This is a genomic window from Clostridium intestinale DSM 6191, assembly GCF_900130055.1.
In the GTDB taxonomy this organism is placed as follows: Bacteria; Bacillota; Clostridia; order Clostridiales; family Clostridiaceae; genus Clostridium_T; species Clostridium_T intestinale.
Window position 1 is genome coordinate 1 of record NZ_FQXU01000003.1, and the last position, 57,671, is coordinate 57,671.

Genomic DNA, 57,671 nt, shown 5'->3' on the forward strand with positions numbered 1-57,671 from the left:
ACATAAGCCTTACTGGATAAATTCCATGATTATCATCAATAAATTTAATTATATCTCTTGGTCCTTTGAGAATATGGCGATAGCTTTTTTGGCTAAAGCCCGCCATTGGTGTAGTATTTCCTTCTCCAATGCAATTCGTTCGTTTTCTTTTTTTAATCTTAGAATTTCATCCTTATCTTCTTTGGATGTTTCGTTATGTTGCTTTGTTACTTTTACTACAGGCTTTGAAGAGATTTTTTGCTTTGGATTAATTTTGTTAACCCAGTTATTAACTGATGTATAAGTTACGCCATATTCTTCACATATTTCTTTAATTGGTTTTCCAGTTTCATAAACTTCAACAATCATTTTTTTAAAATCATCGGTATATCTTTTTGATGTTTCTCTCATGTGAACACACTCCTAACTTAATAATTATAGTTTAATATTTTTAATTATTTTGTGTCCACAATTTTATATTAGCACTAATGACTCTAATGAGGCTTGGGAAGAAGCCTCCACAGTACTATTGTGCTTAACTTTTTAAACATTTTTCTTTTTATTAAACGTAATTTTTAAAAAAAATGACTTTGATGAAGCTGAGGAACGCTTCTACAGTATTAAGGTGTTTAACTTTTTATTAAACATAATTATCTAATCCAAATGAATTTAATGAGGCTTGAGAAGAAGCCTCTACAGTATTAAGGTGCACTTCTATTCGGTGGACGCGGTTTTTAGCGTCAGTCTAATTATACTAAAGGATTTACGTCAAATATGAATTTAATGCAACCGCTCCTATGTCGGGTTGCTACAGCAATAAGGTGTATAAATTTTCCCTATTAAGAAAAAGATAAGAATAATGTAATAAAGTAAAGGAAGTGTTTATGATGGAAAAGGATAAAATCACAGCAATTAAAAGTAGCAGTAGTGGAGAAATAGAGGCTTATGAGCTTTCTAGTGGAAAAATAATAACAAAAGAAGAGGCTGTAGGATTAGCTAGAGACGGAAAGATAGATGGTGTGCAGGTTTTAGAATCCAAAATAGGTGAAGAATATTTAAGAAGCAGACCAGATGATGATGAAAGTAATAATTTAAGTGAACTACCTAAGTTTAAATAGCTTTAAGAAAGTATTGTTTTTTTAACTATATGGAAGAGAAAAGAACTTTTGTACAAAGTGCAAAAGTTCTTTTGTTTGTTTAGCAAGTAGTTTTACGATTAAAGTAAATTAAACAACAATATTTTGGATTTCTAGTTCTCTGTGATATATTTCTTTGAATTTGCATCTTGCTCTTAAAGCATCACGTATCTCAAGCTCTAGAGGTATTGAGGAATAAACACTGATACTTACAATTTCATCAGCAATTTTTACATCTAAGTATTTAACAGCACCCTCAAGACTTCTATCTAAACTCTCAGAAATTCTTAATAATATTCCTATTTTCTCAACGATATCTACATCTAATCTATTTATTATTGAACTATATTGAGCTAAAGGAACTGTATAAGAATTATTTCTATGAAAAGCAGCAGTGCATGCACTAAGTAATAATTCTTTATGAGTTAGCCCATTCATATAGGCATTAAGTATGACATAAAAAGAATGAATATGATGATTATAGTATTTTATACTAATTCCGCTGTCGTGTAGTAGTGAGGCAGTTTTAATTACGTTGTCATACTCATTTCCAAGATGATGTAATGGTCTTAATTGTTCATAAAGAGTTTTTAAGATTGTATAAACATGTTCAGCATGGTCTTTATTAACATTTAAGCTTTCCATTATACCTCGTATTGAATAATCAACTATATCATCTATTGGCCCTAAATTTTTAATTATATAATCAAAAAGTAATCCTTCACGCATTCCTCTGCCACAGATTTTTAATTGAGTAATATCTAAAAAATAAGTAAGAACTTTCATGATTAAAGTAGTTCCAACTATTATATCAACTCTATCTTTAGAAACTCCATCAACTTTAATTCTTTGATTTAAATCTTTACTTTTAAGTAAATTTAAAATTTCACATAAATCTGTATTTGTAAGCTCGTAATTATGGGTTATTAGTAATGGATAGCGCTTTCTAATACGATCAATTTTCCCAACATTTCTAAAGGCTCCACCAACGCCGATTATGTTATCAAAATTACCTTTTTTAAGCCACGGAATAGAGGTTATGCAATCCATGATAGAACTCTTAGCATTTTCAAAATCACTATGTATAATTCGATCTCTTAAATTAAAGCCATAAGATATATTTAAACTACCTATGGGTAAGGTTGTGGATTCTATAATTTGTCCATTTTTTACCCATGCTAGATGTGTACATGTACCACTAATATCTATAAGTAAAGAATTAGTTGTATAAATAGAGTTTTTTACTCCCATGTAATTATAATAAATTTCATCCTTTAATGTAAGGATTTTTACATCAAGATTTAGTTCACTTGAAATCTTTTCTATTATATACTCTCCATTATCTGCATCTCTTAAAGCTTCTGTGGCAACTACAATTATTTTAGTAGCGCCAGATGTAACACATAATGACTTAAAAGCACGCAAAGTATTAATAGTTATATTTACTTTTTCCTCTGTTATAAAATTATTATCTATAAGATCAAGTGCTAACTTAACAGGTTCACTTAATTCGTCTATTACTCTAAAATAACCACTGTCCTCAATTTCTGATAGTATAACCCTAATATAATTTGAGCAAATATCAATTACACCAACACGTTTCATAGTACACCTCTAATTTTAAAATTATTCTAAATTATTATATCAAAATATTTTAATAAATGCATTAAAGTAATAATGTACATTATATTAATATTGACAATCAAAAGCCTTAAAATGTATAATAATTATCGTAACTAAATAAAGAGTACAGTCTATGATAAGAAGAGTAGTTTAATTAAAACCTAAAGCGAGCAGGAGTTTGGTGAGAGCCTGTAGGAGTGAGATTAAATGAAGAGAGCCTTTGAGACATTATTTGAAAGCTTAGGGTAAGTAAAATAAATCGCATTTCAGCGTTAAAGAATTGAGTGGCATTTATGCAACAAGAGTGGTACCGCGGATATTTCGTCTCTTTATTATTAAAGAGGCGTTTTTTATTTTATAAAAATAGAGGAGGAAACTAAATGAATTACAAAAGTCTAATAGCTGAAAGAATTAGTTCATTAATAGATTTAGATAAGGAAGAGATAGAAAAGGCTATCGAAATTCCACCAAGAGGTGAAATGGGAGATTATGCTTTTCCATGTTTTCAGTTAGCAAAGGTTTTAAGAAAAGCACCTAACGCTATAGCTACAGAACTTAAAGAAAAATTCAATAGTGAAGGTTTTGAGAAAGTTGAAAACTTAGGACCATATTTAAACTTCTTTGTAGATAAAGGAATGTTTAATAAAAACACAATAGAAAACATCCTAACATTAGGAGATAATTATGGAGCTTCAGAATTAGGGGAAGGAAAACCTGTATGTGTTGAATTTTCATCACCCAATATAGCAAAACCTTTCCATGTAGGTCACTTATTTACTACAGTTATAGGAAACTCTTTATATAAGATGTTTAATTATCAAGGTTACAAAGCAGTGGGAATAAACCACTTAGGAGACTGGGGAACACAGTTTGGTAAACTTATCTCTGCATATAAAAGATGGATTGATGAGGAAGCTTTAGAAAGGGAACCTATAAATGAACTTTTAAGAATATATGTTAAATTCCATGATGAGGCTGAAAAAGATCCTAGCTTAGATGATGAAGGAAGAATGTGGTTTAAGAAGCTTGAAGATGGTGATAAAGAAGCTACTGAGCTTTGGGAAAGATTCACTAAACTTTCTTTAAAAGAATTTAATAATGTATATGATGAATTAGGAGTTAAATTTGATTCTTTTGCAGGAGAAGGCTTTTATAATGATAAAATGGATGTAGTTATAAAAGAACTTGAGGAGAAAAAATTATTAACTGAAAGTAATGGAGCTAAGGTTGTTATGCTTGAAGATTACAACATGCCTCCATGTATAATATTAAAATCAGATGGAGCTACTATATATGCTACAAGAGATTTAGCAGCTGCTATGTATAGAAAGAAAACTTATGATTTTGATAAAAGTATATATGTAGTTGGTACACCTCAAGCTCTACACTTCAAACAAGTATTTAAGGTGTTAGAACTTGCAGGACATGAATGGGCTAAAGATTGTGTTCACGTAGGGTTTGGATTAGTTAAATTTGCAGATAGAAAGCTTTCTACAAGAAAAGGTGAAGTAGTATTATTAGAAGACCTTTTAAAAGAAGCAAAAGATAGAGCATTAGAAGTAATAAATGAAAAAAATCCAACACTTGAAAATAAAGAAGATGTTGCTAAAAAGATAGGTATAGGGTCAATAGTATTTACTTATCTTAAAAACTCAAGAGAAAAAGATATATTATTTGATTGGAAAGAGATGTTATCTTTTGAAGGAGAAACAGGTCCATATGTTCAATACTCCTATGCAAGAGCTAACAGCATACTAAGAAAAGTTGGAGAAACTAGTGGAGAAGTTAGTTATTCTGGATTAGATTCAAAAGAAGAATTTGAATTAATTAAAACTTTAGAAGCATTTAATAAAAATATATTAAGTGCCCTTGATAAATTAGAACCTTCTATAGTAACAAGATATGTTGTTGATGTTGCAAAAGCTTTTAACAAATTCTATAATGCCCATACTGTAGCAAACCTAGAAGACGAAAAATTAAAAAATGCTAGAATAAATTTAGTAAAAGCTACATGCCAAGTTATTAAAAATGCTTTAAATCTTCTTGGTATTGAAGTAGTAGAAAAGATGTAAAAAATGATAATAAGGGATTCTAAATTACTTTGTGATTTAGATGAAAATATAGTTAGAAATTACACTCTTGATAATTTAGTATTTTTTGATATTGAAGCCACAGGGTTTAATGTAAAAAAAGATTGGGTTTTTGCCCTTTCTTTTTGTACCATTGTTGAAGGTTACTTAGTAGGGAAAACATTTGTTTGCAATAACATTAAAGATGAAAAAGCGTTAATAGAAAAGTTTATAAGTATTATAGAAAATAAAGGGTTATGCAGTTATAACGGAAAGGCCTTTGATGAACCGTTTTTAAGAAAAAGAGCTTTAATATATGGAATAGATTTTCCGAAAAATATATCTCATCGTGATTTATATAGGGAAATAAGACCATATAAAAATGGATTAAATATAGAGTCTTTATCATTAAAGGATATTGAAAAAACATTAAACATAGATAGAAATGAAGAAACTACAGCAGTAGAGTGTATGCACTTATATAAAAGGTATTTAGAAACATCAAATGAAAAGTTTTTGAATAAGATTATAAGGTACAACTTTAATGATGTTAGATCTCTTCCATATATATTCAATTTAATCAACGAAGTTAAATCCAAAAATATAATTAGAGAAGATGTAATAGATGAGATAAAAAGAAAAGAAATATTAAGATTATGTTTAAATAATAATATATTCTTGGAAGAATCTATATGTAGCAATATATCTAAAAAAGCTGGTGGAAGAATACTCTTTAAACTATATAACAAAGATATAAGTAAAAAAGAAATAGAGGATATCATTAATAATAGTTATTGATGATAAAAAAATAAAACTCCTAAAAAAGAGTTTTATTTTTTTATCTTTATTTTATCATCATATTTTGGGCAGTGAGTATCACAATCACTACAATTACATTCACCTTTTGAGGATTTTTTGATATTTCTATAAATTATATATCCAGAAAGAATAACTAGAACAATAGTTATAAGTATTTCTATCATAATAAAAACCACCTTATTAATATTCCACAGCTATAAATAAAATATGAAACTATCCATGCAATAAATAGCTGATTTATCACTGATAATAGAGTGAATTTAGTACCGTACTCCTTTTTTAGTGCACCTATTGTAGAAACACAAGGAACATAAAGTAGTACAAATACCATAAATGATAAAGCAGATAAAAAATTAAAGTAATTAGGTAAAATTAAATCTAGATTACCTCCATATATTATGCCCATTGTTGAAATAACAGTTTCTTTTGCAAGTATACCAGTTAGAAGAGATACGGCAGCTTGCCAGTTTCCAAATCCTAAAGGAGAAAATATAGGTGCAATAAAATTACCTATATAAGCTAGGAAACTTGAATTTATATCTGTTACTAGTCCAGAAAAGTTAAAATTTGATAAAAACCATATGATGACACTCATAGCAAATATAATTGTACCAGCTTTTTTTAAGAATCCTTTTCCTTTATCCCAAGTATGTTTGAATACATTTTTAGGTTCAGGCAATTTATATTCAGGAAGTTCAATTATAAATGGTTCCTCATCTTTTTTGAATATAGAGTTTTTAAAGAATATACCCAATAAAAATGCAACTAATATACCAAGAAAATATAATGATCCTACAACTAAAGCTTCCCTACCTTTAAAAAATATGCTTGCAAATACTAAATATACCGGTAGCCTAGCATTACAACTCATAAAAGGAACTAATAAAGCTGTTAATTTTCTGTCTTTTTCACTTTCTAAAGTTCTAGCAGACATAATAGCTGGAACTGTACATCCAAAGCCGACCATCATAGGAATGAATGCTTTACCTGATAAACCCATCTTTCTCATTAACTTATCCATTATAAAAGCAACTCTTGCCATGTAACCAGAGTCTTCTAATATAGAGATACAGAAAAACAAAGCTAAAATTACAGGTAATAATACAACTATTCCACCTACCCCAGCAATTATTCCATCTATTATAAGACTTCTAAACCAATCTGTTGATGTAGATAGAAGTGTCTCTACAGAGGGAAGTATAAACCCATTAAGTACTTGTTCATCAAGCCAATCTGACAAAGGAATTCCAACCCAAGAAAATGTAAACTTAAATATAAACATCATAATAAGTATAAAAATAGGATAAGCTAAAATAGGATTTAATAATATTTTATCTATAAAATCATTGCTTGAATTTTTTGAAGTTTCACTTTTTATAAATGACTTGTCCACAAGTTTATCCAAAAAAGCATAAGCTTCTTTTTCATTATAAAAGCTAAAAGTTTTTTTGGAATATGATTTAGGAAAATCATGATTTGCAATTAAAGTTTTAATTTCATCTATTCCAATTCCTTTACTAGCACTTAAAGGTATTATTTTTACACCTAACTCTTTTTCTATTAAAGGAATATCAATTTTTATTGATTTTTTTTCAACTATATCCATCATATTTAATAATAGAACTATAGGAATATTAAAAGCTTTAAGCTGAGTAGTCAGGTATAGATTTCTAACTAAATTTGATGCATCAACTATATTTAAAATAACATCAACATGTCCATCTTCTAAGAATTTTTTAGAGACCTTTTCTTCATTTGAAAATGTGTCCATGGCATAAATACCAGGTAGATCAACTATTTTAACATCCTTTAAGTAGCCTTCTTTCTTTTCAACAGTAACACCAGCCCAGTTACCTACATATTGATTGGAACCAGTAAGCTCATTAAAAAGAGTGGTTTTACCTACATTAGGATTTCCTAGCAAAGCAACAGTTGTCATTAAATTCCCTCCTCTTATCTTACAAAAATATTTTTAGCATCTTTTTTTCTAAGGGCAAAATCAGTACCTCTTAAATTCACGATAAGAGGGTCTCCTAAAGGTGCTATGTTTTTTAATGTAATTTTAGTTCCTTCTATACAACCAAGAGCTAAAAGTCTCTTGGTAAGCTTATCATCACAATTAATTTTTGTAATTATACCTGTATCACCAGGTTTTAAATCGCAAATGCACACTATTAACACCTCGCACTGAAAATCAATATCGTGAGTATGATACCACTATAAGTATATATAGTCAAGAAAATAACAAGCTAAAATTGGATTATATAGATTTTTATATTGAAATGATACTTTAAATAGTGATAAAATAAAGATTAAAAAACTAAGGAGGTAGGCTATGAAAAAAATCGCAGCATTTTTTGATATAGATGGTACATTATATAGAGAAGGTTTAATAACAGAAGTATTTAAAAAAATGATAAAATATGAAATAATAGAATCAGAGAGATGGTACAAAGAAGTTAGGCCTAAATTCCTTAGCTGGGATAGAAGAGAAGGAGATTATGACTCTTATCTTCTAAAGATGATAGATATATATATGGAAGCAATAAAAGGTATAAATAGACACAATATTGAATTTATTGCTAAAAGAGTTATTGAGCAAAAAGGAGATAGGGTTTATACTTTTTCTAGAGAGAGAATTAAATGGCATAAGGAACAAGGGCATGTTTTAGTTACCGTATCAGGTTCACCTGTTGAGCTTGTAAGAGAAATGGCAATGAAATATGGTTTTGATGACTTTAAAGGCTCTATATATCTCTTAGATGAAAAGGAAAAATATACAGGTGAAGTAGTTCCTATGTGGGATTCTGTAAGTAAGCAGAAGGCTGTAGATGAAATTGTAGAAAAATATGATATAGATCTTGATCAAAGTTATGCTTATGGAGATACATCAGGTGATTTTACAATGTTTAAGGCAGTTAAACATCCTTATTGCATTAATCCAACTAAAGAGCTATTAGATAAAGTTAGAGAGGAGGATAGCATTAGAGAAAAGATAAAGGTTGTTGTTGAAAGGAAAGACGTTACGTATAATTTAGATATAGACAACATTCAATATGTGTAAAAGAAAGAGTGAGCGCTAGTGATAATAAGGGAAAATACTATTAGGATTGATGAGCCTACTAAAGAAAATATGTTGGAGGCTCAAGACGACTTATCCTTTGAAGATGCTGTGTTTTTTGATTTAGAGCATTATGTTTATAAGAAACCTAAATGTGTTGGCGTATTTGGCGCTTGTTATTTCTCTCCTGTAAATTCAGAAATAAAAGTCACTCAATATATGATTGAAAATAGAGAAGAAGTCAAGGATATTTTAATTCTGGCTAAAAGATACCTAGAGGATATTTGTGAAAATGAAGGCAAGAGCTCTATAGTTACTTTTTCAGGTAATAATGACTTTACAGTAATTAATTACTTATTTAATAAATACAAAGTGGATTTTTCTTTTGATGAACACTTTAAATCTGTTGATCTACAAAAAGAATATGAAAAAGTGAAAAAAGAAAGTATTGGATTAAAAAATTTAGAGAAATTATTCAATATTGAAAGAGAACATGGAGACCTTATCTCTGGAGCAAATCTAGCTAAAACTTTTCACAAAGTCCTAAAGGATAAAGACTACATATTTAGAATGCCTAAGGAAAAGATAGAAAAGATATTAGTTTATAATGAGGCGGATGTAGTTAATCTATTTCATATATATAAAGATTGGAAACAATATATGATAGTAGAAAAAGAAGAAGAGGAAATCGAAGAAGTAGAAGATATAGAAGATGTAGAAGAGATTGAGAAAATAGAGGAAGAATTTCAGGAGGAAATAAAAGAGAGCTGTACAATTTAGTGCAACTCTCTTTTATTATTTACTGTTTTTTTATGTTAGTTCCATCTGAAACAAGAACTATTGTACCATCTAAATCAGTTCTATAATATTTAACCTTACTATCTTCTAAAGCTTTTATAGTTTCTTTATGGGGATGACCATACTTGTTGTTTTTACCACAAGATATAATTGCTATACTTGGATTAACTGCCTTTAGGAAATCCTTAGAAGTAGATGTGGAGCTTCCATGATGACCAACCTTTAGAACATCGGATTCTAAATTGTATCCTTTTTTTAATGTTTCTTTTTCAGACAGTTTTTCTGCATCTCCGGTAAATAACATAGAATTATTACCATAGGTTAATTTAATTATAGGCGAATAGTTATTAGCATCTTCATAGCTATCACTATTTGGTGCAAAAACCTCTAACTGGACATCAGAATCAAAATCTATAGTTGATCCAGCTTTTAAAGGTTTGATTTTTAAGTCTTTATTTTTTAGTTCTCTAATCATGCTTTCAAAAGCTTTAGTTGTAGAGGTAGCTTTTGGAGCATAAAAATTAGTGATTGAATATTTTTTTATAACTTCATCCATATTTCCAATATGGTCTTCATCTGGATGAGTTGCTATTACAGCATCAAATTTTTTTATATTTAATTTTTTTAAGTAATCTAAAAATTTGTCTTCAGCTTTTTGTGTAGATGAGTCAATAAGCATGTTTTTATCTTTATATTGTATAAGTATTGCATCTCCTTGATCTACATCTATAAAATGCACCTTAACCATATTTGATATTTCTGAATCAGATTTATCAATAGAGGCTAAGTCACAAGAAAATAGAAAGGAAGATAGTAGTATTAAAAAAGCCATTAATATATTAATAGATATTTTTTTCATAAGTTACTCCTTTTAATAAATTACTCCCTACAGTGTACCACTTTATGCTAATTAAGAAAAGTTATTAATACTTGAACTTTCTATAAGGGGTAAGTATAATTAAGAAGATGATTTTGAGGTGGTGTTATAAATGAAGTTAATTTTTATGTTAATTTCTTATGGGATTTATATGATTGGCCTAAGAATTAAGGGAAGTATATATAAAATTTTAAAGAAATTTTCAACTAAGGAAAAAGCAGAAGCATATAGAGATAGAGTTGTTTTTAACTGGGCTAATTTTACTATTAAAATAATAGGACTTAAAGTAAATGTAGTTGGAAGAGAAAACATACCTAAGGAAGCCTGCGTTTTTATATCAAACCATCAGAGTATTTTAGATATTCCAGTGCTTTTTTACGGAGCTCATAGAGTTATGGGATTTATAGCTAAAAAGGAACTACTTAAGGTACCTGTAATTGGTTATTGGTTAAAGGTTGCTCATTGTGTACCTATTGATAGGGAAAATGTTAGAGAGGCTATTAAGGTAATACAAATAGGGTCTGAAAACTTATTAAAGGGAGACTCTATGGGAATATTTCCAGAAGGGACTAGAGCAAAAGATGGAATTATGAAACCTTTAAAGAAGGGAAGTTTAAAGCTAGCAACAAAAGCTAAAGCACCTATAGTTCCAGTTACTATAAATGGTACCTATAAAGCTTATGAATTAAACAAAAAAATTCAAAGTGCAGAAGTAACAATTATTTTTGATAAGCCTATATATACGGATAATATAAGTAGGGAAGAAGAAAGAGAGCTGCATACTAAGGTTCAAGATGTTATAATGAAAAATTTAGAGAAATTGCAAAAAGAGTAGATTAGTCTACTCTTTTTTTGTTAGAATTTTGTTACTTGTAAGAAAATTGAAAAAACATTTAACAAAAATTGCAATTTTTGTGTTATAATTTTATGGTAATCCAATATTGAAATAAAAAATGAAATATTTATGTTGAGAATAATTCAGAATGGGGGATTGTTATGCGCAAAGAGTTTTCCTTAAGTAATGACAAAGCAACTATTAATTTCACAGCTAAGTATTGCGACAACTATGAAACTCTTTTAGAAAGTGACGGTTTTAAAAGAGTATTAGAAACATTTTTATTAAAGTCTAAGAAAAAATATTCTCATAGTTACAGGTTTTTAGTAGAAGGTTTAAAATCAGAGGATTTAGACTTTATAAGAATGGAAGTAACTAATATATTTAAAGTTCTAACAGTAATGAGTTTAGAAGAAATAGTAAAGATAAAAGATAACTATAAGGAACTTTTAATAAATAAGGATGAATTTGTTAATTTTATTGAAAACTTATATCTTTTTTGGCGAAGGTTAGAAAGATACACTATAATTTATGCAAATAGAGTTAAAACAGGTTTAGCAGCAGTTAGTTTTACGGAAATTAATTCTCAATTTACAAAATTGATATTGAGACTTTATAGAAAAATAGAAAAAAACATAATTGGATTTAATCCTAATGTATTTAGACAACTAAGTGCAGGTGCTAATGCAAGTTTAATGCTTACTAGCATTAATTGGGACGTGCCAGAAGAGTATAGGGCATTAGAAAAGATACCATTTATAGATACAATCTTATTATCTACACCATTTATAACATATCCCAAAAAGAATACAAGAGATGGTATGTTTAGTGAAGTAAAATACAATCCATTAGAAAATGGAACAATAAATAAAGATCATTGGTTTTGTTATCCTGCTAAAATTGGCGAGTTAATGGCATTTCTATATTTTCATAGAGATTTTATGGAACATGGTATAACTTTATGCAATTTGTTTGAACTAGCAAGAGAAGAAGAGTATAGAGGTAAGAAACCAGACATAATATATGTTTTTGGTGCTAGAGAATCTGGTGAAGAAATTAAAACAGTATTTTATGATGATGAAAAGAATGATATCATGCTTGGATATGTAAGCCATTCAGAAGATATAGACTACTTTGGTTATATGAAAAAGATGAGCCTTACACTTCATAATCTTATAATGATAAAGAGAGGTTTTTTACCTATACATGGAGCTATGGTTAATATAGTATTAAAGAATGGAAAAGAAGCAAACGTTATAATTATGGGGGATTCAGGTGCAGGAAAATCAGAAAGCTTAGAGGCATTTAGAACCTTAAGTGAAGAACATATTTCCGATATGACTATAGTATTTGATGATATGGGGACTATTAAAGAAAAAGATGGCAAGATTTATGGGTATGGAACTGAGATAGGTGCTTTTGTAAGATTAGATGACTTAGATCAGGGGTATGCCTTTAAGGAAATGGATAGAAGTATATTTATGAACCCAGATAAGATTAATGCTAGATTAGTTATGCCTGTAGCCTCTTATAAAGAGATAATGAAGGGCTATAAGGTAGACTTATTTTTGTATGCAAATAACTATGATAATGTAGAAGAGGGTGAAAATTCTATTCAATACTTCAGCTCACCTAAGGAGGCAATAAAGGTATTTAAAGCTGGAGCTAGAATGGCTAAAGGAACTACTACAGAAAAAGGATTAGTAGAATCGTATTTTGCAAATCCATTTGGACCAGCTCAAAAGCAAAAAGAGTGTGATATTTTATTAGATAAATATTTTAATAACTTATATAAAGCAGAAGCTAAGGTTGGGCAAATGAAAACATGTTTAGCAATACAAGGCTTAGAGAAAGAAGGCCCAAGAAAAGCTGCTTTAGAACTGTTTAAAATAATTTCAAATGAGTTAAACACCTCTGAATTATAGAAGATTTTATGGAAATTCTTAATTAAAGTTACTAGAGAGTAAAGCTAAAAGCTATCACGAAATGTGATAGCTTTAATTTTTTAATGAATTTATTTTATTCTTTATTTCAGTTAATATAGAATCGAACTTTTTAGATTTTATATTTGGAAAGGCATTTATTAATCTTCTGTGATTTAGGTTAATATTGTTAAGTGAATTTTCATATTTACTTTTTAGATCCTTAAGATTTTGTTCGATATTTTGAGCCGCATCCATGGCTATTTCTTTAGTTGTACTAAACAAATATTCATATCTATCTTTAATTTCAGCTGATATATTATTTAAACTATTAAATAGGCTATTTAGCCTAATTAAAGATGATAAGGTGAAAAATACATCAGTTAAAAAATATATAAGAATTAAATAGGCTATAGGGGTTAATACAACATCCGGAACTAAGTTAACTAAAGATGCTATTAATGGGTGAATTACTTTTATTATAAATACAACAGCCACTCCCCATAGTAGAGAAAAACTTAAACATATTCTTCCTTTAATATTAAAAGCATTGTCACTATAGTCCCACCATCTTGAATTAAAGAATGTTTCAAGTATAAAGCCTGTAATATATTCTACTAAAGAAACTAAAATAGTTGCAAAAATATATAATAGAATAATGTTATCATTAAAACGCTCTAAAGATATTATAGCTAATACAATTCCTGTACCATATATTGGACAAAAGGGACCATACAAAAACCCTCTATTAACAAAAAATCCTCTAACTTTATATGCATAACATACCTCTGTTAACCAACCTAATAAGGAGTAAATAAAGAAATAAAGAAATAATTCATAGATATTAGTATTAGATATAGCTGATAAGATATAAATCACTCCTTTCGAACATTAACTATAGTATATTATACAATAATTACATAGATATGAACAATTTAAAAGTAAATATATAAATTTCATCAAAATTAATGTTTTTTTAACATAAATAACTCTCTTTCCGAAGAAAGAGAGTTATTTATAAATTAATCGATTGAATTAGTTCTGTCTTTAGCGAAAAATGATATAGCATATAATCCACAAATTCCAACTATAGCATATATCACTCTTGAAACTGCAGACATATTGCCAAATAGTGATGCTACTAGGTCAAAATTGAAGAAACCTATTAGTCCCCAGTTTACAGCACCTATAATAACTAAGATAAGTGCTAGAGTATCTAATGTCTTCATAAATACACACTCCTTTTTAATTATTTACAACTATTATTTTAACCACAAAAAAAATATATATGTATTTATGAAATAAAAATAAGTCACCCATTAGGGTGACTTAAAATTACAATTGAATATTTCTGTCAACTGGTTGAGAAAGTGATATTATAGTATCAGTTCTTTGAATACCAGTTACTGTGTTAATTTTATTCATAAGTAAATCTTGTAGATCTGATATGTTTTTGCAGATTACTTTTGCAAGTATAGAATAATCTCCTGTAGTTAAATGTAGCTCCACAATTTCCTTTATTTTTGATAACTCATCAAAAACATAATTGAAAGATGAAGTTTTATCTACATATATACCAACAAAACAACAAACATCATAGCTTAGTTTAGGTAAATTTAAAACTATTCTTGTTCCTCTGATTATACCTAGGTCTTCCATTTTTTTCATTCTAACGTGAATTGTTCCACCAGAAACATGACAAATTCTTGCTATCTCTAAATAAGGAGTTCTACAATCTTTAATTAATATGTCTAATATTTGTAAGTCTAAATCATCTAAGTTTGATAATTGATTCATAGACATGTTATCACCTCTTAAGTTTGATATTTTACTTTTTAATTTTATCAAATTCTAATTAAAATTTCCACAAAATAATATAAAAATATAAAAAAATTTAAAAAAATTTTATTATATTATTAATTAATTACCTATATTTGAATAAATACTTGTATTAATATAACAATATTAAATACAAGTATTGAAAATGATTTAAATATAAACTAATATAATTATGTAGATAAAATTTTAGGGAGGAGTGAGGAAATGGCTGGCATTTTGATTTTTATACTACAATTTCTAGTATTAGGTGTTGTTATATTTGGAGTATTTACTTTATTAAGAAAATTTGTTTTTAGTAAGGTGAAAATAAATAAGTGGATTCCTTTAGCAATTGCAATTGTATTATTTATAATTCAATTTTTTGTTCAAAGAATAAATGGATACGCTGGATTAGCTTTAACTGTATTTGTATTAATATTCTTTATGTGGTTTTTAGATGTTCATCAAGGAATAGGCCCAAGCGGTAAACCTAAAGGAAAACAAATAGAGATAAGATCTAAGGCAAAACCAAATAGAGCTAAACAATTTTATAAAGATAAAGAAGATAAAAAATAAAAGCTCAATTGAGCTTTTATTTTTTGTCTTCTATAAATATAGGAGAGGTCATAGCTATTTTCCCACCATCTTGATAAATTTTAATTACGTACCATTTTAGTGCCTCATCAAAGGGGATTTTTATTAGGTATTTGACTTTATTCAAATTAATTTTATCAAGGGTTTTTACTACACTTCCACCATTTGAAAGTATTTCAATTTTATTTACGGTATATTTAGTATCATAAGCGTAAATAAAAAATTCTAATTCTTTTATCTTGTCTAGTGATATAATTTCTCCCATAAAGTGGTTATTTATAGAAAAATAAGTTTTTAGAGTTTTAGATTCAGTAGAATAGGTTCGTCTATTTCTAAAGGCATCCATAATTGTTTTTCTACTGAAATCATTACATACAACACATGTAAGGTTTTCTGAGTCACCAAAATTCATTCGATGATTATCTTGACCATTTATAGCACCTAGTCTCCAGCCGTCATCTAAGAGCTTATAATAGTATTTAAAGTGGCGTATATATTTATGAGGAGGAGAGCCATTAGCCACTTCTATAGAGGTAATGAAGTGATTTAATATAGGATGATAGTTTAGTTTGCTTATGGGACTATGAGGATGGTTTATAAATATTAACCCATCAGGTTGATTTAGCATCCATAAAAAAACACTTCGCATGTCATTAATAACTCCTGTAAAATAATTAGATACATTAACAATGTTAAGGTCACCCCAAGGATTACTCCTGCTTTCAAACCCCAATATTGCTAATGGAGACTTATTTTTTTTATTATATTTAGTTAAGGATTCTTTTAAATAGTGCCACTTAGTTTTTTTTGAACCTTCTTTTTTTAGAGGTTCCTTAAGAGAGGAGTTATGGTCTGTTAATATAATAAAGTCTATAGATTTTTTTGCTGCATACTCAAGTGCTTCAAGAGGACTTCCCCTCCCTGTTGAAATTTCAGTATGGCAATGGGGAATACCGTAGTAAAATTTTAATTTAGAATCTATCAAAGCATTAGCGTTATAGCTAAAAATATTTTCTTTACTACCCATTGGAGTCCTTCTTTCAAAAAGTATTTATATATTATATAATAATATGATGGATAGTAATTTTATGCTAAAAGGAGGAAATTATGATTAAAGAGTTTTTAGATAAAAAGCCAATGATTCATGAGGGGACCTTTATTGCTGAGAATTCCACAATAGTAGGAGATGTTGAGATAGGTAAAGACTCTTCTATATGGTTTGGTGCTGTTATAAGAGGAGATGAAAATAGTATAAAAATTGGTGAAGGTAGTAATGTTCAGGATAATTCAATTATTCATGTGGATGAACATAAGGTGACTATAGGTAACTTTGTTACAGTGGGCCATGGAGCTATATTACATGGATGCGATATAGAAGATGAGGTTCTAATTGGAATGGGAGCAACTGTTTTAAGCGGAGCTAAAATTGGTAAAAATACTATTATAGGAGCAGGCGCTTTAGTGAAAGAAAATGCTAACATACCAGAAGGTGTTTTATGTGTTGGTATTCCAGCTAAGGTTGTAAGAATACTAAATCAAGAAGAAAGAAATGGACTTAAAGAGCATAGCATAGAGTACATTAAGCTATCAAAAAAATATAAGTAAATGAACATTTTGGAGGAAAAATGATTAAACTAGGTGAATATAATGAACTTGAAGTTGTTAAAGTAAGAGATTTTGGAGTTTTTGTTACAGATGGTGAACAAGAAATATTAATTCCAAAGGGAAGTTTAACAGGTAGAACACTAGAGGTTGAACAAAAGATAGAAGTTTTTATATATAGAGATTCAGAAGATAGAATAATAGGAACATTAAAAAAGCCTTTAGCTACTGTTTTTAATTTAGCATATCTTAAGGTTGTAGATGAATCTAATATAGGTTCTTTTGCAGATATAGGAATAGGCAAAGATGTGTTAATCCCTTTAAAAGAACAACTATACAAATTAAATGTTAATGATAAATATTTATTATATATGTATATTGATAAAACAGGAAGATTAGCAGCTACTACAGATATAGAAGACTATTTAGATATAGCAGAAGGATATGTGTTAGATCAAGAAGTTAAAGGCATAGTATATGAAATTAATGAAAATGGAACACTTAAGGTTGCAGTTGAAAGCAAATACAAAGGTTTAATTCTTAAAAATGAGTATTATGAGTATATAGCCATAGGTTCAGAAGTAAGTGTTAGGATTAGAAGAATATATGAAGATGGAACTTTAGGACTTACTCCTAGGAAGAGAAAACTAGATGAAAGAGAAGTTCTTACAGAAAAGATATTAAAGTACTTAAATGATAATAATGGATTTATGCCGTTTAATGATAAATCATCTCCTGAGGACATAAGAAGAATATTTAATGCTAGTAAAAATTATTTTAAAATGTCTTTAGGTGGTCTTATGAAGGAAGGCGTAATAGAACAAAAAGAAGATGGTACTTACTTAAAGTAAAATTAAAGCTCAGTTTAACTGAGCTTTTTTGCATTTATAAGATAAAAATACAAATACTAATTGAAGAAGGGAGGCTTTAAAATGAAGAAAAAACATATATCTTTAATTTTCATAATATCATTATTAATATTTTTAACATGTAGATTTTCTTTTATAAATATCAAAGTAAGTGCAACTGAAAAAAAACCAGAAGTACATTTTATAGATGTAGGGCAAAGTGACTGTGCATTAATAAAAAATGGAGATGAGAATTATCTTATAGATAGTGGAGATAAAACTGAAAGTAGTAAGGTGATTAAATATTTAAAAGATCAGGGAATCGAGAAGCTTGATTTTATTATATTAACTCATTACCATGGAGATCATTATGGGGGACTTTATGATATAACTAAAAACATCACAACCGATATTGTATATGTTCCTAAGTTTTACGTAGTTGAAGAGGAGAGAGTTAAGGCAATTAAATCTTTAATAGATACTAATACTTCTTTTGGAATTATAGAAAAAGGATGGACCTATGAAAAAGACAGTTTAAGTTTAAAGGTATTATTACCATCAAAACCTCATAAGTCTTTAGAAAACAATGATTCTTTAGTTATAAGAGGAGATATAAATAAAAACAGTTATTTGTTTATGGCTGATTGTGAGTTTGATGAAGAAAAAGAGTTATTAGACATGAAGGAAATAGAAAATATAGATGTTCTTAAACTTGGGCATCATGGACTTGATACTTCTTCTACAGAAGAGTTTTTAAAGAAGGTGAATCCTAAATATACAGTTATAAATTGTGATGGAAAAGAAAGCCCTGACAAAGCTGTAATCGATAGATTAAAAACCCTAGAAACTAAAATATTAAGAACAGATATAAATGGAAACATAGTATTTACTCAAAAGTAATAGAAAAAATAAGCTGTGCACAATAATTAACAAGATGCACAGCTTATTTTTATCTTTTTCTGAAAAGAATTTTTATTAATTCATTTAATATAAAAGGAATTAAGGATAATAATATAACAAATCCCCAATCTCTCGAAGTTAAGGTAAACACCTTAAATATTTCAGCAATAGGAGGGATAGAGATTATCACTAATTGAAGTAATATACCTAAACATATAGCACCTAAAAGATATTTGTTTGTAAGTGGCCCTATTTCAAATAAAGTCTTTTTAGGATTTCTAACACTTAGAGCATAAAATAATTGTGAAACTGCAAGAACAACAAAGGCCATAGTTTGAGCATGCATTAATGAATCAGGATATAAATATTCTCCAACTCTAAATGCAACAAGAGTAAGTGCACCCATAATTGCACCATTAATAGCTAAAAGAACTCCAAACCTACCTGAAAATAAGCTTTCTTTAGGGTTTCTAGGTGGATCATTCATAACACCTTTATCTCCAGGGTCAACACCTAGAGAAAGGGCAGGAAAACTATCGGTTATAAGATTAACCCATAATATGTGTATAGGCAGAAGTGGTGTATCCCAGTTAAGGAGTATGGCAACAAATAAAGTTACAATTTCACCAAAATTACAACTTAAAAGAAAAATAATAGATTTCCTTATATTGTTATATATATTTCTACCTTCTTCTACAGCTGAAACGATTGTAGTAAAGTTGTCATCAGTTAAAATCATATCTGCAGCTCCCTTAGCTACATCTGTACCTGTTATTCCCATAGCAACACCTATATCAGCTGTTTTTAGTGATGGAGCATCATTAACACCATCACCAGTCATAGAAACTATATTTCCATGAGATTTAAAGGCTTTAACTATCTTAACTTTATGTTCTGGTGAAACTCTTGCAAATACTTTATAATCTTTTATGTTTTCGTTGAAGGTTTCTTCTGTAAATTTATCAATTTCATCCCCTGAAATAGTTTCATCTATATTTTCAGCTATTCCAAGTTCTTTAGCTATTGCAAAGGCTGTGTTTCTATAATCACCTGTAATCATAATAGGAGTGATACCTGCACTTTTACAGAGTTTAATAGAATCTCTAACTTCAAGTCTAGGAGGGTCAATCATTCCCATCATACCAACGTATATAAGATTTGTTTCTAAAGAATCTATAGATACATTAGAAGAATCAATTTCCTTATAAGCACAAGCGAGTACTCTTAAAGCTTCATCTGACATTTCATCTGCTGCCTTTAAAATGGATTTTCTAACTTCATCATTTAAAGCAACTATCTCTTCTCCAAGTAAAGCCTTATTTGATATTTTTAATATGCTATCTATAGCACCCTTGGTAAATACTTTTAAGCCACCTTCATGTTTATTAACGGTTGTCATAAGCTTTCTGTCAGAGTCAAAGGGAATTTCATCAATCCTTTGAAATTGTTCATTTAAGCTTTCTTTAAATAAGTTATATTTAACACCTGCTTCTAATAAAGCTATTTCTGTAGGATCACCTGTTTTAGATTTTTCTGTATATGTAGCATCATTACATAAAACCATTCCGTGGATTAAAAGCTTATTTGAAGGTTTTTCTAATTCTATATTATCAATATTTAATAAAGAGTTATCTGCATAAAACTTAGTTACTGTCATTTTGTTTTGAGTTAAGGTACCAGTTTTATCTGAACATATTATATTTACTGAACCTAGAGTTTCAACAGCAGGTAACTTTCTAATAATAGCATTTTCTTTAATCATTCTTTGTACGCCCATTGCTAATACTATAGCAACAATAGCTGGAAGACCTTCTGGTATAGCGGCAACAGCAAGGCTTATTGCAGTTAAAAACATTTCAAGCATATCTCTGCCTTGGAATAAAGCTATAACAAAAATTAAACCACATATAAAAATTGCAGCAAAACCTAAAGTTTTACCTAAATTGGCAAGTCTTTTTTGAAGAGGTGTAGTGTCTTCTTCAGCTTCATCTATCATTTTAGCAATTTTACCTATTTGAGTGTCCATAGAAGTTCCAACAACAACTCCAATTCCTCTTCCATAGGTTGCAAGAGTGGACATAAAAGCCATATTGTGTTGGTCTCCGATAGTAACATTATCTTTTTCAATAGTTATCATGGCATCTTTATCTGCGGGAACAGATTCTCCAGTAAAAGCAGCTTCGTCAATCTTTAAATTAGCACTTTCAATAAGCCTTAAATCCGCAGGAATGAATCTACCAGCATCTATTACAACTATATCTCCAAGCACCACTTCTTCAGATTGGACTTCTTTTAGTTCACCACCTCTTTTAACAATGGCTTTAGGTGTTGAAAGCTCTTTTAATGCTTCTAAAGCCTTTTCCGCCTTAGACTCTTGAACAACTCCTATAATTGCATTAATAAATATAACTATAAGAATTATAATAGAGTCACTTATTTCCCCAACCATGGCTGAAATTATTGCAGCACCAAACAAAATATATATCATAACATCTGCAAGTTGAGAAATAAAAAGCTGAAGCAAAGTTTTTTTCTTTTTAGTTGATAGCCTGTTTGGTCCATACTCTGATAATCTTTTTTTCGCTTCTTCATCGCTTAAACCAGTGGAAATATTCGAATTTAATTCTTTTAAAACTGTCTCAGAGGTTTTTGAAAACCACATATATAAATTACCACCTTTCTTTAATTTATAAAATAGTATATATTTATAGAATATATATAATAGACTAAAAAAATACGTTGTTATATTGTTGAATATTATGAAAAAAATGCTTTTAGCTATTCTAAATATATATATTTAAATTAATTTAACTTTAGATTATAATTGTTTTAGAGGTGAGTAGTAGGTGGAGATTAAAAGAGTCGGAAAAAATACTAGAATAGATACTGAGAGAAAAATTTCGAGTTCTAGAAAAGATTTTTCTCAAAGCTTTAATCAAGCAAGAGATAGAAGATCAGGTGAAGAACTTAAAAGGATGATAGATGATATCAAAAAAAGAGGAAATAGATTAGTTTTAACAAAGACCTATGCTGACGTAGCTGCTTATAAAAGAATGATTAAAGATTATCTTGAATCTATTTTAAAATACATGTATGACTTAAAAAAAGATGTTAGCTTTTGGCAGACACAATATTTCTTAACGGTAGATACTATAGATGGAAAGCTTGAAGAGTTAACTAATATGCTTTTAAGTGAAGAGAGAGAAAATTTAAATATTGCGTCTACTATAGATGAAATTCAAGGTTTGATAGTAGATATTTATAGATAAAAGAATTTTTATAAATTGAAAGAGACGGCTATACTTATTAGTCCGTCTCTTTATGCTTATATTAATCTTATTAAAACCAACTGTTTGGAGAAGCGTCTGATGGCATTCTCCAATCTCCTCTAGGTGATAATGATATTGTACCAACCTTTGGACCATCAGGAAGTGCACTTCTTTTAAATTGTTGAGAGAAAAATCTCCATAAAAATTTATCTAACCATTTTTTTATTACTTCTTCAGAGTAATCATTTTTAAATGCATTTTTAGCTAAAAACATAATCCTTTCAGGGGAAGAACCATGTCTTATAAAATGATATAAGAAGAAATCATGAAGTTCGTAAGGCCCAACTATATCTTCTGTTTTTTGAGCAATCTCACCATTTTCATCTTTAGGAAGAAGCTCTGGAGAAACTGGAGTATCTAAGATATCAAGTAAGGTCTCATTAACTTCTTTTGATGATTCAAAATCAGCTACATATTTTACTAAATATCTAACCAAGGTTTTTGGTATTGATGTATTAACGGAATACATACTCATGTGGTCTCCATTATAAGTACACCATCCAAGAGCAAGTTCTGAAAGATCTCCAGTTCCAACTAGTATCCCGCCTTCTTTGTTAGCTAAGTCCATTAATATCTGTGTTCTTTCTCTTGCTTGAACATTTTCATAAGTAACATCATGTATGTTTTTATCATGGCCGATATCTTCAAAATGTTTTAGGCAAGCTTCCACAATATTTATTTCTCTTAAATCGCAACCAAGTTCTTTGCACAAAGTTAAGGCATTATTATAAGTTCTATCAGTTGTTCCAAAACCAGGCATAGTAATAGTTAGTATGTTTTTTCTATCTAAACCTAACAAATCAAAGGTTTTTACTATCACAAGTAAGGCTAGAGTGGAGTCTAGTCCTCCAGATATACCTATAACAGCTTTTTTAGACTTTGTATGTTCTAATCTTTTTGCTAAAGCAGAAGATTGAATATTAAATATTTCTCTACAACGAAGTTCTCTTTCTTTCTCTGCAGAAGGAACAAAAGGATGTTTAGATATAAATCTATCGAAGTTTTTTATTGAAGTATCTTTAAAAGAAACAGGTATTAATTTTGGTTCATTAGTTAATATTTTTGATGAATCCCTAAAGCTTATATTTTTACTTCTTTCCGAATTAAGTTTAAATATATCTATAAATCCATATAATACTTCATTTTCTCTTTGGAACCTTTCATTTTCATTTATGGTTCCTCCATTTTCACTAATTAATAAGTGACCGGAGAAGAGTAAATCTGTAGTAGATTCATGAACTCCTGCTGAAGCATAAATATAAGCTCCCATACAGCGAGCACTTTGATTTTCTACAAGTAGTTTTCTATAAGTACTTTTAGATACTAGTTCATTTGAGGCAGAAAGATTACAAATTATATTTGCTCCCATAAGTGAAAGCTGAGAAGATGGAGGTATAGCTACCCACAGGTCTTCACAAATTTCGATTCCAACCTTAAGGTCTTTATAAGCAAATATTAGGTTGGTTCCAAAGGGGATATCTTGTTGGAAAAACAAATCAACCTTTTTATCTAAAAGATTTAATCCTTCAGTAAACCATCTTTTTTCATAAAATTCAGTATAGTTAGGAATAAAGGATTTGGGAACTATGCCCAGTATCTTTCCTTCAAAAATTGCAAAAGCACAGTTATATAGGTTATAATTATATAAAAGAGGTGCTCCTACAATAATCAAGATATCTTTATCTTTAGAATCCGCACATATGGTATGCAGACCTTCATAAGCTTTTTCTATTAATATTTTCTGAGTAAATAAATCTCCACAAGTATAAGCGGTAATAGATAGTTCTGGAAAAACTAATAATTTAGTATTATTTTTATAGGCTTCATTTATTTGAATTATAATATTTTCAACATTATAATTTACGTCAGCTACCCTTAACTTAGGGCAAGCAGCTCCGACTTTTACAAAATCCATAACATCATCTCCAAAAATTATTATTTAAATTTAATATGCTGAAATTCTATCTTTTTATCCAAAGGACAAAGTTCCATTAAATTTATTATATAAATTTATAATAATTAGAAAATATAAGAAAATCAACAAAAAACATAGAAAGACTATGCTAAATTGCTTAATATAGTATAAAAAAACCTATAAAGAGTTTAAAAATAAGTTGTAAATAATCTGTAACTAGTGTATAGTATAGATATAAAGAAAAAAGGAGGTAATTAATTGAATACGGCGATTATAATCATTTGGATCATTATAGCTCTTACATTTCTTTTAGTAGATGTATTTACTTCATCTTTTCTATTTGTTTGGTTTGGAATTGGAGCACTTGTAGCATTGGCTTCATTGATATTAGGAGCACCGCTAGAGCTACAAATAGTAATTTTTCTAATTTCAAGTTTAATAGCTATAGCTATTGGATATCCTTGGGCTAGAAAAAAATTCAAAGTAAATATAAAACAAATAAAAACTAGAGAAGAAGAATTTATTGGAACTATCCATAAATCAGAAAAGGATATTATTGAAAAATCAAGTATAACCCTAGATGGAGTTTTATGGAGAGTTATAAATAGAGGAGAAATAATAAACAAAGGAGATAGTTTTGAAATTATCGAATTAAAAGGAAATCAAATTATCATTGAAAAATTGAAAGGAGAACTTTAAATGGAAGGTTTAATTGGTTTAATTATTGTTATTGTTATTGCTGTAATAGTACTATCAATAATACTTAGTTCTGTAAAGGTAGTAAACACAGGTAATTTATATGTATTAGAGAGGTTTGGACAATTTTATAGAGTTTTAGAGCCAGGTTGGCACTTTACTATACCTTTTGTAGATTTTGTTAGAAGAAAAGTTTCTACAAAACAACAAATTTTAGATATTCAACCTCAAGCAGTTATTACAAAGGATAATGTTAAAATATCTATAGATAACGTTATTTTCTTTAAAGTTTTAAATGCAAAAGATGCGGTTTATAACATAGAAGATTTTAAGTCAGGTATAATTTATTCAACTATAACTAATATGAGAAATATAGTAGGTAACATGTCTTTAGATGAAGTTTTATCAGGAAGAGATATAATTAATCAAGAACTATTAAAAGTTGTTGACGATATAACTGATGCTTACGGAATAAAAATTCTTTCAGTAGAAATTAAAAACATAATTCCTCCAGCAGAAATCCAACAAGCAATGGAAAAGCAAATGAGAGCTGAAAGAGATAAGAGAGCTGTTATACTTGAAGCAGAAGGTGCAAGACAATCAGCAATAGCTAGAGCAGAAGGTGATAAGCAATCTAAGATATTACAAGCTGAAGCTGAAAAAGAAGCTAATATAAGAAGAGCTGAAGGTTTAAAAGAATCACAACTTCTTGAAGCTGAAGGTAAAGCTAAAGCTATCGAAGCTGTTGCAGTAGCTGAAGCTGAAGCTATTAGAAAAATAAATGCATCTATAATAGAATCAGGTACTAATGAAACAGTTATAGCTCTAAAACAAGTTGAGGCATTAAAAGAAATGTCTAAAAACCCAGCAAACAAACTTATACTTCCAAATGAAACACTTTCATCTTTAGGAAGTATAGCTGCAATAGCTGAGATGTTAAAGAATAAAAACTAAAAAATGTGAATATAATAATAATACCTTTTGGAGGCTACGTAGGCCTTTGCCGTCAGATATATCTGGCGGTTTTTTTTATTTACATTTAAATAAGTAATTAGTTAAATAAGCTAAAGATTAAGCCAAACAGGCAAAACAACATGAAAAACACTTTATTATATAAGAGACTAGGTACAAGGGCCCAAGATGAGGCCCAAGATAGGGTGCAAGACTCACTTTGATGTGGTAGATGCTTTTTTCAGCGTCAATCTAATCCTTTTATTGATAGAAGTTAAAAGGAATCTAATGGAGCTGCACTATTGCTCCGTAGAGACTGGTTTTTAGTCTCATTAGAGTCCTTCTGAGAAACTCTCCTACAGGGCAGGAGTGCACTGCTACTCGGTAGACGCTTCTTTCAGCGTCGGTCTAATCCTTTTATTAATAAAGTTAAAAGAGGAATTTAATGAAGCTGAAAAACGTTCCTACAGGGCAGGAGTTAAAAGGAATTTAATGGAGCTTGAGAAGAAGCTCCTACAGGATAGAGGTGCACAAGTTTAGAACATCAGAAATGTAGAAGTTTAGAAGTTTAGAAGTTTAGAAAATCAGAACATCACAAACTCAGAACATCACAAATTTATAAATTTAGAAATTTAGAAATTTAGAAGTTGAGAAAAATATTTAAATGGAAGTAGGAATTTAATAAAATTGAGTAAAAGCGCTTACAATACGAATTATTATAATTAAATATGCGTTTAAAATACGTAATAAGACGAAAGAAAAATGATTTTTGGTATATTTAGTTGACTTTTTTGAAGCTCAATGGTAATCTTAGGTTGAAATAAGGTCTAAGTTAGCAGTACATGTGATATAAATTTTAATCCAATTGTACTTTGATTTTTCAAAGTCTGTTGGATAAATTTCATGCTTCATATTACTGTAAAAATACAATTGGGGGTTTATCATGTCAAAGATAAAAACTATATTTGTGGAAAAAAAATCTGGCTTTGAAGTTGAGGGAAAAGGCTTATATGAAGACTTTACCAGTAATCTATTAATTGAAGGAATAAAATCAGTAAGAGTTATAAACAAATACACAGTTGGTGATTTACAAGAAAAGTTTGAAGAAAAAGCTATAAACTCAATATTTTCCGAACCAATGGTAGATAAAGTTTCTTTAGAGAAAATTAATTTAAAAAGTGATGAATGGGGATTTTGTGTAGAATATCTTCCAGGACAATATGATCAAAGAGCAGCATCTGCTGAAGAGTGTTATGAAATATTAACAGCAGGAGAGAAGATTAAAGTTAAGTCTGCAAAAGTAATTATTATAAAAGGTGAACTATCAGAAGAAGATAAAGAAAAGATAAAATCTTATTATATAAATCCAGTTGATTCAAGAGAAGTTGAAATAAATTCAAGTGAGCTTTTCACAGTAAATTCAATTCCAGAAGATGTTAAAATCCTTGACGGATTTATAGAATTAACTAAAGAAGGAATTGAAGCATTTCATAAAGAACTTTCCCTAGCTATGACTCTAGAGGATCTTTTACTCATCCAAGAGTATTTTAAAGAAGAAAACAGAAATCCATATATTACAGAAATAAAGGTTATAGATACCTACTGGTCTGATCACTGTAGACATACTACATTTTTGACCACAATTAACAATATAGAAATTGAAGAAGGAACCTATAATAAAGCTTTAATAAATAGTTTTGAGGAATATAGAAAATCAAGAGAATATGTTTATGGAGATTCAGAAAGAGATATATGTTTAATGGACATAGCTGTTCTAGCAACTAAGGAGCTTAGAAAAAAAGGTTTATTGAAGGATTTGGATGAATCAGAAGAAATAAATGCTTGCTCAATTAAAGCTAAGGTTGAAACAGACAAGGGTATTTTTGATTATTTAATAATGTTTAAAAATGAAACACATAACCACCCAACGGAGATAGAACCATTTGGTGGTGCAGCTACATGCCTTGGTGGTGCTATAAGAGATCCACTTTCAGGCAGAAGTTACGTTTATCAAGCTATGAGAGTAACTGGATCTGGTGATCCTACAGAAAATATTAAAGATACGTTAAAAGGAAAACTTCCTCAAAGAACTATAACTTTAGGGGCAGCTCATGGATACAGTTCTTATGGTAACCAAATAGGTTTAGCTACAGGTCAAGTAGCTGAAATATACCATAACAACTATAAGGCTAAGAGAATGGAAATTGGTGCAGTTATAGCAGCTACTCCTTTTGAAAATGTTAGAAGAGAAAGACCAAATCCAGGGGATATAGTAATACTATTAGGTGGAAGAACTGGAAGAGATGGAATAGGTGGAGCTACAGGCTCTTCTAAAGAACATACTGAAGAATCTATTGAAGTATGTGGTGCAGAGGTTCAAAAAGGTAATGCACCAACAGAAAGAAAACTTCAAAGACTATTTAGAAAAAAAGAGGTTGCAAACCTAATTAAAAGATGTAACGACTTTGGAGCTGGTGGGGTTGCAGTTGCGATAGGAGAGTTAAGTGAAGGTTTAGATATAAATTTAGATAGAGTTCCTAAAAAGTATGACGGGTTAGATGGAACAGAACTTGCAATATCAGAATCGCAAGAAAGAATGGCAGTAGTTGTTGAAAAAGAGGATGCTGAAACTTTTATAAGGTATGCAGAGGAAGAAAACATAGAAGCAACAATAGTTGCAGAGGTTACAGATAAAAAAAGAGTAAGAATGTTCTGGAGAGAGAACTTAATAGTAGATTTAAAAAGAGAATTTTTAGATACTAATGGGGCTAAAGCTTATACTGATGTTAAGGTAAATCTTCCAGAGGAGAAGGCTTCTGTATTTAATAAAGAGGTTAAAGGAAGTAAGAGAGAAAACTTCCTGAAGGTTTTGGAGAGCTTGAATGTGGCTTCTCAAAAAGGATTGGTTGATAGATTTGATTCTACAATAGGAGCTAACACAGTTTTAATGCCTTTTGGTGGGGAAAGTCAATTAACTCCAGCAGAAGGAATGGCAGCTAAGGTTCCTACAGAGGATGGAACTTCTAAGGATGCTACACTTATGACTTTTGGATTTAATCCAGAGATTGGGGTATGGAGTCCATATCATATGGGATTTTATTCAGTAATAGAGTCGCTTACTAAGATGGTTTCTATGGGAGGAGATTATAAGAAAGCTTATTTAACCTTCCAAGAGTATTTTGAAAGACTAGGAACTAAAAAGGAAAGATGGGGCAAACCTTTTGGAGCTTTACTTGGAGCATTTAAGGTACAAAAAGAATTAGGGCTAGCTGCTATTGGGGGGAAAGATTCAATGTCAGGAAGTTTTGGAGATTTAGATGTACCTCCAACCTTAGTATCTTTTGCAGTAGCTTTAGAAAAAGCAGACAATATAATATCACCAGAATTTAAAAATATAAATTCTAAATTGGTTTTAGTTAAAACCACAAGAGATGATGAAGAGATGTTAAATCTTGAAGAGTTTAAAGCTAATATGGATAAAGTAGTTGAATTAATTAAAGCTAAAAAAGTTGTATCTTCCTTTAGCATTAAGTTTGGTGGCGTTTCAGAAGCTTTAGTAAAAATGGCTTTAGGAAATGGAATAGGGGCTAAGGTTTGTAATCTTTCAGATGAAGAGTTATTTAATATAAGTCCAGCAAGCCTATTACTTGAAGTTAAGGAAGGTGTAAACATAGAGGAAAGCTTTAAAGGAACTAACTTTAAGGTAATTGGGGAAACAATAGAAGAAAGAGTTATAGATGTAGATGGAGAAAAACTTCCTTTAAATGAACTAGTTAAGGTATGGAAAGATAAATTTGAAGGAGTATTTAAAAGTGAAACTTCTAAAGTTAATGAGGAAGTAAAAGCTGTTCCTTCTATAATTAAAGAGATAAAAACTCCAGTTATAAAAATAGCTAAACCAAAAGTAGTTATACCTGTATTCCCAGGAAATAACTGTGAAGATGATTGTGAAAGAGCCTTTAATAAAGCTGGTGGAGAATCAAAACAAGTTTTATTTAGAAATTTAAATAAGGATATGCTTATTGATTCTATAAATACTTTAGAGAAAGAAATAAGAAATTCTCAAATCATCATGATACCTGGTGGATTTTCAGCAGCTGATGAACCAGATGGTTCAGGTAAATTTATAGCTACAGTATTTAGAAATGAAAGAATTAAAGATGCTGTTATGGATCTTTTAAATAATAGAGATGGATTGATTTTAGGAATATGCAATGGCTTCCAAGCTCTAGTTAAGTTAGGTTTACTTCCATATGGAGAAATAAGGGATATGCAAGATTATATGCCTACATTAACTTATAACAATATAGGAAGACATATGAATTCATTAGTAAAAACTAAAATTACTTCTAAAATATCACCATGGTTCTCAGAGGTAAACTTAGGAGATATTCATACAGTTCCAATATCTCATGGGGAAGGAAGATTTGTAGCGTCAGAAGAAGTTTTAGAAGAATTAATTAAAAATGGGCAAATAGCTACTCAATATGTTGATAATGAAGGAAATGTATCTCTTAATATGCCATTCAATCCTAACGGAGCGGTAGTTGGAATAGAGGGAATAACCTCACCAAACGGAAGGATATTAGGTAAAATGGCTCATTCAGAAAGAATCGGAGAAAATTTATATAAAAATGTAGCCGGAAACTTTGATCAAAAAATATTTGAAGGTGGAGTAAATTACTTTAAATAGTAGTGGAGGAGTAGAATTATAATGGAAAAATTAGAAATGATGTATGAAGGAAAAGCAAAACAGATATTTTCTACAGAAAAAGAAGATGAAATCATAGTTTATTATAAGGATGATGCCACAGCTTTTAATGGGGAGAAAAAAGGAAGTATAGAAGATAAGGGTGCTTTAAATAATGAAATAACTTCATTGCTATTTGAGGTATTAAATGAAAAGGGAATTGAAACACATTTTATAAAAAAACTTAGCGAAAGAGAACAGCTTTGCAAAAAAGTTGAAATAGTACCTCTTGAAGTAATAGTTAGAAATGTAGCGGCTGGAAGTATGGCTAAAAGATTAGGACTTGAAGAAGGAACTGAACTTAAAACCACAGTATTTGAAATCTGCTATAAGGATGATTCATTAGGAGATCCTCTTATAAATGATTATCACGCTGTAGCAATAGGGGCTGCTAGTTTTGAGGAATTAGATACAATATATGAAATTACAGATAAGATTAATGAAGTTTTAAAAGAAGTTTTCCTAAACCTTAATATAAAGCTTATAGACTTTAAGTTAGAGTTTGGAAGATATAAGGGAGAAATAATCTTAGCAGATGAAATATCTCCAGATACTTGTAGGTTCTGGGATGCAACTACTAATGAAAAACTTGATAAAGATAGATTCAGAAGAGATCTTGGAAATGTTAAAGACGCCTATATAGAAATTCTAAACAGAATTAAAAATATTAAGTAAGAGAGAGGTTTAGTTATGCTAATTGATCCAAATGTTGACAAGTTCAAAGAAGAATGTGGTGTTTTTGGTGTTTACACAAATGGGGGAGTGGATGTAGCTAGACTTACTTATTATGGTCTATATGCTCTTCAACACAGAGGACAAGAAAGTGCTGGAATTGCGGTATCAAATGGAGAAGAGATTAAGCTTCATAAAGAGTTAGGATTATTAACAGAAGCTTTTACTGAAGAGGATATAAATAAATTAAAAGGTGATATTGCTATAGGTCATGTAAGATATTCAACTACAGGATCAACTAAGGTTGAGAATGCTCAGCCTTTACTTTCTAGTTATAAACTAGGTTCAATTGCTGTAGCCCATAATGGAAATCTTGTTAATGTAGATATGCTTAGAGGACTTCTTGAAGATGTAGGATATGTATTTCATACAACTATAGATACAGAGGTAGTAATAAGTCTTATAGCTAGAGGTGTAAATAAGGGAATAGAGGCAGCTGTTTATGATGCTATTGGAGCTATAAAAGGATCTTTTGCTATGGTTATTGAAACAAAGGATAAACTTATAGGTGTAAGAGATCCATATGGAATAAGACCTTTATGTTTAGGAAAAATAGATGAAGGTTATGTATTAACATCAGAAAGTTGTGCCTTTGATACTATAGGTGCTGAATTTATAAGAGATATTGAGCCAGGTGAAATTGTAATAATAGATGAAAATGGGGTAAAGAGCATTAGTTATTCTGAAAAAACAGGAGGACATACATGTGCTTTTGAATACATTTATTTTGCAAGACCGGATTCAGTTATTGATGGGATAAACGTTCATCAATCAAGGGTTAGGGCTGGTGAACAATTGTTTAGAGAATCTCCAATAGATGCAGATGTAGTTATAGGAGTACCTGACTCTGGAATACCAGCAGCTGTTGGATATTCAAAAGCATCTGGAATACCTTTTGACATGGGTTTTGTTAAAAATAGATATGTAGGAAGAACTTTTATAACACCAAGTCAAGAACTTAGAGAAAGAGCAGTTTCTGTTAAACTTAATCCTCTTAAGTGCAATGTTGAAGGAAAAAGAGTTGTGCTTATAGATGATTCCATAGTTAGAGGAACTACTTCAAGACATTTAATAGAATCATTAAGAAAAGCTGGGGCAACAGAAGTTCATTTTAGAGTGGCTTCGCCAGTTGTACAATTTCCATGCTATTTTGGAATAGATATTTCCTATAGAAAAGAGCTTATTGGGGCAAATAAGACGACAGAAGAAATATGTGATTTTATAGGCTGTGACTCGTTAGCATATTTAAGCCTTGATGGACTTAAAGAATCTTTAGGCAATAACAGTATTAATGGATTTTGTTTAGGGTGTTTAAATGGTAAGTACCCAGTGAGTACACCGATTGAAATAGATAAAAATTATTTGGAAAGGTAGGATCAGCATGCTAACTTATAAGGATTCAGGAGTAAATATAGAAGAAGGTTACAAAAGTGTGGATTTAATAAAAAAATACGCACAGCAGACATTATCTAGTTATGTTTTAAATGGACTTGGAAGTTTTGCAGGAATGGTTGAACTTCCAGAAGGTTATAAAAAACCAGTATTAGTTTCAGGAACAGATGGAGTGGGAACTAAGCTTGAGCTAGCATTTAAAAGCAAAAAGTATGACACTGTTGGGATAGACTGCGTTGCTATGTGCGTAAATGATATTCTTTGCCATGGCGCAAAACCCTTATTTTTCTTGGATTATATAGCTTGTGGAAAATTAGATGCAAATGTAGCTAGTGAAATAGTAAAAGGGGTTTGTGATGGATGCCTTGAGTCTGATGCTTCTCTTATTGGAGGAGAAACAGCAGAAATGCCAGGCTTCTATAAAGAAGGAGAATACGATATAGCAGGTTTTGCTGTTGGAATAGTTGATAAGGACAAAATAATAAATGGAAGTAATATAAATGAAGGAGATGTTCTTATAGGGTTAGCATCTTCTGGAGTTCATTCAAATGGATTTTCGTTAGTTAGAAAACTTTTCCCAGATATTTTTGAAAAATATAAGGGAGAAGAGATATGGAAAACACTTTTAACTCCTACAAAAATATATGTAAAACCTATATTGAGTTTATTAGATAAATATGAGATCAAAGGAATGGCTCACATAACTGGTGGAGGATTTATAGAAAATGTTCCAAGAATGTTTACTAAAGAAAATCAAACAGCAGTTATAAAAAAGGATTCATATCCACTACCAGATATTTTTAACTTGTTAATAGAAAAGGGCGCACAAAAAGATAACATGTACAACACTTTCAACATGGGGATAGGCTTTATGCTTTGTGTAAATAGAGAAGATGCTAATAAGGTTATTGAGGAATTAAATGCTTTAGGAGAAAAGGCATATGAGATAGGATATGTTAAAGCAGGAGGTGAAGGAGTTTGCTTAGAATAGCAGTTTTAGTTTCAGGAGGGGGAAGCAATCTCCAAGCTATTATTGATGGGGTTAAAGATGGTAGCCTAGATTGTGAAATTAAATATGTTATTGCAGACTCTGAGAAGGCTTACGGCTTAGAAAGAGCTAGGGTTAATGGAATAGAGGCAATAAGCTTTGATAGAAAAGAATATAAAAGGGAAATTTCAAATAAGATTTTAGAACTTATAAAAAATAAAGTGGATTTAATTGTTCTTGCGGGATACCTTTCTATATTAGATGGAGAGATATTAAAGGAATTTAGAAATAGGATAATAAATATTCATCCTTCTCTTATTCCTTCCTTTTGTGGCGGAGGGATGTATGGAATAAAAGTTCATGAAGCTGCTATAAAAAAAGGGGTTAAATATTCAGGGTGTACAGTGCATTTCGTAAATGAAGAGGTAGATGGGGGCGAAATACTTCTTCAAAAGGTTGTGCCAGTGCTTCAGGAGGATACTCCAAAGGAGCTTCAAGAGAGAATATTAATAGAAGAGCATAAAATTTTACCAGAAGCTATAAAACTTATCTCAGAAGGAAAAGTAAAAATAGAAAATGGCAGATGCTATTTAGTATAAGGAGGATAACAATGATTAAAAGAGCATTAATTAGTGTTTTTAATAAAGATGGTATTTTAGATTTCTCAAAATTTTTAGAAGCTAAAGATGTAGAAATTATTTCAACTGGAGGTACTTATAAATATTTAAAAGAAAATGGGGTTAAGGTAGTTGAAATAAATGAAGTAACTGATTTTCCAGAGATGTTAGACGGAAGAGTAAAAACTCTTCATCCTAAGATTCATGGAGGAATACTTGCAATAAGAGATAATGAAGAACATATGAAAACCATAGCTGAACATGATATTAATACTATAGATATGGTTGTTGTTAACCTATATCCTTTTTTTGAAAAGGTAAAAGAAGATTTAGAATTTGATGAAAAAGTTGAGTTTATTGATATTGGTGGTCCTACAATGCTTAGAGCAGCAGCTAAGAACTTTAAGGATGTTACTGTTATAAGTGATGTAAAAGATTATGAAAAAGTAAAAGAAGAGCTTGAAACTTCTAAGGAAGTGTCTTTAAAAACTAAGAAGCTTTTAGCTGGTAAGGTATTTAATTTAATGAGTGCTTATGATGGAGCTATAGCTAACTTTTTATTAGATGAAGAATACCCAGAGTATCTTTCAGTATCTTATAAAAAGCTTCAGGATTTAAGATATGGAGAAAATCCACATCAAAGCGCAGCTTATTATGGCTCGACTATGGTAGATGGAGCCATGAATGGTTTTGAGATCTTAAATGGTAAAGAATTATCTTACAATAATATAAAGGATTTAGATATAGCTTGGAAGGTTACCTCAGAGTTTGAAGAAACTACTTGCTGTGCACTTAAGCATAACACTCCTTGTGGAGTTGCTATAGGTGAAAATTCTTATGATGCATATATTAAGGCTTATGAATGTGATCCAACTTCAATTTTTGGTGGAATAGTGGCTTTAAATAAGAAGGTGGATAAAAAAACAGCTGAAGAGATGGTGAAGATATTCCTTGAAATAGTTGCAGCACCAGACTTTGATGAGGATGCTTTAGAGGTTTTAAGAACTAAAAAGAATCTTAGAGTAATTAAAATGAATAAGACTCCTAAGGATAAAAAGTTTATGGTAACAGTTGATGGAGGAATCTTAGTTCAAGAAGAGGACCAAAAATTAATCGATGAAATAAAGGTAGTTACTGAAAAACAACCATCTAAAGAGGAGTTAGAACAATTGATATTTGGTATGAAGGTTGTTAAATACGTTAAATCAAATGCAATTGTTGTAATAAATAACTATAAAGCAACAGGAATAGGTGGAGGACAAGTAAATAGGATTTGGCCTACTATTGATGCGTTAAAAAGAGGAGCTGGTGCAACAATATTAGCTTCAGATGCCTTCTTCCCATTTAGTGATATAGTTGAGGAAGCTTCAAAAAATGGTATTAAAGCGATAATTCAACCAGGTGGATCTATGAGAGATAAGGATTCTATAGACAAATGTAATGAGCTTGGCATAAGCATGGTGTTTACTGGAATAAGACATTTCAAACATTAATTTTTGGAGGGGCTTTATGAAATTATTATTAATAGGTGCAGGTGGAAGAGAACATGCAATAGCTTGGAAACTTGCTAAAAATGAAAAGGTAGAGAAGATATATGTAGCTCCAGGCAATGGTGGAACTGCTTTAGAAAATAAATGTGAAAACATAAATATTACAGATCTAGATGAACTAGTTAGTTTTGCTAAAGAGAACGACATATATTTAACAGTAGTTGGACCAGAGGAACCACTTATAAATGGAATAGTAGATAAATTTAAAAAGGCTTCTCTTAAAATATTTGGACCAGAACAAAAAGCTGCTATGCTTGAAGGCAGCAAAAGCTTCTCTAAGGAGTTTATGCAGAAATATGGGGTTAAAACAGCAGGTTATAAAGAGTTTTATGATCATCTAAAAGCTTTAGAGTATTTAAACCAATCAGAATATCCTTTAGTAGTAAAAGCTGATGGACTTGCAGCAGGTAAAGGGGTAAGTATATGCTTTACTAAAAAAGAAGCTGAGGATGCTATATATAGCTTTATGGTTGATGATATATTTAATGGGGCAGGCAAAAAAATAATAATTGAGGATTTTCTTGAGGGGATAGAAGCTTCAATTATATCTATAGTAGATGGAAATACCATAGTTCCGTTTATATCAGCAAAGGACCATAAGCAGATTTTTGACGGCGGAAAAGGACCTAACACTGGTGGTATGGGAGTTATTGCTCCAAATCCATTTGTAACTGAGGAAGTGTTAAAGGATTTTAATGATAATATTTTAATACCAACTTTAACTGGAATCAAAGAAGAGAGATTTGATTATAGAGGAATAATCTTTTTTGGAATAATGATAACTAAAAAGGGTGTGGAACTTCTAGAATACAATGTAAGAATGGGAGACCCTGAAACTCAAAGTCTTTTATCATTAATGGAAAGTGATTTATTAGAGCTTATAGAAGCATCCTTAGAGGATAGATTAGAAAGCTTTCCTATAGAGTGGATTAATGGAACCTGTGTAAATGTGGTTTTAGCTTCAAAAGGTTATCCAGGAGACTATGAAAAAGGAAAAATTATAACTATAAATGAAGAAGTGAAAAACAATGTATTTGTAGCTGGTGGAAAAATTCAGGATGGAAGTTTAGTTACATCCGGAGGAAGAGTTTTATCAGTAGTAGGAATAGCAGAAACACCAGAACTTGCAAAAAAAGAAACTTATAATAAAATTCAATCAGTTAAATTTGAGGGAATGTATTATAGAAATGATATTGGGGAAATATAGACATACATTTTAAGTTAAAAAAGTGTTGCGTAATAATTTACACAGCACTTTTTTGTTTTGTAAAAGGATTAAAATAGGTGACAAAAAAGCGTGTTAGTAAATTAATAAAAATATTAGAGATTTGTTGACAATGTATACAATTAACTAGAAAATTATAAGAGTTATTTTATTAAATCCTTAAAAACTTTCACATATTTTGGTGCTTTAATTCATTGACTTCACCATATGATAATAGTATAAAGAATATGAGAGTACTATTCAAAAGGAGATGGGATTATGATTAAAGTAAAAGAATTTATAAAAAAGATTGTAAAGAAATTTAATTTTACTCATCAGGAATTAATGCCAAGAGATTTGAGAGATGTAATAAGAGATAGAAGATTTTAATATAGAACTAATAGTAGTTATTATTCTTGAGCCCTTAGGGGCTCATTTTTTTATAATGAAGATTAAATAATAAAAGTTAACAAATTTTCAATACTTGGTAAATTATTATCTTTTCAGTTGACAAAGTATTTTAACTATAGTATATTTTGATTATCAAAATAAATGCTTTGATTGTCAAAGTATACATGGGGAATAAATAAGAAGACTTTCTTAATTAACAAAGGAGAGGGGTTAATGGATTATAAAGAGCGTGTGATAAACGAGCTTTTAGTACATATATTTAATGACATACTACTAATTGAACAGAAAACTTTAAGAACAGGTCCTTTAAATGATCTGTCAGTAACAGAAATACATACTATAGAAGCTATTGGAATGTATAAACCTAGAAACATGTCAGAGGTAGCTGGAGATTTGAAAATAACTTTAGGTACACTTACTACAGCTATAAATAAGTTAATAAAAAAAGGGTATGTAGATAGACAGAGAATTGAAGAGGATAGAAGAGTAGTTCAAGTTCAATTAACTAAAAAAGGAAAGCTTGCCTATAGGCTTCATGAAAAGTTTCATAGCGATATGATTAAAGATGTGGTTAAGGGTTTAGACCCAGCACATGAGGAAATTCTAATAGAATCTCTTAATCAACTAGCTACCTTTTTTAAGGAGAAAAATAATTTTTAATAAAAGGAGATCTTTATGTTATACAGTAAGATGCTTTCGATAGGGGGATATGCACCCTCTAATGTAGTTATAAATGAAGATTTAAGCAAGATAATGGATACATCAGATGAATGGATAATCAGTAGAACTGGAATTAAAGAAAGAAGGATTTCCGAAACAGAAGATTGTTCTGACTTAGCTTATAATGCAGCTAACATAGCACTAGAAAAGTCTGGTGTTAAAGCAGAGGATTTAGACTTAATAATAGTAGCAACAGTATCGCCTGATGCATTTTGTCCATCCGTAGCTTGTTTAGTTCAAGATAAACTTAAAGCTGTAAATGCAACTGCTTTTGATTTAAATGCTGCTTGTTCAGGATTTGTATATGGATTAATAACAGCAGATGCTTTAATAAAAACAGGTAATTATAAAAAAGCCTTAGTAATAGGATCAGAGGTCCTATCAAAGCTTGTTGATTGGGAAGATAGAACCACAGCAGTATTATTTGGAGATGGAGCTGGTGCTGCAATACTTTCTGCATCAGAAGAACAAGGCTTAGTTTCAGGAGTTACAAGTTCTAAAGGAGATAAGTGGATGCACTTAACTGCTGGAGCATTAGATGTAGCTTCACCATTTTCAAAGATTGAAGAAAAAAAGAAAAAGACTTTATCAATGAATGGAAGAGAAGTATTCAAATTTGCAACAGGAGTTATGGTTGAAAACATCAATAATGTTCTTGAAAAATCAGGATTAACTTTAAATGATATTGATCACATAGTTCCACACCAAGCAAATGTTAGAATAATAGATTTTGTAGCTAAAAAATTAGAGCTTCCTTTAGAAAAGTTCTATATTAACTTAGATAGGTATGGAAATACCTCATCAGCCTCTATACCATTAGCTTTAAATGAAATGGATAGCAAGGGATTACTTAAAAAAGGTCAAAAGATTATTTTAGTAGGTTTCGGCGCTGGCTTAACCTCTGGTGCCTTAATTATAAATTGGTAAAATACACTTAAATTTTAGGAGGATATTAAAATGGTATTTGAAAAAATAAAAACTATAATAGCTGAACAATTAGGAATCGAAGAAGAGAAGGTTACAATGGAAACAACTTTCGAAGATTTAGGAGCAGATTCATTAGATTTATTCCAAGTAATCATAGAATTAGAAGAAGAGTTTGGAATTCAATTAGAAAATGCTGAAAACATAAAAAGCGTAAGTGACGCAGTACAATATGTTAATGAGAAAATAGCATAAGAACAATTACCCTTAAAGTCAGATAGTTAATATCTGACTTATTCAATAGGAGGATAAGAATGAACAAAATAGCTTTTTTATTTGTAGGTCAAGGAGCACAATATTCAGGAATGGGAAAAGACATCGCTGAAAAATATCCTGTTTCTATGGAGGTTTTTGATAAAGCAAATGAACTTTTAGGTTTTGATATCAAGGAACTTTGTTTTAGTGGAAGTAAAGAAGAATTAAATAAAACAGAAAATACTCAACCTGCAATATTAACTACTACTTTAGCAACTTTAAAAGCACTTCAAGAAGAAGGTATAAAAGCAGAAGGTGCTGCAGGTTTAAGTTTAGGAGAATACTCTGCTTTAGTTTATAGTGGAAGTTTAAAATTAGAAGATGCTATACCACTTGTAAAAAAAAGAGGAAGATTTATGCAAGATGAAGTTCCTATAGGTATAGGTGGAATGTTAGCTGTACTAAACTTAAAAGAAGAAGTAATAAATGAAGTAATAGATAAAGTTAAACATAACGGAATTATAGAAGTAGCTAATTATAACTGTCCAGGACAGATAGTTTTATCTGGTGAAAAGAAGCCAATAGATGAAGCTGTAAATATTATTAAAGAACTTGGTGGAAGAGCTATGCCACTACCAGTATCTGCACCTTTTCACAGCTCAATGCTAAAGGGAGCTGGAGATAAATTATATGAAGAATTAAAAAATATAGAGGTTAATGAAACTAAGGTAAAAACCTATAAGAATTTGACAGCAACACCTTATGAACAAGGTGAAAATATAAATGAAGTTTTAAGAAAACAGTTGATGAGTTCAGTTAGATGGGAAGAAACCATGAAGAATATGATAGCTGATGGTTTTAATATATTTATTGAGATTGGACCTGGTAAGACTCTAAGTTCATTCTTAAGAAAAATAGATAGAAATGTTAAAACATTTAATGTTGAAAATTTAGAGAGTCTTCAAAAAACTATTACAGGATTAAAGGAGATTTAATATATGTTAAAGGGTAAAACTATAATAGTAACTGGAGCTAATAGGGGAATAGGGAAAGCTATAGCTTTAAAACTAGGTAAAATAGGTGCTAATGTCATTGTTAACTATAGAAGTAATGAAAAAGAAGCTTCTGAAGTAGTAGCTGAGATAAAAGAATTAGGTGGAGAAGCATCTATGGTTAAAGCTGATGTATCTAAATATGAGGATGCTGAAAACCTAATAAGCGAAGCTAAAAACATATATGGCAGCATATATGGGGTAGTTAATAATGCAGGAATAACAAAGGATACTCTAATACTTAGAATGAAAGAAGAAGACTTTGATGCAGTTATAAACACTAACTTAAAGGGAACATTTAACTGCTGTAAAGCTGCAACACCACATCTAATAAAAGCAAGACAAGGAAGAATAGTTAATATTTCCTCTGTAATAGGATTAATAGGAAATGTAGGACAAATAAATTATGCAGCATCTAAAGCGGGAATATTAGGAGTGACTAAATCTTTAGCTAGAGAAATAGGGGCTAGAGGAATAACCGTAAATGCTATAGCTCCTGGATTTATCGAAAGTGATATGACAGAAGTTTTAGCAGATAAATATAAAGAAGACATTCTTAAAAATATTCCACTAAAAAAACTAGGAAAAGCAGAAGATGTAGCTAATGCAGTAGCATTTTTAATGTCAGAAGAAAGTCAATATATAACTGGCCAGGTTCTAAATGTTGATGGCGGAATGGTAATGTAAGGAGAGAAAATGATGGAAAATAGAGTAGTTATAACGGGAATGGGAGCTGTGACTCCTATAGGCAATAATGTAAATGACTTTTGGAATAACTGTAAAAATGGTGTTAATGGGGTAGATTTTATAAAAGCTTTTGACACTACTGAATTTGAAGTTAAAATTGCTGCTGAAGTTAAAGACTTTACAACTGATGGAGTAATAGATAAAAAAGAAGCAAGAAGAATGGATAGATTTTCTCAATTTGCATTAGTAGCTTCAGATGAAGCTATAAAAGATGCTGATTTAGATTTAGAAAAAGTTGATAGAGATAGACTTGGAGTTATTATAGGTTCTGGTATAGGTGGATATAATACTATGGAGACAGAATTCTTTAAGCTTTTTGAAAAAGGACCTAAAAGAGTTTCTCCACTATATATTCCTATGGCAATTAGCAATATTGCAGCTGGAAATGTGGCTATAAAATATGGAGCTCAAGGTATATGTACATCTGTTGTAACTGCTTGTGCTTCAGGAACTAATTCTATAGGTGAAGCTTATAGAAACATTAAACATGGATATAGTGATATAATAATAGCAGGTGGAACAGAAGCCCCTATTACAAAATCAGGAGTATCTGGTTTTACAAATATGAAGGCATTAAATAGCTTAAATGATGTTAATAGAGCATCAATTCCATTTGACAAAGATAGAAGCGGTTTTGTTATAGGAGAAGGCGCTGGTATACTTATAATTGAAAGCCTTGAACATGCACAAAAAAGAGGAGCTAAAATCTATGGTGAAATAGTAGGTTATGGTTCTAACTGTGATGCATACCATATTACATCTCCAGCACCAAATGGTGAAGGTGCAAAGAAGGCTATGAAGTTAGCTATAGATGAAGCTGGAATAAAACCAGAAGATATAGGGTATATAAATGCTCATGGAACTTCAACACCTTATAATGATAAGTTTGAAACATTAGCTATTAAGAATCTTTTTGGAGAGAAGGCGTATGATGTAGCTGTTTCTTCTACTAAATCTATGACAGGACATCTTTTAGGAGCTGCAGGAGCAGTAGAAGCTATTGTATGTTTAAAGACTATGGAAGAAGGATTTATACCTCCAACTATAGGTTATAAAGAAAAAGATGAAGAATGTGATTTAGATTATGTACCTAACGTAGGGAAAGAAAAAAATGTTGAATACACATTATCTAATTCTCTAGGATTTGGTGGGCATAATGCTACTTTAGTTATTAAAAAGTGGAGTTAGGAGTTTTTTAATATGAATATAGAAGAAGTAAAAGAACTTATTAAGATGATAGATGAATCAGATTTAGCTTTGTTTGAGTTAAAGCAAGGAGATTTTTCATTAAAGATGGATAAATCTCAAACTAGAAGCTCAGAAGTAAACGAACTTGTTAATAAAGAACCAGCTTCGCAAAAAGAAAGTGTTGTAAATAATACAATAAGTGTTCAAGAAGCAAAGGTTGAAATTAAAGAAGAAATAAAAGATGAAAACTTGTTTATAGTTAAGTCTCCTATAGTAGGAACTTTCTATGGTTCTTCATCTCCAGATAAAGATCCTTACGTTCATGAAGGTAAGAAAGTAAAACAAGGTGATGTTTTATGTATTATAGAAGCTATGAAGCTTATGAATGAAATCGAAAGTGAAATAAATGGAGAAATAGTTGAAGTAATGGTTGAAAGCGAAAGCATGGTAGAGTATGGTCAGCCATTATTTAAGATAAGGAGAGCATAAGATGTTAGATGTTAATGAAATAAGAAAGATCATTCCTCATAGATATCCATTTTTACTTTTAGATAGAGTAGAAGAAGTAAATCCAGGAGTTTATGCAAAAGGATTTAAGAACTTAACTATAAATGAAGAGTTTTTTCAAGGACATTTTCCTGATATGCCAGTTATGCCTGGAGTATTAATAGTAGAGGCTTTAGCTCAATTAGGAGCGGTTTCTATTTTAAGTAAAGAAGAATTTAAAGGTAAAACTGCTTTTCTTGCTGGAATAGATAAAGCAAGATTTAAGAAAAAAGTTCTTCCAGGAGATAGACTTGATCTTGAGATAGAAATAATAAAGGTTAAAGGACCTATAGGAATAGGTAAAGGAACTGCAAGAGTTGATGGGCAAATAGCTTGCCAAGGAGAAATTCTATTTGCAATAGGATAGGTGATTATATGTTTAAGAAGATATTAATAGCTAACAGAGGAGAAATAGCAGTCAGAGTAATTAGAGCTTGTAGAGAACTTGGAATAAAAACAGTAGCAGTATACTCTGAGGCTGATAGAGAAGCTCTTCACACTCAATTAGCTGATGAAGCTGTATGTATAGGTAAAGGCCCTGCTAAAGGTAGTTATTTAAATATACAGAATATATTAAGTGCATGTGTACTTACTGGTGCAGAAGCTATACATCCAGGCTTTGGATTTTTATCAGAAAATTCTAAGTTCGCTAAGATGTGCAGTGAATGTAATATCAAGTTTATAGGACCTGACTATGAGTCAATTGATCTTATGGGGAATAAGGCTAAGGCAAGAGAAACCATGAGAGAGGCAGGAGTACCTATAGCTCCAGGATATGAAGGGATTATAGAAAGTGAAGAACAAGCTTTAGAGATAGCTAGAGAAATAGGATTCCCTGTTATGATTAAAGCAGCTGCTGGTGGCGGAGGAAAAGGAATTAGAATAGCTTTTAATAATGATGAATTTTTAAAGGGATATTCTACTGCAAAGGCTGAAGCCATGAATTGTTTTGGAGATGATACTCTATATATAGAAAAATTTATTCAAGAACCTAAACATATAGAGTTTCAAATATTAGCAGATGAACATGGAAATATAATTCATTTAGGTGAAAGAGACTGCTCAATTCAAAGAAAAAATCAAAAAGTTATTGAAGAGGCACCATCATTAATCTTAGATGAAGCTTTGAGAAAAGAAATGGGTGACATTGCTATAAAAGCAGCGGAAGCTGTTAATTATAAAAATGCTGGAACTATAGAATTTTTAGTAGATAAAAATAGAAATTATTATTTCATGGAAATGAATACTAGAATTCAAGTAGAACATCCTATTACTGAAATGGTAACGGGAATAGATATAGTAAAAGAGCAGATAAAAATTGCTGCTGGAATACCTTTAGAAATAACTCAAGAGGATGTAACTATAAGTGGGCATGCTATAGAATGCAGAATAAATGCAGAAGATCCTAGATTTGGATTTAGACCTTGTCCAGGAAAAATAGAAGAGGTTATTGTTCCAGGCGGTTTTGGAGTTAGAATAGATTCAGCTATATATCAAGGATATACAATTCCTCATATCTATGATTCAATGATAGGAAAGCTTATAGTTCACGGTAGAAATAGAGAAGAAGCTATAATGAAGATGAAAAGAGCTTTAGGTGAATTCGCTATAGGTGGAGTTACTACGAATATAGATTTTCAATTCGATATATTAGAACATGAAGACTTTGTAAGAGGAGATTTTAATACTTCATTCTTAAAAGATAAGTTGGTGATTGAATGACACTAAGAGATTTATTAAAAAAGAGAACTTATATAACTTTATCTGCTGAAGCAATAAAAGGAGATAAAATAGAAGAAAACCATGAAAAGCCAATAATACCTGATGGAATGTGGCGTAAATGTAACGAATGTGGAGAGATTCTTTATAAGGAAGATGTAGAAAATAATCTTTGGGTTTGTACCAAGTGTAATTATCATTTTAGAATAAATGCAAGAACTAGATTAAATCTAATTGTAGATGAAGATAGTTTTAAAGAGAATTTAATAGATATTAGAAGTGTTGATCCACTAAAGTTTAAAGGATATAAAGAAAAGTTATCAAAGTCTGAAAGTGATACAGGAGAAGCTGATGCTGTAATAACTGGAGTGGGTAAAATTAATGGTATAGAATCAGCTATAGCAGTTATGAACTCTGCTTTCATGATGGGAAGTATGGGAACTGTTGTAGGTGAAAAAATAACAAGACTAATTGAAGAAGCTACAGATAAAAAACTTCCATTAATAATATTTACAACTTCTGGTGGAGCTAGAATGCAAGAAGGAATATTTTCTTTAATGCAGATGGCAAAAATCAGTGGAGCTATAAATCTTTACAACAAGACTGGATTACCTTATATAACTGTACTTACTGATCCAACAACAGGAGGGGTTACGGCTTCTTTTGCAATGGAAGGTGATATAATTTTAAGTGAGCCAGGAGCTCTTATAGGTTTTGCAGGTAGAAGAGTAATAGAAGGAACTATAAATCAAAAACTTCCTGATAATTTTCAAAAAGCTGAATTTCTATTAGAAAAAGGCTTTATAGACAATATAGTTAATAGAAAGAGTATGAAGGATACTATTTATAAATTATTAATTCTTCATGGGGTGAATAATAATGAATAGAGAATCTATCAAGAAATTTTCCGCATGGGAAAAAGTAAGTATTTCTAGAAAACAAGATAGACCAAATGCTTTATTTTATATAAATCATATATGTGAAGATTTTTTTGAACTTCATGGTGATAGAGCCTTTGGAGATGATAAGTCTGTAGTTGGTGGTATAGCTAAAATAGAGGGTATACCAGTAACTATTATTGGCATAGTTAAGGGAAATAATGCAAAAGAAAACATTGAAAGAAACTTTGGTATGCCAAATCCAGAAGGCTATAGAAAGTCTTTAAGGCTTATGAAGCAAGCAGAGAAGTTTAATAGGCCCATTATATGTCTAGTTGATACTCCAGGGGCTTATCCAGGTATGGGAGCTGAGGAGAGAGGACAAGGGCATGCTATAGCTCAAAATTTAAAAGAGATGTTCTCATTAACTGTTCCTATAATATCAATATTTATAGGAGAAGGTGGAAGTGGTGGAGCTTTAGCTTTGGGTATTGGTGATAGTATTTTGATGTTAGAGCATGCTATATATTCTATACTTACACCAGAAGGCTTTGCATCTATATTATGGAAAGATCCTTCAAGAGCTAAAGAGGCTGCAGAAGTAATGGGAATAACTGCACAAGATTTATTAAGAAACGGAATAATAGATAAAGTTATAAGAGAACCTTTAGGTGGAGCTCATCTAAATCCAGATAAAATAGCTTGGAGAATAAAAAAGAGGATTTTATCTGAATTGACTGAACTTATGGCTTTAGATAAAGAAGAGCTTTTAATTAGAAGATATAAAAAGTTTAGAGATATGGGTAACTTTTATTAATATATAAAAATAGAACTGGATTAGTTTCCAGTTCTATTTTTTCTTAATAAAAGGAATTCCACCTGATATAATAAAGTAATATAGAGCTATAGGAATAAATAAAATCACAGTTGTGGTATAGTTTATGTATCCTAAGTCATTGGCTCCAAATAATAAAATAATTAAGATAAGCGGAATAAGAGTAAGTTTTATGAAGTTACTTTTATTCTTTTTATGTTTATAAACACCATATAAGTCGAAAAGTATAAGTGCTACAAGTATAATATATACCATTTGTATACCTCACTAAATAAAATTTCTTTTAGAGTATATCATAAAAATAAACACAATAAAAGCCATGGATTTAATGACCATGGCTTCATATTATGCAAGATTATTACTTTCGTTATCAAAGTTTAAATTAACATTTTTAGCTAATACTTTAACTAAAGCATATGATATAGTTCCATCAACTAAGTGATGGATTACAGTTCCTATTCCAACAACAATTAAAGCATTTGTGAAGCTAAATCCAAAAGGAATAACTATTAGAGCTTCTAGTAGTGCGTGAATTGGAGCAGTTATTAATATTACATATTTAAATGGAACTTTCTTTTTAACTAAATAGCCACCTACTCCACCTACAACAGTATGCATTGCAGCTCTTGCGGCTATTACAGGACTCGCTGTTATTGAAAAACCTACAGCTGACCCAATACCTACAGCAACAGCAACTCCTGGACTAATTAGCATAGCTATAAATAATGGAACATGGGAAGCTATAGTAGCTGAAAATGGTGGAATTAAGACTCTTAAAAATCCAAAATAAAGCGGAATAATAATTGATATAGCTGTTAAAAGTGCGGCATAAATCATTTTAGTAACATTTCTTTGCATCATATAATCCTCCTAAACTTCTGTATATACACCAGTATATAGTGGTAATTAGGATTTGTAAATAGAATTGTAGATTTTTAGACATAGATTATGATAAAATATAAAGTAAATATATAGAAAAATATAGAACAGTTGGTATTGAATTAGGAGGGAATTATGTTAGAAGTTAATAATATAACAAAAAGTTATGGGAAATTTAAAGCAGTAAAAGATATAAGCTTTAAGGTAGAACAAGGAGAAATAGCAGTTTTAGTAGGACCTAATGGTGCAGGAAAGTCAACCATAATAAAATCCATAGCGGGACTACTAAAATATGAAGGAGAAATAAAGATAGGTGGAAAACACAATAAGAGTATTGAAGGGAAAAGGTTATTTAACTATGTTCCTGAAATGCCAGCCATGTATCCATTACTTACAGTAGATGAACATATTCACTTTATAGCAAAAGCCTATGGACTTAACGATTATAAAGAAAAAGCAGAAGAGCTTTTAAAGACCTTTGATATGGTTGATAAAAGAACTAAACTAGGACAAGAATTATCAAAAGGTATGCAGCAAAAGGTAAGTATCATGTGCGGCCTTATAACTAATCCTAAATTAATCCTTTTTGATGAACCTATGATAGGATTAGATCCTAAAGCAATTAAGGAACTTAAGAACTATTTTGCAAAACTAAAGGAATCAGGAGCAGCAATCATAATAAGTACCCATCTTTTAGATAGTGTGCAAGATCTATGGGATAGAATACTTATAATGAAAGAAGGGGAAATTATTTTATCAAAAACAAAGGGAGAATTTAATGAATCTGGAGATAACTTAGAAGAAATATTCTTTGAATTTACGGAGGAAAATTAGATGGGAGCATTATTTTATCTAATAAGAAGAAGTATAATAAACTTCATAAAAAACTTAAAAAAACAACCGTCTAAATTAATCCCCTTTGTATTTATAATAGGAATGGTAGTTTTTATGCTTGCAACAATGTCAAAGGATAAAAATATCTTTGACAAAAATATTCCGCCACAATATATAACTTCATTTTTTACTTTAGGCATATTATTTTTCTTTTTTTCTTCATTAATAATGTCTATAGGAAAAAGAAGCACCCAATTTTTTATGAGTGATGTAAATATGGCTTTTACATCTCCAATAAAACCACAAAATCTATTGATATATGAATTTATTAAAAGTATTTCCTCAGCTGGAGTATTTTTATTAGTTTTTCTATATCAAATACCAAATTTAAAGATTAATTTAGGATTAAGCAATATGGGCATAGTTCTAATAATATTAATACTTGGTTTGTTTTTTGTTACCCTATCAATAATATCAATATTTATATATAGCCTATGTTCTACAAAACCATACCTTAATAAAATATTTAATATAGTATTTAAAGGGGCAGCTGCTTTAACTTTATTATTTCCAGCATTAAAGTTATTTCAAAATAAGGATGATTTGTTTAACACATTTGTTAATATGTTTTCAAGCAAAAACATTGACTACATCCCTTTAATAGGTTGGTACAAAGCAATGTTTAATAAAGCAATAACAAATGTTGATGGAATATTTTTTGTATATGCACTTTTAAACATACTTGTTATAGGGATACTTGCAGTAATTCTTTATAATATGAACCTTGATTATTATGAGGATGTAATTCAAGGAGCAGAACTTAAGGAAGATGTTTTAAAACTAAAAACTAAACAGATTAATCCTAAAGAATTCAATTTAAATAATAGAAAAATGAAGACAAGAAAAATTACATTTAACTATAATGCTAATTATGGAAAAACATTATTTTATAGACACATTCTAGAATATAGAAAAACAGGATTTGGTATATTAAATTTATATACCTTATTAATGGTTTCAGCAGCAGTTATATACGGTAAGTTTGTACCTATAAATGATATATTACCTCTACTTTATGGATATATATATATTTCAGGGCTAGCTTCCTTTGGAAACAAGATACATCAAGAAATGGCAAAACCATATATATTCCTTATACCAGACTCACAAGAAAGTAAGATTTTCTGGGGAACCTTATCATCAGCTTTGAAATTCTTAGTAGATGGAAGTTTAAGTTTTTTAGTGGCAGGAATATTAACTAAATCAAATCCACTTACTATAGTTTTGGCTATAATAGTTTATGTTTCCTTTGGATTTGTCTTTATATATGGAGGAGTACTAAATTACAGATTGTTTGGAAGAATAGCATCTAATGCTTTAAAAGGATTTTTGATGTTTATAAGTATATTTATTTACGTTCTTCCAGGGATTATAGCTTCTATTATAATATCAGTGAAGTTAGAGTTTTTAGGCCAATATGCGATATATTTTTCCTTTATAATATGGAACATGTTAGTTTCTCTAGTTATTATGCAATTTGCAAAAGGTGTATTAAATCATTGTGAGCTTGATTAGAAGGTGAGTTTTTACTCATCTTCTTTTTTGCTATTATGTAGGGTATAATAATGATATTAAAAAAGAAAAGAGGATATATAATATGGATAGTGTTCAGGTGGCAAAAATAGCAACAAGGATGGCTATTTCTTCAAGAGAAGAGGAACATAAATTAAGAGATGAATTTGGGGCATTGGGAGCAAATACTGCAGCTGTAGATATAGGTGGAAATATAAATAATTCTATACAAAAGATTTTAGAAAGAACCTTGGTTGCATCCAAAAGATGTGGTCTTATACGTGAAGAGCACATTCACGAAGGAGCTGTTATTGGAGCTTGCAGAGATGCAATTATGCAAGTTGCAAATAGAGCAAGTGGTCAAAATGTTGGGGGAAAAATAGGTATAGCAGTTTCGGGGGAACATTTAAGCGTTTGCATATTTTTAAGCATTGGATTACTTCACTTAAATGAGATAGTCATTGGGATTGGGCATAGAGCTATAACAAAATAAATATTTACTTTTTAATATTATTATGATATTATTAAAAATAATATTTTATCAATAAATGAGTGAATTAATTAAGTTGTTAGTAGTAAATGTAGGATATTATTGATAAATATTAGAAATAAATTAATAATTTTTTATAATTTAAGAAGGAGATGGCAGTATGGTAGGGAAGAAGAAAGTTGCCTTGATTTTATGCGCATTAGTTGCAGTAAGTTCTTTTGTAGCTTGCGCTAAAAAAGAAGGGGACAAGAAAAAAATTGGTATTTCACAAATAGTTGAGCATCCAGCATTGGATTCTGCAAGAAAAGGATTCATTGATGGACTTAAAGAAAAAGGATTTGAGGAAGGCAAAAATCTAGAAATTGATTATCAAAATGCCCAAGGAGACATTGCAACAACTCAAACAATAGCTCAAGGATTTGTTAGTAATAAAAAAGATTTAGTATTAGCTATTGCAACACCTAGTGCTCAATCAGCTTATAATGCTACAAAGGATATTCCAATAGTATTTACAGCAGTTACAGATCCAGTAGTTGCAGGAATAGTTAAGGATGTAAAGAGTACAGGAACTAACGTTACAGGAACTTCTGATAATGTTTCAATAGCAGATCAATTAAAGGTTTTACAAAAAGTATTACCTAATGCAAAAACTATCGGAGTAATATATACAACTTCTGAAGCTAACTCTGGAGTGCAAGTTAAAGCACTTAAAGAAGAAGCTGCAAAATTAGGATTACAAGTTAAAGAAGCTGGTGCAGCAACTAGCAATGATATAGATCAAAGTTTAAACTCAATATTAGGTTCAATAGACGTATTATACACTCCTACAGATAACAATGTAGCAGCAGCTTATGATTTAGTAGGTAAAAGAGCATTAGAAAAAAATGTACCTATATTTGGAGCAGAATCTGCTATAGTAGCAAAAGGTGGATTAATAACAGCAGGTATTGACTACTATAAATTAGGAAAAGAAGCTGGATATCAAGCAGCTGAAATCTTAAACGGTAAAAAACCATCAGAAATACCAGTAGGATTCCAAACAGATTTACAAACTACTATAAACACTGATGTTGCTAAAAAACTTGGAATAACTATACCAGCTGATATAGAAAAGAGTGCTGAAAAAGTTACAGGAGGGGTTAATTAATGTCTTTAGTGTTAAATGTTTTAGAGCAAGGCTTGCTATTTGCCTTAGTATCTATTGGCGTATATATAACCTATAAGATATTAGATTTCCCAGATCTTTCAGTAGATGGAACATTCCCATTAGGTGCTGCAGTATGTGCAGCCCTTTTAGCTAATGGGGTGAATCCTATCTTATCTGTATTTGTATCTTTGGCAGCAGGGGCAGTAGCAGGATGTATAACAGGATTATTACACGTAAAATTAAAAATAGACAGTTTAATGTCAGGAATATTAGTTATGATTGGCTTATATTCCATAAACCTAAGAATTATGGGTAAATCCAACTCTCCACTATTTAACTTTGGAAACATATTTAAGTCTTTTGAATTAAATGTTGGAGAATTAAGGCTTTCACCAATAATAATTATTTTAGCCTTTGTAATAGTTGCTAAAATAATTATGGACTTATTCTTAAAAACAAAAAGAGGATTTTTATTAATTGCAACAGGAGATAATGAACAAGTAGTTACCTCACTTGGAATAAATAAAGATAATGTTAAAATAATGGCTCTTATGATATCTAATGGATTAGTTGCATTAGCAGGTGGATTAACAGCTCAATATCAAGGTTTCGCAGACGTTGGTATGGGAACAGGTGTTGTAGTTATGGGGCTTGCATCAGTAATTATAGGGGTTTCAGTATTCCAAAAGATGAGTTTTGTAAAAGCTACAAGTTTAGCTATATTTGGTGCAATAATATATAAAGCCGTAGTTGCAATAGCGCTTCAGCTTGGCTTATCACCTAATGATTTAAAACTTATAACTGCTGTAATAGTTATTATTGCTTTAGCTGCAAATAATAAAGGCGGTATATTTAAGAGAAAAAAAGTTATGAAGGGTGGTGTTTTAGCTAATGCTGAAAGTAAAGGGACTGTGTAAGGTTTTTAATGAAAATACTGTAAATGAGCATAGAGTATTTGATGAATTTGAAATAGAAGTAAAAACTGGAGACTTTGTATCAATAATAGGTTCTAATGGAGCAGGAAAAAGTACTTTATTAAATCTAGTAGGTGGAAGTCTTTCTGGAGATTATGGTTCGATATTTATAGATGATACAGAAATGATAGATATGCCTGAATATAAAAGATCAAAAATCATTGGAAGAGTATATCAAAGTCCTTCAATGGGTGTATCACCTAACATGACTATATTAGAAAACTTATCTCTAGCAGATAATAAAGGGAAAAAGTTTGGATTAACATTTGCAGTTGATAAAAGCAGAATAGATCATTATAAAGAATTACTTAAAAAAGTTAACTTAGGACTTGAAGATAAACTTTACACAAAAGTAGGGTTATTATCAGGTGGTCAAAGACAGGCTTTAACCTTAATGATGTCAGTTATGTCTAATCCAAAACTGTTATTATTAGATGAACATACAGCTGCATTAGACCCTAAAACATCAGAAAAAATAATGGAGATAACCAGAGAGATTGTTAAAGAAAGAAAAATTACAACACTTATGGTTACTCACAACTTAAACCATGCAATCACATCTGGAAACAGACTTATAATGATGCATGAAGGAAAAATCGTAATTGATGTTAGCGGAGAAGAAAAAGCTTCACTAGATACAGATAAACTTATCAATTTATTTGAAAAAGTGCATATTAAAGATGGATTAAGTGATAGAACATTGTTCAGTTAATCATCTTAGTAAACAACCCCCAAAAGCATTATGCTTTTGGGGGTTAAACTTTTGGATAAATAAGGTATAATAAATTTAATGGAGTTTAAGGTATAGTTCCTCAATATAATAACTGATTATGAAAGGTGTCTTATATGTTAAATACAGATAGATGTGTGATGAATAAGATAAGTAAAAATGATTATGAGGATATAAAGAAGTTGTATTTTGACGAAAGGGTGAGAGAGTTTCTTGGTGGGGTTGTAACGGAAGAAAGGTATAACAACATTTTTGAAGAGATGTTAAATGATAATGAAGAGTCAATTTATCTAACAGTTAGAGACAATACTACAGATGAACTAGTTGGATTAGTTTCACTTGATAAACATCATGATGGAGTAAGTACGGAAATTTCCTATCAGTTTGTGAGTGGATTATGGGGACAAGGATATGGAAATGAAGTTATTAGAAAACTTATGGATTATGCCTTTAAAGAATTAAACTTAAATAAATTAGTTGCTGAAACTCAAACTGCAAATAAAGCTTCATGTAGATTATTAACAAAGCTTGGCATGAGTATAGAAGAATCAATTTATAGATTTGGTGCTGAGCAATATATATTTAGGATTTTAAGAGACGAGTATTATAAAAATAACTAGGAAGAAGTGGTGAATAATATGTATGTTCAAAAGTGTGAAAATTGTTCTAATCAATTTACTAAAAAAACAATTCGAAAATCAATTATGTCTTGGATTGGTTACGAACCTATTGTGTGTGAAAAATGTAAAAGTATCCACTATGTTTATTTTAGAACAAGGATATTACTAAGTATTTTTATTGTTGTACCTGTATTACCTCCAATTATCTTTTCTCCGTATAGTTCATTTCCTGTCCTTATATTAGTCTATGTATTGTGGTATTCCTTATTAATATTTAGCATACCATTTTTTGCTAGATACAGAATTGAAGAAAAAAATAAATAATAGAGCATATCCAATTTGCTAGAAGTGAATATAAAGAAAGGAACTAATATGATAAAATTAGAAACAGAGAGATTGATTATAAGGGATCATGTAGAAGAGGATATACATTCATTACATAAACTTATTTCGGATGAGAAGGTTATGTATTATTTACCTGAAATCAAAACAAACAGTTTGGATGAATCAATGGAAAATCTTTATGAAGCAATAAAGGAAAGTAAGCTTGAAAACAGAACAAAATATTACTTCGGGATTGTATTAAAAGATAGTAATGAATATGTAGGGGAAATAGGGTATACAGTTTTAATTGATTCTCCAGAGGGAAAAGTTGTGAATTTAGGATACTTCATATTGCAAAATTATTGGGGAAAAGGTTTTACATCTGAGGCAACAAAAGAAGTTATTAATTATGCCTTTAAGCAAGGTGATGTTATTAAGGTTGAGACTGGATGTATTAAAGACAATGCTGGTTCAGAAAAAGTTATGAAAAGTATAGGCATGATTAAAGAAGGTGAATTTAAGAAACATGTTTTATTAAATTCAAGACTTTATGATAGAGTAGAGTATGGATTATTAAAGGAAGAGTGGCTTTAGAAATTTAAGTATAGAGGTGATAATTTATGATAAGAATTGAATTAATAGAAGAAGAGGATTTTAATAAAGTTATTGAATGGAATTTAGATAAAACATCAGATTTTTTATTGCAATGGGCAGGAGAATCTTACAAGTATCCATTAACTCTTGAGCAAATTAAAGAGCATTATTATAATAATATTAAAAATAATGTTCATGATATGTACAAGATTATATGGAATGACAATAATGAAATTATAGGTACTGTTGAACTTGCTGAAAGAGATAAAGAAAATAAGATGGGAAGAGTATCTAGATTTTTAATAGGTGATGAAAGATATAGAGGAAATGGTTTAGGAACTGAGGTTTTGAAAAAAATTACCCAAATAGGGTTTGAAAAGTTTAGCTTCGATAAAATTACTTTAGGTGTGTTTGAACATAATATAGGAGCTATTAAGTGTTATGAAAAAGCGGGATTTAAAAAACAAAAATTTATAGAGAAAGCTAAAAAAGGCTCAGATGGATATTGGAATTTATTTGAGATGGAGATTTTAAGATAGAGAAATGAGGAAATGTAATGTATAAACCTTTAGCGGATAAGGTCAGACCTAGAAATATAGATGAAGTGTTTGGACAGAAGCATATTTTAGGTGAAGGTAAGATTTTAAATAGAATAATTAAAAGTAACAGGATTTCTAATATGATATTTTACGGACCTCCTGGTATTGGGAAAACTACGGTAGCCAATATTATTGCAGAAACTTCGAATAGGAGATTTTATAAGTTAAATGCAACTAATGCTTCTTTAAAAGATATTCAGCAGATCGTAAGTGAACTTGATACCTTTATGGGGAGTAATGGAGTTGTTTTATATTTAGATGAGATTCAGAACTTTAATAAAAAACAACAGCAGTCTTTATTAGAGTTTATAGAAGATGGAAGAATTACCTTAATAGCGTCTACTACAGAAAATCCCTTCCATTATATTTTTAAGGCGATTTTAAGTAGAAGTACTATTTTTGAATTTAAGCCATTAGAGAAAAATGATGTTATAGATGCTTTAAGAAGAGCAAGGGATTTGGCACAGGAGGATTATAGAGGAGTAGATATAGAAGTTACTTTAGAGGGTTATGAATTTTTTGCCGATTCTGCTAATGGAGATGTGAGAAAAGCTATTAATGGTTTAGAAGTAGCACTTTATTCAACTAATCCAAATAGTGAAGGAAAAATAATAATTGATAAAGAAGTTGCAGCGGACTCGGTGCAAAAAAAGATACTTAACTATGACATTAGTGGAGATGCTCATTATGATATTTTAAGTGCTTTTCAAAAATCAATAAGAGGAAGTGACCCAAATGCAGCTATTCATTATCTAGCTAGGTTAGTTAAGGCAGGAGACTTAGTATCTATATGTAGAAGATTAATGGTCATTTCTGCTGAGGATATAGGCCTTGCATATCCTCAAGGAGTATCTATAGTTAAAGCTTGCGTTGATAGTGCTAATATGTTAGGCTTTCCAGAAGCAAGAATACCTTTAGCTCATGCTACGATTTTATTAGCAACAGCACCTAAATCAAACTCAGCTATTTTAGCTATTGATAAGGCTATGAGTGATTTAGATACTATGGATATAGATGATATCCCCCTTCATCTAAAAGATGCTCATTATGCTGGTGCACAAACTTTAGGCAGAGGGATAGAATACAAATATCCACATAATTATGAAAATCATTATATAGAGCAGCAGTATTTGCCTGATAATATTAAAGATAGAGTTTATTATGAAGAGCAAAATAATAAATATGAAGAAAGTATAAAGAAGTATTGGAAGGTAATAAAAGTTAAAAAATAATAGTTATTGTTTGCAGCATAATAACTTGATATAATTGAGTTAAAATCAATTAAGGAGATGTTTATTTTGAAGTCTAGACTTAAAAGTATTACGATTATAAGAAGTTTTATAGTACTATCTCTAGTTGCGGTATTAGTTACAGTAGGGGTTGGAATATTTGGATACATAGGAGTTAAAAAGGTAAATAACAATATTGATATGATGTATACCGAAAGAGTAGAACCTTTAGGCCTTAGTGCTGGAATAAGAGGCGAGTTTGCAAACATAAGAATAGAAACTCATAAAACTATAATAAAATATGATAAAAAATATATTGAAACTATAAATAAACATTATGACAAAATTAATGATTATTTAAAAGAGTATTCAGCTTTAAATCTTGATGAAAATGAGAAAAGGGAATTAGATGTATTTAATAAAAATTACGATTCGTACAAAAATACATGGACAGTAATTGAAGGAGATTTATCTAAAGGAAAACCCATGTCAGAATATGACTACAGTAAGCTTTCGGAATATGCAACTAATGGAGAAACAGCTTTATTTAACTTAAAGACATATGATATTGAAGAAGCTGCAAAGCTTAATGAGGAAAGTCAGGATATTTATGCAAAGACAGCTAAAAACTTGAATTTGATTATATCTTTAGCTGTAGTAGGATTTTTGCTTATTTCAGCTACTATTATAACAGTTATTAGAAAAGCATCTAAAACTATGACAGGTAAAATTGAACAGCTTGCAACAGGCGATTTTACAGTAGACTTTAGCACAGACAGTGAAAATGAATTTGGGGTTATGAGTAATACCTTGCATAAAACTGTAGGGGATATATCTGAAACCATAAAACTTATTAAAAATAACTCAGAAGAGATAAGCAGAAAATCAGAAAATTTAGCAGCTACAGCAGAAGAAATGTCTGCTTCCTCAACTAACGTAAACTTTTCAATTCAAGAAGTAGCTAAGGGAACAACTGGACAAAGTGAGGAGATTATGAATATCAATGGTATATTATCAGACTTCTCAAATGATCTTGATGAAATAGTTTCGGCTATAAGAGTTATAGAAACTAACTCAAAAACTAGCGAGACTTTAGTGAATAACAGCGAACAATATGTACAAGCGCTTATGAAGTCTATTGATGAAGTATCTACAAAATTTAAGGATGTAGTAAGTAAAATCAATAATTTAAGTAGTAATGTAGACAAGATAAGTGAAATAACAAACTTAATCAATAGTGTAGCAGAACAAACTAACCTTTTAGCTCTTAATGCATCCATAGAAGCTGCTAGAGCTGGAGAACATGGTAGAGGATTTGCTGTTGTAGCAGAAGAAATAAGAAAACTTGCTGAACAAAGTAAAACCTCATCAGAAAATATCTATACCCTAATAAGAGACA

57 protein-coding genes, 1 pseudogene and 1 other annotated feature (1 of these 59 running past the window's edge) are annotated in these 57,671 nt (G+C 30.2%); of the genes and pseudogenes, 44 read left to right on the forward strand and 14 right to left on the reverse strand.

The genetic code is table 11. The features are described from left to right. Positions 1–390: pseudogene (locus BUA92_RS00015) on the reverse strand (transposase); the annotation flags it as partial. Between the two features lie 476 nt (positions 391–866). Here BUA92_RS00015 and BUA92_RS00020 point away from each other — a divergent pair. Further along, on the forward strand, positions 867–1,097 hold the full coding sequence (locus tag BUA92_RS00020; protein WP_073015623.1) for a DUF3892 domain-containing protein: 231 nt from the start codon (positions 867–869) through the stop codon (positions 1,095–1,097). 108 nt (positions 1,098–1,205) lie between these two features. On the opposite strand, the gene BUA92_RS00025 is transcribed toward BUA92_RS00020, so the two are convergent. Beyond that, positions 1,206–2,720, reverse strand: coding sequence for a Ppx/GppA phosphatase family protein (locus tag BUA92_RS00025; RefSeq protein WP_073015626.1), 1,515 nt, complete (start codon positions 2,718–2,720; stop codon positions 1,206–1,208). A gap of 142 nt (positions 2,721–2,862) precedes the next feature. Further along, positions 2,863–3,070: a binding site (T-box leader), on the forward strand. Positions 3,071–3,118: 48 nt separating this feature from the next. Here BUA92_RS00025 and argS point away from each other — a divergent pair. Both argS and BUA92_RS00035 read left to right on the forward strand, forming a co-directional pair. Beyond that, positions 3,119–4,810 carry an arginine--tRNA ligase gene (gene argS / locus BUA92_RS00030; RefSeq protein WP_073015628.1) on the forward strand — a complete coding sequence of 564 codons (1,692 nt, stop codon included), beginning with the start codon at positions 3,119–3,121 and terminating at the stop codon, positions 4,808–4,810. 3 nt (positions 4,811–4,813) lie between these two features. Continuing rightward, positions 4,814–5,605, forward strand: a complete 792-nt coding sequence (locus tag BUA92_RS00035; protein WP_073015630.1) for a ribonuclease H-like domain-containing protein — start codon at positions 4,814–4,816, stop codon at positions 5,603–5,605. A gap of 32 nt (positions 5,606–5,637) precedes the next feature. Here the strand turns inward: BUA92_RS00035 and BUA92_RS00040 are convergent, their stop codons facing one another. Genes BUA92_RS00040 through BUA92_RS00050 form a run of 3 tightly spaced genes read right to left on the reverse strand, consistent with a single transcriptional unit; the run spans position 5,638 to position 7,798 of the window. Continuing rightward, positions 5,638–5,790 carry a FeoB-associated Cys-rich membrane protein gene (locus BUA92_RS00040; RefSeq protein WP_238904267.1) on the reverse strand — a complete coding sequence of 51 codons (153 nt, stop codon included), beginning with the start codon at positions 5,788–5,790 and terminating at the stop codon, positions 5,638–5,640. Beyond that, positions 5,787–7,565, reverse strand: coding sequence for a ferrous iron transport protein B (gene feoB / locus BUA92_RS00045; RefSeq protein ID WP_073015632.1), 1,779 nt, complete (start codon positions 7,563–7,565; stop codon positions 5,787–5,789). The genes BUA92_RS00040 and feoB overlap by 4 nt, the downstream gene beginning before the upstream one ends. A gap of 14 nt (positions 7,566–7,579) precedes the next feature. After that, positions 7,580–7,798: a FeoA family protein gene (locus BUA92_RS00050; protein WP_073015634.1), complete on the reverse strand. Its 219-nt coding sequence runs from the start codon at positions 7,796–7,798 to the stop codon at positions 7,580–7,582. 163 nt (positions 7,799–7,961) lie between these two features. Here BUA92_RS00050 and BUA92_RS00055 point away from each other — a divergent pair, with 163 nt between their 5' ends. Together BUA92_RS00055 and BUA92_RS00060 are read left to right on the forward strand one after the other, a co-directional pair. Next, positions 7,962–8,690: an HAD-IB family hydrolase gene (locus BUA92_RS00055; RefSeq protein ID WP_073015636.1), complete on the forward strand. Its 729-nt coding sequence runs from the start codon at positions 7,962–7,964 to the stop codon at positions 8,688–8,690. 18 nt (positions 8,691–8,708) lie between these two features. Beyond that, positions 8,709–9,467 carry a ribonuclease H-like domain-containing protein gene (locus BUA92_RS00060; protein WP_073015638.1) on the forward strand — a complete coding sequence of 253 codons (759 nt, stop codon included), beginning with the start codon at positions 8,709–8,711 and terminating at the stop codon, positions 9,465–9,467. 19 nt (positions 9,468–9,486) lie between these two features. Here the strand turns inward: BUA92_RS00060 and BUA92_RS00065 are convergent, their stop codons facing one another. Further along, positions 9,487–10,344: a ComEC/Rec2 family competence protein gene (locus tag BUA92_RS00065; RefSeq protein ID WP_073015641.1), complete on the reverse strand. Its 858-nt coding sequence runs from the start codon at positions 10,342–10,344 to the stop codon at positions 9,487–9,489. Positions 10,345–10,474: 130 nt separating this feature from the next. Between BUA92_RS00065 and BUA92_RS00070 the strand changes: the two genes are divergently transcribed. Further along, positions 10,475–11,197: a lysophospholipid acyltransferase family protein gene (locus tag BUA92_RS00070; protein WP_073015643.1), complete on the forward strand. Its 723-nt coding sequence runs from the start codon at positions 10,475–10,477 to the stop codon at positions 11,195–11,197. 161 nt (positions 11,198–11,358) lie between these two features. Further along, the gene (locus BUA92_RS00075) at positions 11,359–13,122 is read left to right on the forward strand and encodes a phosphoenolpyruvate carboxykinase (ATP) (protein ID WP_073015645.1); all 1,764 of its coding nucleotides are present in this window, start codon (positions 11,359–11,361) and stop codon (positions 13,120–13,122) included. A 72-nt stretch (positions 13,123–13,194) separates the two neighbouring features. Here the strand turns inward: BUA92_RS00075 and BUA92_RS00080 are convergent, their stop codons facing one another. The 3 genes from BUA92_RS00080 to BUA92_RS00090 form a co-directional block, all read right to left on the reverse strand. Continuing rightward, positions 13,195–13,998, reverse strand: coding sequence for a putative ABC transporter permease (locus tag BUA92_RS00080; protein WP_242950026.1), 804 nt, complete (start codon positions 13,996–13,998; stop codon positions 13,195–13,197). Positions 13,999–14,141: 143 nt separating this feature from the next. After that, entirely contained in the window at positions 14,142–14,348 is a 207-nt protein-coding gene (locus tag BUA92_RS00085; protein WP_021802340.1) for a DUF378 domain-containing protein, read from the reverse strand. 106 nt (positions 14,349–14,454) lie between these two features. Beyond that, on the reverse strand, positions 14,455–14,916 hold the full coding sequence (locus tag BUA92_RS00090; protein ID WP_139259285.1) for an Lrp/AsnC ligand binding domain-containing protein: 462 nt from the start codon (positions 14,914–14,916) through the stop codon (positions 14,455–14,457). Positions 14,917–15,162: 246 nt separating this feature from the next. On the opposite strand from BUA92_RS00090, the gene BUA92_RS00095 reads away from it, so the two are divergent. Continuing rightward, on the forward strand, positions 15,163–15,513 hold the full coding sequence (locus BUA92_RS00095) for a hypothetical protein (protein WP_073015647.1): 351 nt from the start codon (positions 15,163–15,165) through the stop codon (positions 15,511–15,513). Positions 15,514–15,529: 16 nt separating this feature from the next. On the opposite strand, the gene BUA92_RS00100 is transcribed toward BUA92_RS00095, so the two are convergent. Beyond that, a complete protein-coding gene (locus BUA92_RS00100) occupies positions 15,530–16,558 on the reverse strand; it encodes a CehA/McbA family metallohydrolase (RefSeq protein WP_073015650.1) in 1,029 nt (342 codons plus the stop codon). An 80-nt stretch (positions 16,559–16,638) separates the two neighbouring features. On the opposite strand from BUA92_RS00100, the gene BUA92_RS00105 reads away from it, so the two are divergent. From BUA92_RS00105 to BUA92_RS00115, 3 genes are all read left to right on the forward strand, one after another. Beyond that, positions 16,639–17,136: a gamma carbonic anhydrase family protein gene (locus tag BUA92_RS00105; RefSeq protein ID WP_021802336.1), complete on the forward strand. Its 498-nt coding sequence runs from the start codon at positions 16,639–16,641 to the stop codon at positions 17,134–17,136. Between the two features lie 20 nt (positions 17,137–17,156). After that, positions 17,157–17,984 (forward strand): CvfB family protein, encoded by an 828-nt coding sequence (locus tag BUA92_RS00110; RefSeq protein ID WP_073015652.1) that lies wholly within the window; start codon positions 17,157–17,159, stop codon positions 17,982–17,984. Between the two features lie 81 nt (positions 17,985–18,065). Continuing rightward, positions 18,066–18,881 (forward strand): ComEC/Rec2 family competence protein, encoded by an 816-nt coding sequence (locus BUA92_RS00115; protein ID WP_073015654.1) that lies wholly within the window; start codon positions 18,066–18,068, stop codon positions 18,879–18,881. 49 nt (positions 18,882–18,930) lie between these two features. Here the strand turns inward: BUA92_RS00115 and BUA92_RS00120 are convergent, their stop codons facing one another. Then, the gene (locus BUA92_RS00120; protein WP_073015656.1) at positions 18,931–21,543 is read right to left on the reverse strand and encodes a cation-translocating P-type ATPase; all 2,613 of its coding nucleotides are present in this window, start codon (positions 21,541–21,543) and stop codon (positions 18,931–18,933) included. 184 nt (positions 21,544–21,727) lie between these two features. On the opposite strand from BUA92_RS00120, the gene BUA92_RS00125 reads away from it, so the two are divergent. Continuing rightward, positions 21,728–22,150: a YaaR family protein gene (locus BUA92_RS00125; protein ID WP_021802332.1), complete on the forward strand. Its 423-nt coding sequence runs from the start codon at positions 21,728–21,730 to the stop codon at positions 22,148–22,150. Between the two features lie 70 nt (positions 22,151–22,220). On the opposite strand, the gene BUA92_RS00130 is transcribed toward BUA92_RS00125, so the two are convergent. Beyond that, positions 22,221–24,125 carry an NAD(+) synthase gene (locus BUA92_RS00130; protein WP_073015658.1) on the reverse strand — a complete coding sequence of 635 codons (1,905 nt, stop codon included), beginning with the start codon at positions 24,123–24,125 and terminating at the stop codon, positions 22,221–22,223. 258 nt (positions 24,126–24,383) lie between these two features. On the opposite strand from BUA92_RS00130, the gene BUA92_RS00135 reads away from it, so the two are divergent. The 20 genes from BUA92_RS00135 to BUA92_RS00230 all read left to right on the forward strand — a co-directional run bounded on the left by BUA92_RS00135 (position 24,384) and on the right by BUA92_RS00230 (position 46,262). Then, positions 24,384–24,824, forward strand: a complete 441-nt coding sequence (locus tag BUA92_RS00135; RefSeq protein ID WP_083553347.1) for an NfeD family protein — start codon at positions 24,384–24,386, stop codon at positions 24,822–24,824. Beyond that, the gene (locus BUA92_RS00140) at positions 24,825–25,775 is read left to right on the forward strand and encodes an SPFH domain-containing protein (RefSeq protein ID WP_073015660.1); all 951 of its coding nucleotides are present in this window, start codon (positions 24,825–24,827) and stop codon (positions 25,773–25,775) included. Positions 25,776–26,715: 940 nt separating this feature from the next. Continuing rightward, complete coding sequence (locus BUA92_RS00145) at positions 26,716–30,465, forward strand: phosphoribosylformylglycinamidine synthase (protein ID WP_073015662.1); 3,750 nt, start codon at positions 26,716–26,718, stop codon at positions 30,463–30,465. Positions 30,466–30,486: 21 nt separating this feature from the next. Further along, entirely contained in the window at positions 30,487–31,197 is a 711-nt protein-coding gene (gene purC, locus BUA92_RS00150) for a phosphoribosylaminoimidazolesuccinocarboxamide synthase (protein ID WP_021802327.1), read from the forward strand. 15 nt (positions 31,198–31,212) lie between these two features. Continuing rightward, complete coding sequence (purF, locus tag BUA92_RS00155) at positions 31,213–32,628, forward strand: amidophosphoribosyltransferase (RefSeq protein WP_073015664.1); 1,416 nt, start codon at positions 31,213–31,215, stop codon at positions 32,626–32,628. A gap of 7 nt (positions 32,629–32,635) precedes the next feature. Next, positions 32,636–33,637, forward strand: coding sequence for a phosphoribosylformylglycinamidine cyclo-ligase (gene purM, locus BUA92_RS00160; RefSeq protein ID WP_073015666.1), 1,002 nt, complete (start codon positions 32,636–32,638; stop codon positions 33,635–33,637). Continuing rightward, positions 33,625–34,233: a phosphoribosylglycinamide formyltransferase gene (purN, locus tag BUA92_RS00165; protein WP_073015668.1), complete on the forward strand. Its 609-nt coding sequence runs from the start codon at positions 33,625–33,627 to the stop codon at positions 34,231–34,233. The genes purM and purN overlap by 13 nt, the downstream gene beginning before the upstream one ends. A gap of 11 nt (positions 34,234–34,244) precedes the next feature. After that, entirely contained in the window at positions 34,245–35,744 is a 1,500-nt protein-coding gene (purH, locus tag BUA92_RS00170) for a bifunctional phosphoribosylaminoimidazolecarboxamide formyltransferase/IMP cyclohydrolase (RefSeq protein ID WP_073015670.1), read from the forward strand. A 16-nt stretch (positions 35,745–35,760) separates the two neighbouring features. Continuing rightward, positions 35,761–37,008, forward strand: a complete 1,248-nt coding sequence (gene purD, locus BUA92_RS00175) for a phosphoribosylamine--glycine ligase (protein WP_073015672.1) — start codon at positions 35,761–35,763, stop codon at positions 37,006–37,008. A gap of 621 nt (positions 37,009–37,629) precedes the next feature. Next, complete coding sequence (locus tag BUA92_RS00180; protein WP_073015674.1) at positions 37,630–38,076, forward strand: MarR family winged helix-turn-helix transcriptional regulator; 447 nt, start codon at positions 37,630–37,632, stop codon at positions 38,074–38,076. A gap of 15 nt (positions 38,077–38,091) precedes the next feature. After that, on the forward strand, positions 38,092–39,063 hold the full coding sequence (locus BUA92_RS00185; RefSeq protein WP_073015676.1) for a beta-ketoacyl-ACP synthase III: 972 nt from the start codon (positions 38,092–38,094) through the stop codon (positions 39,061–39,063). Positions 39,064–39,093: 30 nt separating this feature from the next. Beyond that, positions 39,094–39,315, forward strand: a complete 222-nt coding sequence (gene acpP / locus BUA92_RS00190; RefSeq protein WP_021802318.1) for an acyl carrier protein — start codon at positions 39,094–39,096, stop codon at positions 39,313–39,315. A 59-nt stretch (positions 39,316–39,374) separates the two neighbouring features. Further along, entirely contained in the window at positions 39,375–40,310 is a 936-nt protein-coding gene (gene fabD, locus BUA92_RS00195; protein WP_073015678.1) for an ACP S-malonyltransferase, read from the forward strand. 3 nt (positions 40,311–40,313) lie between these two features. Further along, on the forward strand, positions 40,314–41,054 hold the full coding sequence (fabG, locus tag BUA92_RS00200) for a 3-oxoacyl-[acyl-carrier-protein] reductase (RefSeq protein ID WP_073015680.1): 741 nt from the start codon (positions 40,314–40,316) through the stop codon (positions 41,052–41,054). A gap of 12 nt (positions 41,055–41,066) precedes the next feature. Further along, positions 41,067–42,302 carry a beta-ketoacyl-ACP synthase II gene (gene fabF / locus BUA92_RS00205; protein WP_073015682.1) on the forward strand — a complete coding sequence of 412 codons (1,236 nt, stop codon included), beginning with the start codon at positions 41,067–41,069 and terminating at the stop codon, positions 42,300–42,302. 12 nt (positions 42,303–42,314) lie between these two features. Beyond that, complete coding sequence (gene accB, locus BUA92_RS00210; RefSeq protein WP_073015684.1) at positions 42,315–42,791, forward strand: acetyl-CoA carboxylase biotin carboxyl carrier protein; 477 nt, start codon at positions 42,315–42,317, stop codon at positions 42,789–42,791. Position 42,792: 1 nt separating this feature from the next. After that, the gene (fabZ, locus tag BUA92_RS00215; protein ID WP_073015686.1) at positions 42,793–43,215 is read left to right on the forward strand and encodes a 3-hydroxyacyl-ACP dehydratase FabZ; all 423 of its coding nucleotides are present in this window, start codon (positions 42,793–42,795) and stop codon (positions 43,213–43,215) included. 8 nt (positions 43,216–43,223) lie between these two features. Then, entirely contained in the window at positions 43,224–44,570 is a 1,347-nt protein-coding gene (locus tag BUA92_RS00220) for an acetyl-CoA carboxylase biotin carboxylase subunit (protein WP_073015688.1), read from the forward strand. Then, entirely contained in the window at positions 44,567–45,454 is an 888-nt protein-coding gene (gene accD, locus BUA92_RS00225; protein ID WP_073015690.1) for an acetyl-CoA carboxylase, carboxyltransferase subunit beta, read from the forward strand. The genes BUA92_RS00220 and accD overlap by 4 nt, the downstream gene beginning before the upstream one ends. Beyond that, a complete protein-coding gene (locus BUA92_RS00230; protein ID WP_073015692.1) occupies positions 45,447–46,262 on the forward strand; it encodes an acetyl-CoA carboxylase carboxyltransferase subunit alpha in 816 nt (271 codons plus the stop codon). The genes accD and BUA92_RS00230 overlap by 8 nt, the downstream gene beginning before the upstream one ends. Before the next feature lie 33 nt (positions 46,263–46,295). Here the strand turns inward: BUA92_RS00230 and BUA92_RS00235 are convergent, their stop codons facing one another. Next, positions 46,296–46,535: a hypothetical protein gene (locus BUA92_RS00235; protein ID WP_073015695.1), complete on the reverse strand. Its 240-nt coding sequence runs from the start codon at positions 46,533–46,535 to the stop codon at positions 46,296–46,298. Positions 46,536–46,625: 90 nt separating this feature from the next. Beyond that, positions 46,626–47,138, reverse strand: a complete 513-nt coding sequence (locus BUA92_RS00240) for an ECF transporter S component (RefSeq protein WP_073015697.1) — start codon at positions 47,136–47,138, stop codon at positions 46,626–46,628. 156 nt (positions 47,139–47,294) lie between these two features. Here BUA92_RS00240 and BUA92_RS00245 point away from each other — a divergent pair, with 156 nt between their 5' ends. The 12 genes from BUA92_RS00245 to BUA92_RS00300 form a co-directional block, all read left to right on the forward strand. Continuing rightward, positions 47,295–47,993 (forward strand): ABC transporter ATP-binding protein, encoded by a 699-nt coding sequence (locus BUA92_RS00245; RefSeq protein ID WP_073015699.1) that lies wholly within the window; start codon positions 47,295–47,297, stop codon positions 47,991–47,993. After that, positions 47,994–49,568 carry a putative ABC exporter domain-containing protein gene (locus tag BUA92_RS00250; RefSeq protein ID WP_073015701.1) on the forward strand — a complete coding sequence of 525 codons (1,575 nt, stop codon included), beginning with the start codon at positions 47,994–47,996 and terminating at the stop codon, positions 49,566–49,568. An 82-nt stretch (positions 49,569–49,650) separates the two neighbouring features. Continuing rightward, on the forward strand, positions 49,651–50,058 hold the full coding sequence (locus BUA92_RS00255) for a HutP family protein (RefSeq protein WP_073015703.1): 408 nt from the start codon (positions 49,651–49,653) through the stop codon (positions 50,056–50,058). 157 nt (positions 50,059–50,215) lie between these two features. Then, positions 50,216–51,202, forward strand: coding sequence for an ABC transporter substrate-binding protein (locus BUA92_RS00260; protein ID WP_073015705.1), 987 nt, complete (start codon positions 50,216–50,218; stop codon positions 51,200–51,202). Further along, complete coding sequence (locus BUA92_RS00265; RefSeq protein WP_073015708.1) at positions 51,202–52,119, forward strand: ABC transporter permease; 918 nt, start codon at positions 51,202–51,204, stop codon at positions 52,117–52,119. Before BUA92_RS00260 ends, BUA92_RS00265 begins: the two co-directional genes overlap by 1 nt. Beyond that, the gene (locus BUA92_RS00270; protein WP_073015710.1) at positions 52,094–52,888 is read left to right on the forward strand and encodes an ABC transporter ATP-binding protein; all 795 of its coding nucleotides are present in this window, start codon (positions 52,094–52,096) and stop codon (positions 52,886–52,888) included. Before BUA92_RS00265 ends, BUA92_RS00270 begins: the two co-directional genes overlap by 26 nt. 134 nt (positions 52,889–53,022) lie before the next feature. Next, positions 53,023–53,526 carry a GNAT family N-acetyltransferase gene (locus tag BUA92_RS00275; RefSeq protein WP_073015713.1) on the forward strand — a complete coding sequence of 168 codons (504 nt, stop codon included), beginning with the start codon at positions 53,023–53,025 and terminating at the stop codon, positions 53,524–53,526. A gap of 18 nt (positions 53,527–53,544) precedes the next feature. Further along, positions 53,545–53,850 (forward strand): TIGR04104 family putative zinc finger protein, encoded by a 306-nt coding sequence (locus tag BUA92_RS23850; protein ID WP_073015715.1) that lies wholly within the window; start codon positions 53,545–53,547, stop codon positions 53,848–53,850. Positions 53,851–53,898: 48 nt separating this feature from the next. Continuing rightward, positions 53,899–54,444, forward strand: coding sequence for a GNAT family N-acetyltransferase (locus BUA92_RS00285; RefSeq protein WP_073016793.1), 546 nt, complete (start codon positions 53,899–53,901; stop codon positions 54,442–54,444). A gap of 26 nt (positions 54,445–54,470) precedes the next feature. Then, entirely contained in the window at positions 54,471–54,983 is a 513-nt protein-coding gene (locus BUA92_RS00290; protein ID WP_073015717.1) for a GNAT family N-acetyltransferase, read from the forward strand. 17 nt (positions 54,984–55,000) lie between these two features. Next, positions 55,001–56,275: a replication-associated recombination protein A gene (locus BUA92_RS00295; RefSeq protein WP_073015719.1), complete on the forward strand. Its 1,275-nt coding sequence runs from the start codon at positions 55,001–55,003 to the stop codon at positions 56,273–56,275. Positions 56,276–56,341: 66 nt separating this feature from the next. Continuing rightward, positions 56,342–57,671: the 5' portion of a methyl-accepting chemotaxis protein gene (locus tag BUA92_RS00300; RefSeq protein ID WP_073015721.1), read on the forward strand. It continues 368 nt past the right edge of the window; the window shows 1,330 of its 1,698 coding nt (coding positions 1–1,330); it begins with the start codon at positions 56,342–56,344; its stop codon lies beyond the right edge, outside the window.

Bases quoted from the DNA above. Each gene is read 5' to 3' on its own strand.
- BUA92_RS00020 (WP_073015623.1), top strand. From the start codon at position 867: ATGGAAAAGGATAAAATCACAGCAATTAAAAGTAGCAGTAGTGGAGAA.
- BUA92_RS00025 (WP_073015626.1), bottom strand. From the start codon at position 2,720: ATGAAACGTGTTGGTGTAATTGATATTTGCTCAAATTATATTAGGGTT.
- argS (WP_073015628.1), top strand. From the start codon at position 3,119: ATGAATTACAAAAGTCTAATAGCTGAAAGAATTAGTTCATTAATAGAT.
- BUA92_RS00035 (WP_073015630.1), top strand. From the start codon at position 4,814: ATGATAATAAGGGATTCTAAATTACTTTGTGATTTAGATGAAAATATA.
- BUA92_RS00040 (WP_238904267.1), bottom strand. From the start codon at position 5,790: ATGATAGAAATACTTATAACTATTGTTCTAGTTATTCTTTCTGGATAT.
- feoB (WP_073015632.1), bottom strand. From the start codon at position 7,565: ATGACAACTGTTGCTTTGCTAGGAAATCCTAATGTAGGTAAAACCACT.
- BUA92_RS00055 (WP_073015636.1), top strand. From the start codon at position 7,962: ATGAAAAAAATCGCAGCATTTTTTGATATAGATGGTACATTATATAGA.
- BUA92_RS00065 (WP_073015641.1), bottom strand. From the start codon at position 10,344: ATGAAAAAAATATCTATTAATATATTAATGGCTTTTTTAATACTACTA.
- BUA92_RS00070 (WP_073015643.1), top strand. From the start codon at position 10,475: ATGAAGTTAATTTTTATGTTAATTTCTTATGGGATTTATATGATTGGC.
- BUA92_RS00075 (WP_073015645.1), top strand. From the start codon at position 11,359: ATGCGCAAAGAGTTTTCCTTAAGTAATGACAAAGCAACTATTAATTTC.
- BUA92_RS00085 (WP_021802340.1), bottom strand. From the start codon at position 14,348: ATGAAGACATTAGATACTCTAGCACTTATCTTAGTTATTATAGGTGCT.
- BUA92_RS00090 (WP_139259285.1), bottom strand. From the start codon at position 14,916: ATGAATCAATTATCAAACTTAGATGATTTAGACTTACAAATATTAGAC.
- BUA92_RS00095 (WP_073015647.1), top strand. From the start codon at position 15,163: ATGGCTGGCATTTTGATTTTTATACTACAATTTCTAGTATTAGGTGTT.
- BUA92_RS00100 (WP_073015650.1), bottom strand. From the start codon at position 16,558: ATGGGTAGTAAAGAAAATATTTTTAGCTATAACGCTAATGCTTTGATA.
- BUA92_RS00105 (WP_021802336.1), top strand. From the start codon at position 16,639: ATGATTAAAGAGTTTTTAGATAAAAAGCCAATGATTCATGAGGGGACC.
- BUA92_RS00110 (WP_073015652.1), top strand. From the start codon at position 17,157: ATGATTAAACTAGGTGAATATAATGAACTTGAAGTTGTTAAAGTAAGA.
- BUA92_RS00115 (WP_073015654.1), top strand. From the start codon at position 18,066: ATGAAGAAAAAACATATATCTTTAATTTTCATAATATCATTATTAATA.
- BUA92_RS00120 (WP_073015656.1), bottom strand. From the start codon at position 21,543: ATGTGGTTTTCAAAAACCTCTGAGACAGTTTTAAAAGAATTAAATTCG.
- BUA92_RS00130 (WP_073015658.1), bottom strand. From the start codon at position 24,125: ATGGATTTTGTAAAAGTCGGAGCTGCTTGCCCTAAGTTAAGGGTAGCT.
- BUA92_RS00140 (WP_073015660.1), top strand. From the start codon at position 24,825: ATGGAAGGTTTAATTGGTTTAATTATTGTTATTGTTATTGCTGTAATA.
- BUA92_RS00145 (WP_073015662.1), top strand. From the start codon at position 26,716: ATGTCAAAGATAAAAACTATATTTGTGGAAAAAAAATCTGGCTTTGAA.
- purC (WP_021802327.1), top strand. From the start codon at position 30,487: ATGGAAAAATTAGAAATGATGTATGAAGGAAAAGCAAAACAGATATTT.
- purF (WP_073015664.1), top strand. From the start codon at position 31,213: ATGCTAATTGATCCAAATGTTGACAAGTTCAAAGAAGAATGTGGTGTT.
- purM (WP_073015666.1), top strand. From the start codon at position 32,636: ATGCTAACTTATAAGGATTCAGGAGTAAATATAGAAGAAGGTTACAAA.
- purH (WP_073015670.1), top strand. From the start codon at position 34,245: ATGATTAAAAGAGCATTAATTAGTGTTTTTAATAAAGATGGTATTTTA.
- purD (WP_073015672.1), top strand. From the start codon at position 35,761: ATGAAATTATTATTAATAGGTGCAGGTGGAAGAGAACATGCAATAGCT.
- BUA92_RS00180 (WP_073015674.1), top strand. From the start codon at position 37,630: ATGGATTATAAAGAGCGTGTGATAAACGAGCTTTTAGTACATATATTT.
- BUA92_RS00185 (WP_073015676.1), top strand. From the start codon at position 38,092: ATGTTATACAGTAAGATGCTTTCGATAGGGGGATATGCACCCTCTAAT.
- acpP (WP_021802318.1), top strand. From the start codon at position 39,094: ATGGTATTTGAAAAAATAAAAACTATAATAGCTGAACAATTAGGAATC.
- fabD (WP_073015678.1), top strand. From the start codon at position 39,375: ATGAACAAAATAGCTTTTTTATTTGTAGGTCAAGGAGCACAATATTCA.
- fabG (WP_073015680.1), top strand. From the start codon at position 40,314: ATGTTAAAGGGTAAAACTATAATAGTAACTGGAGCTAATAGGGGAATA.
- fabF (WP_073015682.1), top strand. From the start codon at position 41,067: ATGGAAAATAGAGTAGTTATAACGGGAATGGGAGCTGTGACTCCTATA.
- accB (WP_073015684.1), top strand. From the start codon at position 42,315: ATGAATATAGAAGAAGTAAAAGAACTTATTAAGATGATAGATGAATCA.
- fabZ (WP_073015686.1), top strand. From the start codon at position 42,793: ATGTTAGATGTTAATGAAATAAGAAAGATCATTCCTCATAGATATCCA.
- BUA92_RS00220 (WP_073015688.1), top strand. From the start codon at position 43,224: ATGTTTAAGAAGATATTAATAGCTAACAGAGGAGAAATAGCAGTCAGA.
- accD (WP_073015690.1), top strand. From the start codon at position 44,567: ATGACACTAAGAGATTTATTAAAAAAGAGAACTTATATAACTTTATCT.
- BUA92_RS00230 (WP_073015692.1), top strand. From the start codon at position 45,447: ATGAATAGAGAATCTATCAAGAAATTTTCCGCATGGGAAAAAGTAAGT.
- BUA92_RS00235 (WP_073015695.1), bottom strand. From the start codon at position 46,535: ATGGTATATATTATACTTGTAGCACTTATACTTTTCGACTTATATGGT.
- BUA92_RS00240 (WP_073015697.1), bottom strand. From the start codon at position 47,138: ATGCAAAGAAATGTTACTAAAATGATTTATGCCGCACTTTTAACAGCT.
- BUA92_RS00245 (WP_073015699.1), top strand. From the start codon at position 47,295: ATGTTAGAAGTTAATAATATAACAAAAAGTTATGGGAAATTTAAAGCA.
- BUA92_RS00250 (WP_073015701.1), top strand. From the start codon at position 47,994: ATGGGAGCATTATTTTATCTAATAAGAAGAAGTATAATAAACTTCATA.
- BUA92_RS00255 (WP_073015703.1), top strand. From the start codon at position 49,651: ATGGATAGTGTTCAGGTGGCAAAAATAGCAACAAGGATGGCTATTTCT.
- BUA92_RS00260 (WP_073015705.1), top strand. From the start codon at position 50,216: ATGGTAGGGAAGAAGAAAGTTGCCTTGATTTTATGCGCATTAGTTGCA.
- BUA92_RS00265 (WP_073015708.1), top strand. From the start codon at position 51,202: ATGTCTTTAGTGTTAAATGTTTTAGAGCAAGGCTTGCTATTTGCCTTA.
- BUA92_RS00270 (WP_073015710.1), top strand. From the start codon at position 52,094: ATGCTGAAAGTAAAGGGACTGTGTAAGGTTTTTAATGAAAATACTGTA.
- BUA92_RS00275 (WP_073015713.1), top strand. From the start codon at position 53,023: ATGTTAAATACAGATAGATGTGTGATGAATAAGATAAGTAAAAATGAT.
- BUA92_RS23850 (WP_073015715.1), top strand. From the start codon at position 53,545: ATGTATGTTCAAAAGTGTGAAAATTGTTCTAATCAATTTACTAAAAAA.
- BUA92_RS00285 (WP_073016793.1), top strand. From the start codon at position 53,899: ATGATAAAATTAGAAACAGAGAGATTGATTATAAGGGATCATGTAGAA.
- BUA92_RS00290 (WP_073015717.1), top strand. From the start codon at position 54,471: ATGATAAGAATTGAATTAATAGAAGAAGAGGATTTTAATAAAGTTATT.
- BUA92_RS00295 (WP_073015719.1), top strand. From the start codon at position 55,001: ATGTATAAACCTTTAGCGGATAAGGTCAGACCTAGAAATATAGATGAA.